This is a genomic window from Streptomyces sp. NPDC006368, assembly GCF_040612535.1.
In the GTDB taxonomy this organism is placed as follows: domain Bacteria; phylum Actinomycetota; class Actinomycetes; order Streptomycetales; family Streptomycetaceae; genus Streptomyces.
Genome location: NZ_JBEXQK010000004.1, coordinates 112,581 through 168,696, shown reverse-complemented (window position 1 = coordinate 168,696; position 56,116 = coordinate 112,581). Strand labels below are relative to the sequence as shown.

50 protein-coding genes, 3 pseudogenes and 1 riboswitch (2 of these 54 only partly in view) are annotated in these 56,116 nt (G+C 72.5%); of the genes and pseudogenes, 33 read left to right on the top strand and 20 right to left on the bottom strand.

All coding sequences use genetic code 11. From position 1 onward, the window contains the following. The 7 genes from ABZZ38_RS05845 to ABZZ38_RS05815 form a co-directional block, all read left to right on the top strand. On the top strand, positions 1–194 hold the 3' portion of the coding sequence (locus tag ABZZ38_RS05845; protein ID WP_356736141.1) for a metalloregulator ArsR/SmtB family transcription factor. It extends 142 nt beyond the left edge of the window; 194 of the gene's 336 nt are visible here — the last part of the coding sequence; its start codon lies beyond the left edge, outside the window; its stop codon occupies positions 192–194. Then, a complete protein-coding gene (locus ABZZ38_RS05840) occupies positions 194–904 on the top strand; it encodes a cation transporter (RefSeq protein WP_356736256.1) in 711 nt (236 codons plus the stop codon). The genes ABZZ38_RS05845 and ABZZ38_RS05840 overlap by 1 nt, the downstream gene beginning before the upstream one ends. Positions 905–1,331: 427 nt before the next feature. Further along, the gene (locus ABZZ38_RS05835; RefSeq protein ID WP_356736139.1) at positions 1,332–3,407 is read left to right on the top strand and encodes a transglycosylase domain-containing protein; all 2,076 of its coding nucleotides are present in this window, start codon (positions 1,332–1,334) and stop codon (positions 3,405–3,407) included. Between the two features lie 38 nt (positions 3,408–3,445). Further along, the gene (locus ABZZ38_RS05830; RefSeq protein WP_356736137.1) at positions 3,446–4,717 is read left to right on the top strand and encodes a hypothetical protein; all 1,272 of its coding nucleotides are present in this window, start codon (positions 3,446–3,448) and stop codon (positions 4,715–4,717) included. A 116-nt stretch (positions 4,718–4,833) separates the two neighbouring features. Then, complete coding sequence (locus ABZZ38_RS05825) at positions 4,834–6,279, top strand: glyceraldehyde-3-phosphate dehydrogenase (protein WP_356736135.1); 1,446 nt, start codon at positions 4,834–4,836, stop codon at positions 6,277–6,279. A 240-nt stretch (positions 6,280–6,519) separates the two neighbouring features. Further along, positions 6,520–9,216 carry a SpoIIE family protein phosphatase gene (locus ABZZ38_RS05820; RefSeq protein ID WP_356736133.1) on the top strand — a complete coding sequence of 899 codons (2,697 nt, stop codon included), beginning with the start codon at positions 6,520–6,522 and terminating at the stop codon, positions 9,214–9,216. Between the two features lie 232 nt (positions 9,217–9,448). After that, positions 9,449–9,537, top strand: a riboswitch (ZMP/ZTP riboswitch). Positions 9,538–9,567: 30 nt separating this feature from the next. Next, the gene (locus ABZZ38_RS05815) at positions 9,568–10,434 is read left to right on the top strand and encodes a bifunctional 5,10-methylenetetrahydrofolate dehydrogenase/5,10-methenyltetrahydrofolate cyclohydrolase (protein WP_356736131.1); all 867 of its coding nucleotides are present in this window, start codon (positions 9,568–9,570) and stop codon (positions 10,432–10,434) included. Between the two features lie 579 nt (positions 10,435–11,013). Here the strand turns inward: ABZZ38_RS05815 and ABZZ38_RS05810 are convergent. After that, entirely contained in the window at positions 11,014–12,318 is a 1,305-nt protein-coding gene (locus ABZZ38_RS05810) for an SWF or SNF family helicase (protein ID WP_356736129.1), read from the bottom strand. Then, positions 12,315–15,272, bottom strand: coding sequence for a DEAD/DEAH box helicase (locus ABZZ38_RS05805; protein ID WP_356736127.1), 2,958 nt, complete (start codon positions 15,270–15,272; stop codon positions 12,315–12,317). Before ABZZ38_RS05805 ends, ABZZ38_RS05810 begins: the two co-directional genes overlap by 4 nt. 254 nt (positions 15,273–15,526) lie before the next feature. Here ABZZ38_RS05805 and ABZZ38_RS05800 point away from each other — a divergent pair, with 254 nt between their 5' ends. From ABZZ38_RS05800 to ABZZ38_RS05790, 3 genes are all read left to right on the top strand, one after another. Next, a complete protein-coding gene (locus ABZZ38_RS05800; RefSeq protein ID WP_356736125.1) occupies positions 15,527–16,612 on the top strand; it encodes an acyl-CoA desaturase in 1,086 nt (361 codons plus the stop codon). An 85-nt stretch (positions 16,613–16,697) separates the two neighbouring features. Further along, complete coding sequence (locus ABZZ38_RS05795) at positions 16,698–16,880, top strand: hypothetical protein (RefSeq protein WP_356736123.1); 183 nt, start codon at positions 16,698–16,700, stop codon at positions 16,878–16,880. A 146-nt stretch (positions 16,881–17,026) separates the two neighbouring features. Further along, positions 17,027–17,266, top strand: a complete 240-nt coding sequence (locus tag ABZZ38_RS05790) for a hypothetical protein (protein ID WP_356736121.1) — start codon at positions 17,027–17,029, stop codon at positions 17,264–17,266. Between the two features lie 4 nt (positions 17,267–17,270). On the opposite strand, the gene ABZZ38_RS05785 is transcribed toward ABZZ38_RS05790, so the two are convergent. The 3 genes from ABZZ38_RS05785 to ABZZ38_RS05775 form a co-directional block, all read right to left on the bottom strand. Continuing rightward, positions 17,271–18,086, bottom strand: coding sequence for a hypothetical protein (locus ABZZ38_RS05785; RefSeq protein ID WP_356736254.1), 816 nt, complete (start codon positions 18,084–18,086; stop codon positions 17,271–17,273). Between the two features lie 228 nt (positions 18,087–18,314). After that, positions 18,315–18,575, bottom strand: a complete 261-nt coding sequence (locus ABZZ38_RS05780; RefSeq protein WP_356736252.1) for a hypothetical protein — start codon at positions 18,573–18,575, stop codon at positions 18,315–18,317. A 228-nt stretch (positions 18,576–18,803) separates the two neighbouring features. After that, complete coding sequence (locus tag ABZZ38_RS05775) at positions 18,804–19,412, bottom strand: methyltransferase domain-containing protein (RefSeq protein ID WP_356736119.1); 609 nt, start codon at positions 19,410–19,412, stop codon at positions 18,804–18,806. Positions 19,413–19,516: 104 nt separating this feature from the next. Here ABZZ38_RS05775 and ABZZ38_RS05770 point away from each other — a divergent pair. Further along, positions 19,517–19,699: pseudogene (locus tag ABZZ38_RS05770) on the top strand (hypothetical protein); the annotation flags it as partial. Between the two features lie 98 nt (positions 19,700–19,797). Here the strand turns inward: ABZZ38_RS05770 and ABZZ38_RS05765 are convergent. Then, complete coding sequence (locus tag ABZZ38_RS05765) at positions 19,798–20,022, bottom strand: hypothetical protein (RefSeq protein WP_356736117.1); 225 nt, start codon at positions 20,020–20,022, stop codon at positions 19,798–19,800. 483 nt (positions 20,023–20,505) lie between these two features. Here ABZZ38_RS05765 and ABZZ38_RS05760 point away from each other — a divergent pair, with 483 nt between their 5' ends. Both ABZZ38_RS05760 and ABZZ38_RS05755 read left to right on the top strand, forming a co-directional pair. Next, positions 20,506–20,901, top strand: coding sequence for a roadblock/LC7 domain-containing protein (locus ABZZ38_RS05760; protein ID WP_356736116.1), 396 nt, complete (start codon positions 20,506–20,508; stop codon positions 20,899–20,901). Between the two features lie 85 nt (positions 20,902–20,986). Continuing rightward, positions 20,987–21,913: a DUF6397 family protein gene (locus ABZZ38_RS05755; protein ID WP_356736114.1), complete on the top strand. Its 927-nt coding sequence runs from the start codon at positions 20,987–20,989 to the stop codon at positions 21,911–21,913. Here ABZZ38_RS05755 and ABZZ38_RS05750 read toward each other — a convergent pair. Beyond that, the gene (locus tag ABZZ38_RS05750) at positions 21,910–22,941 is read right to left on the bottom strand and encodes a phosphatidylinositol-specific phospholipase C domain-containing protein (RefSeq protein WP_356736112.1); all 1,032 of its coding nucleotides are present in this window, start codon (positions 22,939–22,941) and stop codon (positions 21,910–21,912) included. The genes ABZZ38_RS05755 and ABZZ38_RS05750 overlap by 4 nt on opposite strands. A gap of 691 nt (positions 22,942–23,632) precedes the next feature. On the opposite strand from ABZZ38_RS05750, the gene ABZZ38_RS05745 reads away from it, so the two are divergent. Continuing rightward, positions 23,633–25,234: an ATP-dependent DNA ligase gene (locus ABZZ38_RS05745; protein ID WP_356736110.1), complete on the top strand. Its 1,602-nt coding sequence runs from the start codon at positions 23,633–23,635 to the stop codon at positions 25,232–25,234. A 35-nt stretch (positions 25,235–25,269) separates the two neighbouring features. On the opposite strand, the pseudogene ABZZ38_RS05740 reads toward ABZZ38_RS05745, so the two are convergent. Further along, positions 25,270–25,817: pseudogene (locus tag ABZZ38_RS05740) on the bottom strand (DUF6328 family protein). A gap of 207 nt (positions 25,818–26,024) precedes the next feature. Between ABZZ38_RS05740 and ABZZ38_RS05735 the strand changes: the two are divergent. Continuing rightward, complete coding sequence (locus ABZZ38_RS05735) at positions 26,025–26,690, top strand: HAD family hydrolase (RefSeq protein ID WP_356736108.1); 666 nt, start codon at positions 26,025–26,027, stop codon at positions 26,688–26,690. A 24-nt stretch (positions 26,691–26,714) separates the two neighbouring features. On the opposite strand, the gene ABZZ38_RS05730 is transcribed toward ABZZ38_RS05735, so the two are convergent. After that, positions 26,715–27,038, bottom strand: a complete 324-nt coding sequence (locus ABZZ38_RS05730) for a plasmid stabilization protein (protein WP_356736106.1) — start codon at positions 27,036–27,038, stop codon at positions 26,715–26,717. A gap of 160 nt (positions 27,039–27,198) precedes the next feature. On the opposite strand from ABZZ38_RS05730, the gene ABZZ38_RS05725 reads away from it, so the two are divergent. Continuing rightward, positions 27,199–27,585, top strand: coding sequence for a hypothetical protein (locus ABZZ38_RS05725; protein WP_356736104.1), 387 nt, complete (start codon positions 27,199–27,201; stop codon positions 27,583–27,585). A gap of 98 nt (positions 27,586–27,683) precedes the next feature. Here ABZZ38_RS05725 and ABZZ38_RS05720 read toward each other — a convergent pair whose 3' ends face one another. Beyond that, positions 27,684–28,655, bottom strand: a complete 972-nt coding sequence (locus tag ABZZ38_RS05720) for an LLM class F420-dependent oxidoreductase (RefSeq protein ID WP_356736102.1) — start codon at positions 28,653–28,655, stop codon at positions 27,684–27,686. Positions 28,656–28,915: 260 nt separating this feature from the next. Between ABZZ38_RS05720 and ABZZ38_RS05715 the strand changes: the two are divergent. The 4 genes and pseudogenes from ABZZ38_RS05715 to ABZZ38_RS05700 all read left to right on the top strand — a co-directional run bounded on the left by ABZZ38_RS05715 (position 28,916) and on the right by ABZZ38_RS05700 (position 32,883). After that, positions 28,916–29,582, top strand: a pseudogene (locus ABZZ38_RS05715) (polysaccharide deacetylase family protein). Positions 29,583–29,859: 277 nt separating this feature from the next. After that, positions 29,860–30,519, top strand: coding sequence for a transcriptional regulator (locus ABZZ38_RS05710; RefSeq protein ID WP_356736100.1), 660 nt, complete (start codon positions 29,860–29,862; stop codon positions 30,517–30,519). A gap of 133 nt (positions 30,520–30,652) precedes the next feature. Then, the gene (locus ABZZ38_RS05705; RefSeq protein WP_356736098.1) at positions 30,653–31,120 is read left to right on the top strand and encodes an SRPBCC family protein; all 468 of its coding nucleotides are present in this window, start codon (positions 30,653–30,655) and stop codon (positions 31,118–31,120) included. 59 nt (positions 31,121–31,179) lie between these two features. Continuing rightward, entirely contained in the window at positions 31,180–32,883 is a 1,704-nt protein-coding gene (locus ABZZ38_RS05700; RefSeq protein WP_356736096.1) for an NAD(P)/FAD-dependent oxidoreductase, read from the top strand. A gap of 277 nt (positions 32,884–33,160) precedes the next feature. Here ABZZ38_RS05700 and ABZZ38_RS05695 read toward each other — a convergent pair whose 3' ends face one another. Continuing rightward, a complete protein-coding gene (locus ABZZ38_RS05695; protein ID WP_356736094.1) occupies positions 33,161–34,132 on the bottom strand; it encodes a hypothetical protein in 972 nt (323 codons plus the stop codon). 427 nt (positions 34,133–34,559) lie between these two features. Continuing rightward, positions 34,560–34,985, bottom strand: a complete 426-nt coding sequence (locus ABZZ38_RS05690; protein WP_356736092.1) for a subtilase-type protease inhibitor — start codon at positions 34,983–34,985, stop codon at positions 34,560–34,562. A 628-nt stretch (positions 34,986–35,613) separates the two neighbouring features. Here ABZZ38_RS05690 and ABZZ38_RS05685 point away from each other — a divergent pair. Beyond that, entirely contained in the window at positions 35,614–37,161 is a 1,548-nt protein-coding gene (locus tag ABZZ38_RS05685) for a SulP family inorganic anion transporter (RefSeq protein ID WP_356736090.1), read from the top strand. On the opposite strand, the gene ABZZ38_RS05680 is transcribed toward ABZZ38_RS05685, so the two are convergent. After that, positions 37,134–37,349, bottom strand: a complete 216-nt coding sequence (locus ABZZ38_RS05680; protein WP_356736088.1) for a hypothetical protein — start codon at positions 37,347–37,349, stop codon at positions 37,134–37,136. The two genes, ABZZ38_RS05685 and ABZZ38_RS05680, sit on opposite strands and share 28 nt — an antisense overlap. Before the next feature lie 181 nt (positions 37,350–37,530). Between ABZZ38_RS05680 and ABZZ38_RS05675 the strand changes: the two genes are divergently transcribed. Both ABZZ38_RS05675 and ABZZ38_RS05670 read left to right on the top strand, forming a co-directional pair. Further along, positions 37,531–37,971, top strand: coding sequence for an SPW repeat protein (locus ABZZ38_RS05675; RefSeq protein ID WP_356736086.1), 441 nt, complete (start codon positions 37,531–37,533; stop codon positions 37,969–37,971). A gap of 233 nt (positions 37,972–38,204) precedes the next feature. Then, the gene (locus ABZZ38_RS05670) at positions 38,205–39,482 is read left to right on the top strand and encodes an MFS transporter (RefSeq protein WP_356736084.1); all 1,278 of its coding nucleotides are present in this window, start codon (positions 38,205–38,207) and stop codon (positions 39,480–39,482) included. 58 nt (positions 39,483–39,540) lie between these two features. On the opposite strand, the gene ABZZ38_RS05665 is transcribed toward ABZZ38_RS05670, so the two are convergent. From ABZZ38_RS05665 to ABZZ38_RS05655, 3 genes are read right to left on the bottom strand one after another with little or no spacing between them, the layout of a single operon-like run. Further along, the gene (locus tag ABZZ38_RS05665; RefSeq protein WP_356736082.1) at positions 39,541–40,119 is read right to left on the bottom strand and encodes a cupin domain-containing protein; all 579 of its coding nucleotides are present in this window, start codon (positions 40,117–40,119) and stop codon (positions 39,541–39,543) included. Further along, a complete protein-coding gene (locus ABZZ38_RS05660) occupies positions 40,116–41,327 on the bottom strand; it encodes a cytochrome P450 (RefSeq protein ID WP_356736080.1) in 1,212 nt (403 codons plus the stop codon). The genes ABZZ38_RS05665 and ABZZ38_RS05660 overlap by 4 nt, the downstream gene beginning before the upstream one ends. Continuing rightward, complete coding sequence (locus ABZZ38_RS05655; protein WP_356736250.1) at positions 41,317–42,717, bottom strand: type III polyketide synthase; 1,401 nt, start codon at positions 42,715–42,717, stop codon at positions 41,317–41,319. The genes ABZZ38_RS05660 and ABZZ38_RS05655 overlap by 11 nt, the downstream gene beginning before the upstream one ends. 33 nt (positions 42,718–42,750) lie before the next feature. On the opposite strand from ABZZ38_RS05655, the gene ABZZ38_RS05650 reads away from it, so the two are divergent. From ABZZ38_RS05650 to ABZZ38_RS05640, 3 genes are read left to right on the top strand one after another with little or no spacing between them, the layout of a single operon-like run. Next, positions 42,751–42,972, top strand: a complete 222-nt coding sequence (locus ABZZ38_RS05650; RefSeq protein ID WP_356736078.1) for an acyl-CoA carboxylase subunit epsilon — start codon at positions 42,751–42,753, stop codon at positions 42,970–42,972. A gap of 27 nt (positions 42,973–42,999) precedes the next feature. Then, entirely contained in the window at positions 43,000–43,506 is a 507-nt protein-coding gene (locus ABZZ38_RS05645; RefSeq protein ID WP_356736076.1) for a metallophosphoesterase, read from the top strand. Between the two features lie 29 nt (positions 43,507–43,535). Beyond that, the gene (locus ABZZ38_RS05640) at positions 43,536–43,721 is read left to right on the top strand and encodes a hypothetical protein (RefSeq protein ID WP_356736074.1); all 186 of its coding nucleotides are present in this window, start codon (positions 43,536–43,538) and stop codon (positions 43,719–43,721) included. Between the two features lie 42 nt (positions 43,722–43,763). Here the strand turns inward: ABZZ38_RS05640 and ABZZ38_RS05635 are convergent, their stop codons facing one another. The 3 genes from ABZZ38_RS05635 to ABZZ38_RS05625 form a co-directional block, all read right to left on the bottom strand. After that, positions 43,764–44,633: a class II glutamine amidotransferase gene (locus ABZZ38_RS05635; RefSeq protein WP_356736072.1), complete on the bottom strand. Its 870-nt coding sequence runs from the start codon at positions 44,631–44,633 to the stop codon at positions 43,764–43,766. A gap of 1 nt (position 44,634) precedes the next feature. Next, on the bottom strand, positions 44,635–46,065 hold the full coding sequence (locus ABZZ38_RS05630) for a glutamate decarboxylase (protein WP_356736070.1): 1,431 nt from the start codon (positions 46,063–46,065) through the stop codon (positions 44,635–44,637). 284 nt (positions 46,066–46,349) lie between these two features. Continuing rightward, positions 46,350–47,267, bottom strand: coding sequence for a S1 family peptidase (locus ABZZ38_RS05625; protein WP_356736068.1), 918 nt, complete (start codon positions 47,265–47,267; stop codon positions 46,350–46,352). 1,709 nt (positions 47,268–48,976) lie between these two features. Here ABZZ38_RS05625 and ABZZ38_RS05620 point away from each other — a divergent pair. After that, positions 48,977–49,237: a hypothetical protein gene (locus ABZZ38_RS05620; RefSeq protein WP_356736066.1), complete on the top strand. Its 261-nt coding sequence runs from the start codon at positions 48,977–48,979 to the stop codon at positions 49,235–49,237. Between the two features lie 374 nt (positions 49,238–49,611). Next, complete coding sequence (locus tag ABZZ38_RS05615) at positions 49,612–49,803, top strand: hypothetical protein (RefSeq protein WP_356736064.1); 192 nt, start codon at positions 49,612–49,614, stop codon at positions 49,801–49,803. Between the two features lie 173 nt (positions 49,804–49,976). On the opposite strand, the gene ABZZ38_RS05610 is transcribed toward ABZZ38_RS05615, so the two are convergent. Continuing rightward, entirely contained in the window at positions 49,977–50,441 is a 465-nt protein-coding gene (locus ABZZ38_RS05610) for an SRPBCC family protein (protein WP_356736062.1), read from the bottom strand. Positions 50,442–50,817: 376 nt separating this feature from the next. On the opposite strand from ABZZ38_RS05610, the gene ABZZ38_RS05605 reads away from it, so the two are divergent. The 5 genes from ABZZ38_RS05605 to ABZZ38_RS05585 form a co-directional block, all read left to right on the top strand. Then, positions 50,818–51,459: a hypothetical protein gene (locus tag ABZZ38_RS05605; protein WP_356736060.1), complete on the top strand. Its 642-nt coding sequence runs from the start codon at positions 50,818–50,820 to the stop codon at positions 51,457–51,459. A gap of 154 nt (positions 51,460–51,613) precedes the next feature. Then, positions 51,614–52,594 (top strand): YihY/virulence factor BrkB family protein, encoded by a 981-nt coding sequence (locus ABZZ38_RS05600; RefSeq protein ID WP_356736059.1) that lies wholly within the window; start codon positions 51,614–51,616, stop codon positions 52,592–52,594. A 160-nt stretch (positions 52,595–52,754) separates the two neighbouring features. After that, the gene (locus ABZZ38_RS05595) at positions 52,755–53,927 is read left to right on the top strand and encodes a hypothetical protein (RefSeq protein WP_356736057.1); all 1,173 of its coding nucleotides are present in this window, start codon (positions 52,755–52,757) and stop codon (positions 53,925–53,927) included. Between the two features lie 751 nt (positions 53,928–54,678). Then, on the top strand, positions 54,679–56,016 hold the full coding sequence (locus ABZZ38_RS05590) for an O-acetylhomoserine aminocarboxypropyltransferase/cysteine synthase family protein (RefSeq protein WP_356736055.1): 1,338 nt from the start codon (positions 54,679–54,681) through the stop codon (positions 56,014–56,016). Between the two features lie 26 nt (positions 56,017–56,042). Further along, on the top strand, positions 56,043–56,116 hold the 5' portion of the coding sequence (locus ABZZ38_RS05585; protein WP_356736053.1) for a homoserine O-acetyltransferase. 1,099 nt of this gene lie beyond the right edge of the window; the window shows 74 of its 1,173 coding nt (coding positions 1–74); it begins with the start codon at positions 56,043–56,045; its stop codon lies beyond the right edge, outside the window.

Sequence of the window (56,116 nt, the reverse complement as noted above, 5' to 3'; positions counted from 1 at the left end):
GGACCCGGTTGTCGAACCATCTGGCCTGCCTGCGCGACTGCGGCCTGGTGGTCACCGCGCCGGTGGGCCGTCGCGTCCGTTACGAACTGGCGGACGAACGGCTGGGGCGCGCGCTGGACGACCTGCGCGACGCGGTCGTGGCCGTCGAGGCGGACCGTTCGTGCCCGGACGCGGACGCCCGGGGCTGCTGCTGATGACCGCGATATCCCTCGGGCCGACCCCGGCCCGCCGTGACGCCCTCGCCCGCCGGATACGGCTCCTGGTCGCGGCGACCATCACCTACAACGCCATCGAGGCGATCGTCGCCGTCACCGCCGGGGTGATCGCCTCTTCGACGGCGCTGGTCGGGTTCGGCCTGGACTCCGTCATCGAGGTGTCATCCGCCGCGGCGCTCGCCTGGCAGTTCTCCGCCCGCGACCACGCCGTACGCGAGGCCCGGGAGAAGACGGCGCTGCGCGTCATCGCCGTCTCCTTCTTCGCGCTCGCCGCCTACGTGACCCTCGACGCCGCCCGCGCGTTGACGGGAGCCGCGGACGTGGAGCGATCGGTCCCCGGCATCGTCATCGCCGCGCTGTCGCTGGCGGTGATGCCCTTCCTGTCCGCCGCTCAGCGCCGCGCCGGCCGGGAGCTCGGCTCCGCCTCGGCGGTCGCGGACTCCCGGCAGACCCTGCTGTGCACCTACCTCTCCGCCGTCCTCCTGGTCGGCCTGGTCCTCAACGCCGCTCTCGGCTGGTCCTGGGCCGATCCCCTCGCCGCCCTGGTCATCGCCGCCCTCGCGGTGAAGGAGGGCCGGGACGCCTGGCGGGGCAGGGGCTGCTGCGCGCCACCCGCCGCCGCGGCGACGACACCGGCCGCCGGAGCCGACTCGTGTGGCTGCCGCCCCGGGTGCGACTGCGGCACATGACCGACGCCGACGCCGACGCCGACGCCGACGCCGACGCCGACGCCGACGCCGTGGCCGTCGCCCTCCCTCCAGCTCAGCGCGGCGCCGCGCCTGCCCGCCTTCCGCGCCGGGCGGGATCCGCGCGTCCAACGCCTCATCCCGACCGTTGGCCCGGACCCGGTCGTCCGACACGCACTGTTCCCATCACCGGCATTTCCGCCGCCGTGGTACACGCCCTCGCCCTCGCTGTCGCGCCGTAGCTCCCGATCTGAACCGTTTCCGTGGGAGCGCCGGAAGAGCCTGTTATCTTTACGCGACGTCGCGGGGATCACTCTCGGTCAGGTTGCTGGGGGTGATTGTGTGGTGGATTCGTCGCGCCGCTTACACAGATGTCGGAAGGGCGCTCGCGGTTGCGGGGGGCCCAGCCGCTAGTCATGGCTGGACGGGGATGACCGAGCAGAGCACGAACAGAAGAGCCGCGCGGAACCTGCGGGACGCGGCGATACCCCTGACCAGGGGCAGACCCCGGGGTAAGCGGGCGAAGCCCCGCCAGTCGCGCCTGAGGCGACCGGACTATCCGCGTTCGGGCCGCAGTGGCTGGCGCCGGTGGATACCCTCCTGGCGGCAGCTGCTGGCGTCGTTCGGCACGGCCGTGTCGGCGCTCGTCATCCTGGTCGGCATCGCCTACGCGCGCACGGAGATACCCGAGGACCTCAACGCCTTCGCCACCCAGCAGGACAACGTCTACTACTGGTCGGACGGTTCGCCGATGGCCCGTACGGGCTGGGTGAGCCGGCAGGAGATGCCTCTGGAGAAGATCCCCGAGCACGTCCGCTGGGCCGTGCTCGCCGCCGAGAACGCCGGCTTCTACTCCGACCCCGGCGTTTCGGTGGGCGGCGTCACCCGCGCCCTGTGGCGAACGGTCGGCGACGGTGACACGCAGGGCGGCTCCACCATCACCCAGCAGTACGTGAAGAACGTCTACCTCACACAGGAACAGTCGTTCTCCCGCAAGTTCACCGAGATGCTGCTGGCCATCAAGCTGGACCGCCACCTCAGCAAGGACCAGATCCTGGAGGAGTACCTCAACACCAGCTGGTTCGGCCGGGGCACCTACGGCCTTCAGCGGGCCTCCCAGGCGTACTACGGCAAAGAGGTCACCCAGCTCAACGCCAGTGAGGGCGCCTTCCTCGCCGCGATGCTGAAGGGCGCCTCGCTCTACGACCCGGCCCTCCGGCCGGGCAACCGCGAGCGCGCCGTCCAGCGCTGGTCGTGGACGCTGGACCGAATGGTCGAGATCGGCAAGCTCACACCGGAGGAGCGCGCCCGGTACACGACGTTCCCCGAACCGAAGGCACTGGCCAAGCCGCACAGCGCCGGAGGACAGGACGGTTACCTCGTCGAGCTCGCCGAGACGTACGCCAAGCGCGCGGGGCACATCACCGAGGAGCAGTTCGCCCTCGGGGGCTACCAGATCTACACGACCTTCGACAAGCGCCGTATGGCCGCCCTCACCAAGGCGGTCGGGGAGGCCCGGGCCGGCCTCGATCCGAAGGACCGCGAGGCCGACCGGTACGCCCGCTTCGGCGCCGCGTCGGTCGCCCCCGACGGCCGTATCCTGGCCGTCCACGGCGGACCGGACTACAAGAAGCAGGCCTTCAACGAGTCCAACGCCTCCACCGTCCCGGCCGGAACGGCCTTCACCCCCTTCGTCTACGCCGCCGCCCTGGAACACGGCGTCCAGCGCACGCGCAACGGCCCCCGGATCCCCGTCACCCCCTCGACCGTCTACGACGGGAACGACGGTGTCGTTCTCCGGACGCCCGAAGGGCCCTACTGGGACCGGGGCGGCAGAAAGGCCAAGGCCCACAACCTCGACGGCCGCTCCCATGGCCGTATCTCCCTGCGCCAGGCCATGGCGGACTCCGCCGACGCGCCCTTCCTGCAGCTCGGCATGGACGTGGGCCTGGACCGGGTGCGCCGCACGGCCCAGTCGGCCGGGCTGCTCGCCTCCAGCTTCGGGCCGCCCGTGCCGGACTTCTCCTTCGGCAACTCCACCCCGAGCGCCATCCGCGTGGCCGCCGCCTACAGCACCTTCGCCGCCAAGGGCACCCACACGGAGCCGTACTCCGTCCGGCGCGTCACCCGCAACGGCGCCCCGGTGCCCCTGACCGCACCGCGCTCGCAACGGGCCATGAGCGCCACCGTCGCCGCCCAGGTCACCGAGGCGCTCGGCTCCGGAGGTCCCGGCGACCCCGGCGGCCGTGACGAGCACGCCGGCAAGACCGGGGGGACCCTCGACGACACGGCCCGGTGGTACGTCGGATACACCCGCGGCGAGTCGACGGCCGTCGTCGTCTACCGGATGGACCTCACCAAGAGCCTCGCGCCACTGCCGCTCGAAGGACTCGGCGGCGACTCCCCGGACGGCGCCCACCGGCCTGCCGAGATCTTCGACCAGTACACGGAAGCGGTATCGCGGACCACGAACCGAACCGAGACCCAAGGGGGGATGTCAGGATGATGTGGAACAAACCGGCCGTGCGGCGCGCTTGGGCCCGGATGAGCACGCGCTCCGTGGGCCTCGGCGTCGCGGCGGTACTCGTCGTGACCGGCTCGGTCACGCTGCTGCCCCTGGCGACGGGCGGCGACGCGCAGGACGACGCGGCGCCTTCGACCACGCCCACGACGGCCCCCGCGCCGCGCTCCACGGCCGGGCAGAAGGGCCTCGGCGCCGCCAAGGGCGCCGACGAGGAGAAGTGGGACGGCAAGGTCCGGATCCTGGGCGACGGGTCCACCTCGTACACCGGCCCCCAACCCGGCCAGTTGAAGCCCGAACGTCTCAAGCCGGGCGAGAAGCCCCCGCAGTTCGTCGTCTTCTCCTGGGACGGCGCCCTGGAGGGCGACGACCGGCTGTTCTCCCGCTTCCGGAGGGTGGCCGAGGAGAGCGGCGCCCATATGACGTTCTTCCTCACGGGCATCTACCTGCTGCCCAAGGAGCAGAAGAACCTGTACCAGCCCCCCCAGCACGGCGTGGGGGAGGCGGCGATCTCCTACCCCACCCGCGAGCACATCCGCATGACGCTGGAGCAGCTCGGCAAGGCGTGGAAGGAGGGGCACGAGATCGGATCGCACTTCAACGGCCACTTCTGCGGAGCCAAGGGGGGCGCCGACTGGAGCCAGGAGGAGTGGACCAGCGAGATCGACCAGTTCTACTCCTTCGTGCAGAACTGGAAGACGAACACCGGGTTCCACGACCTCGACCCGCTGCCGTTCGACCCCACCCGTGAGGTCGTCGGCGGGCGCGCGCCCTGTCTGGAGGGCCAGAAGACGCTCATACCGGCGTCCAAGGCCTTCGGGTGGCGCTACGACGCGAGCTCCTCGGGCGACTTCCAGCTCTGGCCGTCGAAGAAGGGCGGGGTCTGGGACCTGCCCCTGCAGATGCTTCCCTTCCCCGGCAAGGACTTCCAGGTCCTGTCCATGGACTTCAACTACCTGTACAACCAGTCGCAGGGCCTCACCCAGGGCGATCCGGCGCGGTACGCCGAATGGCGCAAGCAGACCCGGGACTCGTACCTCGCGGGCTACGAACGCGTGTTCCACGGCAGCCGGGCGCCGATGTTCATCGGCAACCACTTCGAGGACTGGAACGGCGGCATCTACATGGACGCCGTGGAGGACGTGATGCGCGACATCTGCCGGCGCGAGGAGACCCGCTGCGTCTCGTTCAGCGAACTCACCGACTGGCTCGACGCCCAGGACCCCGAGGTGCTGGCCCAGTGGCGCGCGCTCGACCCCGCGCAGCCCGCCGGCTGGGCGTCGCCCGGCACCTGACACGGCCGCGCCCGGTCGTGCCGGCGGCCGGTGCAGCCCGCTCGGGTGGCCCGTTTGAATGATCAAAGTGGCGGGGGGTTAGCATATGAGCGCCGCCTAGCTCGAAAGATAAACCTGTGACTGTCAACGAAGACTCGTTCACCAACTGGAAGAACCGCGAGGAGATCGCGGAGTCGATGATCCCGATAATCGGGAAGCTGCACCGGGAGCGGGACGTCACGGTCCTGCTCCACAGCCGCTCCTTGGTGAACAAGTCGGTGGTCAGCATCCTCAAGACCCACCGATTCGCCCGGCAGATCGCCGGTGAGGAACTCACGGTCACCGAGACGCTGCCGTTCCTGCAGGCCCTCACCGCGCTCGACCTCGGCCCTTCCCAGATCGACATCGGCATGCTCGCCGCGACGTACAGGAGCGACGACCGCGGTCTGTCGGTGGAGGAGTTCACCGCCGAGGCCGTCTCCGGCGCCACGGGTGCCAACAAGATCGAGCGCCGTGAGCCGCGCGACGTCGTCCTCTACGGCTTCGGCCGCATCGGCCGCCTCGTCGCCCGCCTGCTGATCGAGAAGACCGGCTCCGGCAACGGCCTGCGGCTGCGGGCCATCGTGGTCCGCCGGGGCGGCGAGCAGGACATCGTCAAGCGGGCCTCGCTGCTGCGCCGTGACTCCATCCACGGCCAGTTCCAGGGCACGATCACCGTCGACGAGGCGAACAGCACGATCGTCGCCAACGGCAACGAGATCAAGGTGATCTACGCCGGTGACCCGTCGGAGGTCGACTACACGGCGTACGGCATCAAGGACGCCATCCTCATCGACAACACCGGCAAGTGGCGCGACCGCGAGGGCCTGTCGAACCACCTGCGCCCCGGCATCGCCAAGGTCGTCCTGACCGCGCCGGGCAAGGGCGACGTCCCCAACATCGTGCACGGCGTCAACCACGACACGATCAAGCCGGACGAGCGGATCCTGTCCTGCGCGTCCTGCACCACCAACGCGATCGTGCCGCCGCTGAAGGCGATGGCGGACGAGTACGGCGTCCTGCGGGGCCACGTGGAGACCGTCCACTCGTTCACCAATGACCAGAACCTGCTGGACAACTACCACAAGGCCGACCGTCGCGGCCGCTCGGCGCCGCTCAACATGGTCATCACCGAGACCGGTGCGGCCTCCGCCGTCGCCAAGGCGCTGCCCGACCTGAAGGCGCCGATCACCGGCAGCTCGATCCGTGTGCCGGTGCCGGACGTCTCGATCGCGATCCTCAGCCTGCGGCTCGGCCGTGAGACCACGCGTGACGAGGTCCTCGACTACCTCCGCAACGTGTCGCTGACCTCGCCGCTCAAGCGCCAGATCGACTTCATCAGCGCCCCCGACGCAGTCTCCAGCGACTTCATCGGCTCGCGCCACGCCTCGATCGTCGACGCCGGCGCCACCAAGGTCGACGGCGACAACGCGATCCTCTACCTGTGGTACGACAACGAGTTCGGTTACTCCTGCCAGGTCATCCGCGTCGTCCAGCACGTCTCCGGGGTGGAGTACCCGACCTACCCGGCCCCGGCGGTCTGATCCCGGCGGACGGCCCGATCCGTCCCACCGTCGCCCCGGCAGTCCGGGGCGACGGTGCCGGGCCGGACCACCGCCCCGTCCGGTGTGGTGGCGTCACGGAGGCCCCCTGGGGCCGGGCAGTGTTAGAAATGACGCGTGACTGGACATTTCGGGCGATCCCGGCGCCGGGTGGATCGGCCGTCCAGCGGCCGGGAGGCGCCACGTCGCTCCCCGTGGCCGCGCGTGCGCACGCTCCTGTCGATGCGCAGCGTGGCCGGCCAGGTCCTCCTGCTTCAGGTCGTCGTCGTGCTGCTCGTGGTCGTCGCGGCGGTGACGTTCCTCGTGCTGCACGCGCGCCGGGACGGCACTCAAGAAGCTGAGCAGCGGTCGTTCGACATCGCGGTGACATTCGCCCAGGCGCCCGGGGCGGTGCGGGCGCTGGACACACCCGACCCGGTAGGAGCGCTCCAGCCGCGCGCCGAAGCGATTCGCCGGAGCTCCGGCGTCGACTACATCGTCGTGTTCAGCACACAGGGCATTCGCTACACCCACCCCGACCCCGACCGGATCGGCGAGCACGTCATCGGCAGCTATGACGAGGCGCTGGAAGGCCGGACGATTACCACGACCTTCACGGGCAGCCTGGGTCCCGCGGTCGACACCACCGCCCCGATCGTGCGGCCGGACGGAACGATCGCCGGCATCGTTTCGGTGGGCATCACCGTCGAATCCCTCCAGGGCGCGCTGAACCGGCAACTGCCGGTGCTGATCGGCTCGGCAGTGGGGGCGCTGGCACTGGCCGCGGCCGGCACGGCTTTGGTGTCACGGCGGCTGAGGAAGCAGACGCACGGCCTGGATCCGGCCGAGATGACGCGCATGTACGAGCACCACGACGCGGTGCTGCACGCGGTGCGGGAGGGCGTGCTGATCATCGGCAGCGACGGGCGGCTGCTGCTGGCCAACGACGAGGCACGCCGGCTGCTCCACCTGCCGCCGGACGCGGACCGCCGACGGGTGACCGAACTGGGTCTGGACGCGGAGACGACGGAGTTGCTGACGTCGGACGGCCCGGTGACCGACGCGGTGCACCCCGCCGCGGGCCGGCTGCTGGCGGTGAACAAGCGGTCGGCGGCACTCTACGGGGAGCCGGCGGGCAGCGTGGTGACGCTGCGGGACTCCACCGAGCTGAGGGCGCTGACGGGGCGGGCCCAGGCGGCGCGGGACCGGCTGGCGCTGCTGTACGAGGCCGGCGTACGGATCGGCACCACGCTGGACGTCGTGCGCACGGCTCAGGAACTGGCGGACGTGGCCGTCCCGGGTCTGGCAGACGCCGTCACCGTCGATCTGCTGGACGCGGTGATCCACGGGGAGGAGCCCGGCAGGGCGGGAGGGCAGGTGCGGCGTGCCGCGGTCGGCGGGCTGCGGGAGGACCTGCCGCTGTATCCGGTCGGCGAGCTGATCACCTTCATGCCCGCCACGCCGCAGGTACGCGCCCTGGAGTCCGGCCGCCCGGTGCTGCGGCGGGGGCTGGACCGGGACGAGGGCTTCCGGACCCAGGACGCGCGGCGGGCGGAGCGGGTCCTGGCGGCCGGGGTGCACTCACTGATCGCGGTCCCCCTGCGGGCCCGGGGCGCGGTGCTGGGCCTGGCCACCTTCTGGCGGGCGGCCGATTCACCGGCGTTCGACGACGAAGACGTGTCCGTCACCGAGGAGCTGGCCGCACGCGCGGCGGTGGCCATCGACAACGCCCGCCGCTTCACCCGCGAACACGCCATGGCCGTCACCCTGCAGCGAAGCCTGCTGCCCCGTGGCGTGCCCGAGCAGAACGCCCTGGACGTCGCGTGGCGCTATCTGCCCGCCCAGGCCGGAGTGGGAGGCGACTGGTTCGACGTCATCCCGCTGCCCGGCGCCCGCGTCGCCCTGGTGGTGGGCGACGTCGTCGGCCATGGACTGCACGCCGCGGCCACCATGGGCCGACTGCGCACGGCCGTGCACAACTTCTCCGCACTCGACCTCCCGCCCGACGAACTCCTCGGACGCCTGGACGAGCTCGTGGCCCGCATCGACCAGGACGAGGGAGACGACGCCGGCGGCATCACGGGGGCCACCTGCCTGTACGCCGTGTACGACCCGGTGACCGGCTCGTGCACCGTGGCCCGCGCCGGGCATTTCGGCCCGGTGGTGATGCGCCCGGACGGCACGGTCGACTTCCCTGAGGTGCCGGTTTCTCCGCCGCTGGGGCTGAGCGGCAGTCTGCCGTTCGAGTGCGCGGAGCTGCACCTGCCCGAAGGGAGCCGACTGGTGCTCCACACCGACGGCCTCGTGGAGGACCGCGCCCGCGACATCGACACAGGGCTGGAACAGCTCCGCACCTCCCTGGCCGCCGCTGCGGACCGCACGCCGGACGGCATCTGCCAGGCGGTGATCGACACCATGCTGCCCGACCGGGCCGGCGACGACATCGCCCTGCTGGTCGCCCGCACCCACCTGCTCGACCCCGGGAAGGTCGCCGACTGGGACGTTCCCCCCGACCCCGCCGCCGTCGCCCCGGTGCGCGCCCAGTGCGGGGAACGGCTCCGGGAGTGGGGCCTGGAGGAGATCGGCTACAGCACCGAGCTGATCCTCAGCGAGCTGATCACCAACGCCATCCGCTACGGGTCGCCCCCCATCCACGTACGGCTCCTGCTCGACCGCAGTCTGATCTGCGAGGTGTCCGACGCCAGCAGCACCTCACCCCATCTCCGCCGTGCGGCGACGACCGACGAGGGCGGGCGCGGACTGTTCCTCGTCGCCCACCTCTGCCACCGCTGGGGCACCCGCTACACCCCCCGGGGAAAGGTCATCTGGACCGAGCAACCGCCGCACGACGGCGGGCCCCCGGCGACCGACGGGTCCTCGACGACCGGCGAGTCCTTCACCGACATCTTCCTCGACGCGTGGGATGACAGTCCGCTGTGACGTACCGCGCACGTCACCGGCCGATGAGCGCACCGGTCCAGGCCCCGTCGGCGGGAACACGACGTGTTGCGTACGAACCCCTCCGGTGTTCCGGACATTCGGGCACCCTCGCGTGCCGACCGGACGCCGCCACCGGCAGAGGCCACCGATGCTGTCGCCACTCCCCGGGCCGGCTTGACGGGGCCGGTGCGGCCCCTCCCGTACCGCCGGTGTGTGCCCTCCCGTAGAGTGGGCCGCGGGCCGTGACTGGCGCTTGGGTGGAGAACCACCGGGGAGCGGCCTGGCGGACCGACGTCGATGCCGCGCGCCTGGGCGAGCCACCACGAGCCACACGATGCTCAGGAGCCGCCCATGTCCCCCACCTCCGCGTCGACCGCCCGCCTCATGGACGGCAGCGGTCTCGCCCGCCGTCTCGTCGAGGAGACCGCCGCCCGCGCCGCCGACCTCACGCGCCGCACCGGCGCACAGCCCTGTCTCGCCACCGTCCTGGTCGGCGAGGACCCGGCCTCCGTGACGTACGTGCGGATGAAGCGGGCCCGGTGCGAGAAGGCCGGAATCCGCTCCCGCCACATCGAACTGCCCGCCACGACCACCACCGCGGAACTCGTCGCGACCCTCCGAACCCTGTCGGACGACCCCGAGGTGCACGGCATCCTCCTCCAGCACCCCGTGGGCCCGCACATCGACGAGCGGGCCGCGTTCGAGGCCATCGCTCCCGAGAAGGACGTCGACGGTGTGACCACGAGCTCCTTCGCGGGCATGAGCTTCGGCCTGCCCGGGTTCGCCTCCTGCACCCCCGGCGGCATCATGCGGCTGCTCGACGCGTACGACGTCGACCCCTCCGGCAAGCGGGCCGTCGTCGTCGGCCGCAGCGCCATCCTCGGCAAGCCCGCCGGCATGCTGCTGCTCGCCCGCGACGCCACCGTGACGTACTGCCACTCCCGCACCACCGACCTCGCGGCGGCCGTGCGCGAGGCCGACATCCTGATCGCCGCCGTCGGCCGGCCCCGGTTCATCAAGGGTGAGGACATCAAGCCCGGCGCCGTCGTGATCGACGCCGGTTACAACGAGGGAAACGTCGGCGACGTCGACTTCGGGAGCGCCGCCGCGCGGGCGGGCCTGATCACCCCGGTACCGGGCGGCGTCGGGCCGATGACCATCGCGGTGCTGCTCGCGCAGACCGTCGACGCGGCCGAGCGGCAGCTCGCGTACGCGTAAGGCTCGGCACGCGCGCGTGACGGTCGCGGCCCCGCCGGCACCGGCCTGGGTGGTGGTGTATGCCCCGGTACGGCCGGCGGGCCGAGGCCGGCAGCGGAGCGTGTCCGCGTCACCGGCCACGCGCGTGTGGGCACGGGCGCGAGGCGGCCAACCACATCCGGCCGTGAGCCGGCGTTCACCCACCCACGCTCGGCCGGCGACAGCCGCTCCGGCCTTCACCGGCGGTGAACCGTCGGGCCGTCGACCCGCCGCCGCATCAGGTGGAGCCCTGGGATCCGGCACGCCCCTGGGATCCGGCACGCCCCGACCCGGCCTCCGCAACGTGTCGCGGCGGCCGGGGCGGAGCGGCCGGGACGGAGTGGCAGGGGCGTGGAGCAGGGGAAGGCCCCGGCCCTCTCGCGCCGCGATCCCGGTCCTCGTCCGGTGCCTGACCCCGCAGTGCACGTGGAGCACGGCACCGCGCGCCGCATCACCGCCCGTTTCCCGTTCGACCCGACCCGGAGCGGGGCCGTGCCGAGCCATGCGGAATCCCGGACCGGCGAAACCCGCCCCTGACTCCCCGTAACCCGGGCGTCCTCCTCACGCCTCCCCGTTCAGCAGCCCCGCGAGGGCCGACGCCGGATCAGGGGTTGGTGGACCGGCCGGGGCCCAGCGGGCGCCCTCCTTCCGGTACGGCCACCAGCGGCCGTCCCGGCCCAGCCGGAGCTGGGTGTCCGTGCCCGGCACCGTCCAGCGGCCCGGGCCGGACGCGCGCGGGGGAGGCTGCTCACCGTCCTCAGCCGCCTCGGCGAGCTGCGACTTCGCCCGCGCCAGGAGCTCAGGTCCGGGAGTCCACACCTCCTCCAGTGCGGCGAGGCCCGCGGGCCCTCCCAGTCGCCACGCGCGCGTGGCGAGGTCCAGGTCCGCGCGGCGACGGCCGGTCCCGGCCGCCAGCCGACCGGCGATCCCCGGCTCCTCCTCCAGGCCGGCGGCCAGCCGTACCGCGTCCTGTTCCCGGGTCAGCTCCTCTTCGAGCGGCCGGTTCCGATGGCCGGGCGCGAGGGCGTCCGCGAGCATCCGATGCGCCCGCGCCGCCGCGTCCGCGGCGAGCAGTCGCAGCGCCGCCGGGTCGACACCCGGCGCGGGCTCCGTCTCCGTGTCGAGCGCCGGGGGCTCACCGGGCCGCTCCGGCAGCGGGGGAGGGGCGGGTAGCGCCGGCAGGATGTCCCGCGCCGCGAACGCCTCGTCGGCCCGCACGCCCTCCGCCGCGGCCGGGGCGGGCACCGGCTCGTCCGACTCGTCCGGCCCGTCCCGAGCGATCCGAGCCGCCCGCGCCGCACTCCGTACGTGCAGCTCGTCCAGCAGCCGCCGCTCCCCACGGCCACGCGTCAACAGCAGGACGAACGGATCCTGATCCAGCAGCCGCGCCACCTGATAGCAGAGCGCCGCCGTGTGCGGACAGTGGTCCCAGGCGCCGCACGTGCACTCCGGCTCGACGTCACCGATGCCCGGCAGGAGCTCGATCCCGGCCGCCGCCGCGTCCTCGACCAGATGCGGCGGCATGTCCCGGTCCAGCAGCGCCGCGATGTGGCCGGCCCGGTCGACCGCCATGTCCACGAACCGCTCCCACTGGGCCTCGGTGAGTTCCTGCAACAGCACATCGCTCCGGTGAGCGCTGCCGTCTCGGTCCCTGACGACCGCCGTGATCCGGCCGGGCCTGACGGACACCGCGCCCACCGCGCCGTCCTGAGCCTGCTTGCGCCCCCTCTTCAGCTGCGCGCCGTCGAGCGCGGTGTCCTCCAGCGCCTGCAGCCACGCCCGGCCCCACCAGGTCTGTGCGAAACCACGCCCCCGCGCGGGCGGCAGCGCCGCGAACGTACGCTCGTTGTCGGTGTCACGGTTCATCGCCCGCTCCCTCGCAGCTCGACCAGCTCCGCCAGTTCGGCGTCGGTCAGTTCGGTCAGCGCGCCCTCGCCGGAGCCGAGCACGGCGTCCGCCAGCTTCTGCTTGCGCGCCAGCATGTGGGCGATCCGGTCCTCGATGGTGCCCTCCGCGATCAGCCGGTGCACCTGAACCGGCTGCGTCTGCCCGATCCGGTACGCCCGGTCCGTGGCCTGCGCCTCGACGGCGGGGTTCCACCAGCGGTCGTAGTGCACGACGTGGCCCGCGCGGGTCAGGTTGAGTCCGGTGCCCGCAGCCTTCAGCGACAGCAGGAACACCGGGACTTCGCCGTCCTGGAATCGGGTCACCATCGCCTCCCGCTCGGCGACCGGGGTGCCTCCGTGCAGGAACTGCGTCCGTACGCCCCGCGCCGCCAGGTGCCGCTCCAGCAGCCGCGCCATCCGCACGTACTGCGTGAACACCAGCACGCTCGCCCCTTCGGCGAGGATCGTGTCGAGCAGTTCGTCCAGCAGCTCCAGTTTTCCGGACCGGTCCGCGATGCGGGGCCGCTCCTCCTTGAGGTACTGCGCGGGGTGGTTGCAGATCTGCTTGAGCGCGGTGAGCAGCTTCACGACCAGGCCGCGCCGCTCCATGCCGTCCGCCTGGGCGATGGCCGCCAGCGTCTCGCGCACCACCGCCTCGTACAGACCGGCCTGCTCCAGGGTGAGCGACACGGCCCGGTCGGTCTCCGTCTTCAGGGGCAGCTCCGGCGCGATGCCGGGGTCCGATTTTCGGCGGCGCAGCAGGAACGGCCGCACCAGCGCCGCCAGCCGCTGGGCCGCGGCCGGGTCGGCGCCGCCCTCCACCGCCTGGGCGTACCGGCTGCGGAACGCGGTGAGCCGCCCCAGCAGCCCGGGGGTGGTCCAGTCGAGGATGGCCCACAGCTCGGAGAGGTTGTTCTCCACCGGGGTGCCGGTCAGCGCCACGCGCGCGGGGGCGCCGATCGTGCGCAGCTGCCGGGCGGTCGCCGAGTACGGGTTCTTGATGTGCTGGGCCTCGTCGGTGACGACGAGGCCCCAGGTCACCCGGGCGAGCCGCGCGGCGTCGAGCCGCATCGTGCCGTAGGTGGTGAGCACGAACTCCCCGTCCACGAGGCCCTCCAGGTCGCGGGCGGGGCCGTGGAAGCGGCGCACCGGCGTGCCCGGCGCGAACCTCTCGATCTCCCGCTGCCAGTTGCCCATCAGGGACGTCGGGCAGACGACGAGGGTGGGACCGGCGGCCGACGGGTCGGTCTGCCGGTGCAGATGCAGGGCGATGAGGGTGATCGTCTTGCCCAGGCCCATGTCGTCGGCGAGGCAGCCGCCGAGGCCGAGCGAGGTCATGCGGTGCAGCCAGTTCAGGCCGCGCAGCTGGTAGTCGCGCAGGGTCGCGGCGAGCGCCGGCGGCTGCCCGATCTCCTGCCGGCCGCCCTCGGGGTCCGCGAGCCGGTCGCGCAGCGCGCGCAGCCGGCCGGTGGCCGCTACGCCGACGCGGCGGCCGTCCACCTCGGTGTGCCCGGTCAGTACGGCGCCGAGGGCGTCGATCGGTGTGACGTTGCGGTCCTGCGTGGCGCGGGCCCGCCGGGCCTCACCGGGGTCGACCAGCACCCACTGGTCGTGCAGCCGCACCAGGGGGCGCCCCGCCTCGGCCAACCGATCCAGCTCGGCCCGGTCCAGTTCCCGGTCGCCCAGCGCGAAGCGCCAGTCGAAGGTGAGCAGGGCGTCGGCGGACAGGAACGACGGCAGCCCCGAGACCTCCCCGTCGGGGACATGCCGCTCCTCGTCGTCCGGATACCCGATCACCGCCCGCGCGGTCAGCGAGCGCGCCAGTTGCCGGGGCCAGTGCACCTGCACGCCGGTGGACGCCAGAGCGCGCGCCGCCTCGCCCAGCAGCTCGGTGACCTCCTCGTCGGCCAGGTCGACGGCGTCCGGTACGGCGGCCGACAGGAGCGGGGCGAGCGGCGGCCAGGCGCGGGCGGCGCGGCGCAGCGCGAGCAGCGCGTCCATCCGGGCGCGGGGCCCGAACGCGTCGCCCTTGCCCCCAGCGGTGCCCGACCACACCTCGGCGGCGTCGGCGACCAGGGCCGGGTCACTGACGCTGTGCATCTGCAGGACGGCACGGAAGGCCGGGCCGCCGAATTCCCCGGTCTCCGGCTCGTGCGCCACCGTCGGCTCCTGCGCCGCTCCGGGTGCGAGGCCGCGCTCCCGGCCCGGGGCGGCGACCTCCCGGTCCAGGCCGGTGATCTCGACGCGCAGCGAGAGCCGTACGCCCGCGTCGTGGCCGGCCGCGACATCCGCGGCCCAGGCGCGCTGCTCCGGGACGTACTGCGGAGCCTCCGCCGCGAACGCCTCGCCGCCCGCCGCGAGCGGCGCCGCCGGCGTGCGCGGCAGCACGTCGGCCACCGCGTCCAGGAAGGACCGCAGCAGCCGCTCGGGCGCGGGCAACAGCGGCATCCCGTCCTCCGTCGTGCCGACGGGCACCGCGTGGGCGTCGGGCGGCATCGACGCGGCGAGCGTACGCAGCCGCTCCAGGTCCTCCGGGGCGAGGGGCCCCGCCCGCCAGACGTCGTGGTCTCCCGGGCTCAGGCCCGGCAACAGCCGTCCCTCCGCCACGAGGTGAAGGGCCATCAGGGCAGCCACGCCCCAGAACGCCGTGGCGGGGGAGGCGTGCGCGCAAAGGCGGGCCCGGGTGAGGAGCGGCAGTGCGTCGCGCACGGGCGTCAGCAGAGCCCGTACCGTGCGGGTCCGCGCGTCATCCGCGAGGACGGTCAGGTCCTCGCGACGGCCGTGGAGGGACGCGGGAAGCTCACCACAGTCGGGCAGCCAGAACGCGACGCGACCCGCACGGGCGGGATCGGCGGGCAGGAATACGGTGGAACAGCGGGCGAGTTGGGAGACGCCGGGGTCAAGGGGTGGCGTTGCTTCGGAAAGCCGGTGCACAGCGCTGACGCACTCCTCAAATTTGACTAGCGGGCTGGAGCGGACGAGGGTACCTGACGGGGACCCCCGTAGCGCGAGGGAGAAGGCCGTGAGATAGCCCACGCGGTGACCACGCTGCGGGCAGCACCACCCCAGTACGCTGGACAGCCCCCGCCCGTTTCCGGGTGGTGGTGCCATGGCTCTGGGCGATCGCTCATCCGTACGTTCGACAGGTCGGCGCAGTCCGCGCCTGGACCTCACCCACCGGAGATGCGATGCCACAGGTCACCCCTATCCTCGAAGCGCCCATTCCGGTTCCCCGCACGGGGGCCGGACGGCCCCGGCGCGGCAGCGGCAGCGAATTCACGCCCCTGCTGCGCACGATCAAGGAACAAGGCCTGCTGGAACGCCGCACCGGCTGGTACGCACGCGGCGTCACGCTCAACCTGCTCGCCCTGGCAGCGGTCGCCGGCGGGCTCGTACTGTTCGGGCACTCCTGGTGGTCGGTCCTGCTCGCCGTGCCCCTGGCCGTGCTGTCCGCGCGCGCCGCGTTCACCGGCCACGACGCCGGGCACTCCCAGATCAGCGCCGACAAGGGCACCAACCGCCTCATCCAGCTCCTCCACGCCAACCTGCTGCTCGGGATGAGCCAGGAGTGGTGGAACGACAAGCACAACCGCCACCACGCCAACCCCAACCACCTCGACAAGGACCCGGACGTCGCCCCCGACGTCCTGGTCTTCGACCATCGGCAGACCGCCGGGCGCACCGGATTCCAGGGCTGGCTCACCCGCCACCAGGCGTGGCTGTTCTTTCCGCTGACCACCCTCGAAGGGCTCGCCCTGAAGGTGTACGGCTTCCAGGCGCTGTTCTCCAAGGACGGACCGCGCCAGACGCCGCGTGAGCGGGCGATCGAGGGCGGCCTGCTGCTGGCCCACGTCGCCGGCTACCTCAGCCTCCTGCTGATCACGATGCCGGTGGCGCAGGCCGTGGTCTTCGCACTGATCCACCAGATGCTGCTCGGCCTCCACCTCGGCATGAGCTTCGCCCCCAATCACAAGGGGATGGCGGTCCCCGACCCGGACGGCGAGCCCTGGGGCCATCTGCGCCGACAGGTCCTCACTTCCCGCAACATCCGCGGCGGCGCCCTCACCGACTGGTTCCTGGGCGGCCTGAACTACCAGATCGAGCATCACCTCTTCCCCAGCATGCCGCGCCCCCATCTGCGGTTCGCGCAGCCGGCCGTACGGGCCCACTGCCGCGCGCTGGGTATCCCGTACACGGAAACCGGACTCGTCGACTCCTACCGCCAGGCCCTGGGGCACCTGCACGAGGTCGGCGAGCCGCTCCGTACCGCCTGACGCCGGGGGAACCCAGCAGCCCGATCACCCGTTGGTCGGGACAGGAAGCGGTCGCGGTCGCGGCTTGCGAAGGAGGCGTCTGAAGATGTCGACAAGGACGAAGATCGTCATCGGGGGAGTGGCCGTCGGCCTCCTCCTGATCCCGCTCATCGGATTCTGGCTGTCCCTGCTGGTGCTGCTCGGCGTCCCCGCCGTGGCCTATCTGGCGCTGGACCCCGGCCAGCGGCGCAGGCTGCGCCGCGTCACGCGCAAGGAGCTCGGGCGTTAGCCGGGTCCGAGCCGTGACCGGTCCGGCCGGGCACATCCGTCGCAGCGCCGCCGTGCCGGGGGTGTGCGGGCTGTCACACATGCGTGCCGGGCGCGTCTGAGCAGCGCGCTCCGGGGTACCCGCACGGTCGGCCAGAGGGAGGAAGCATGGACGACAAGCGGCTGGAAGGCCCCGGCGAGTCGAGCGGGGCCGTCCCGCGGGACCTGCCCGACGAGCAAGCCGGCGCCGGGTCGGACCACTGGGACGCCGACCTCGCCCAGGCGCAGGCGGGCGAGGAACAGGACGAGGGCGGGGACACCACTCCCGCCGGCGAGCCCGCCCCCGCCGACAGCGCGGAGACCGCCGGACCCGAAGAGGACCCGGCACCCGACGAACCCACCAGCTGAGCGGTCAGGCCGGACGCACCGCTATCGCGTCGAGCCCCGCCAGCAGACCCGGCAACCGGGGCCCGCGCCCCACCGGCAGCACGCCGCGCGGCTCGTCGTCCAGCAACACGAAGGCGACGTCGTCCGTGCGGGCCACCAGCGACCAGCCGGGCCCGTCCGCTCGGAGCATGCGCGCCCCGTCCGGCGCGAACCGGGACCGCACCCGCCCGAGCGGCGGAGGCTCCTCCAGATAGCCCCGCAGTTCCGCGAGCACCCGCCGCACCCCCGGATGCCCGGCGCCCGCCGCGCCACCGGCACCGCCGGTGCCCACCGCGTCCGACGGGGTGGCGTCCAGGTGCTTGCGCCAGGACTCCCACTGGAGGGCGATCTCGTCCGCCCCCAACCGGCGCTGGGCGGGCCCCCACGTGCCGGTGTCCGGCGGCGTCAACGGCGGGGGTTCGCCGGGAGCCGTCGGAGGGTCGTGCGGCGCCGGCAGCCGCGGGGCCGCGACCACGAGAGCAAGCGGCCACCCCGGCAGCGCGGTGATCACACTGCGCTCGTCGGGGGACAGGTCGTACTCCATCCCGCAGTCCCAGGACGCGATCGCGACGGCCACCAGCGACACGTCGTCGACGACGACCGTCCACCGGGAGCCGTTCCCGTCCTGTCCGAGCAGCATGCCGTACCCGCCGGGGTACGGCTCCAGGCCCAGTGCCGCGCACGCCTCGGGGTAGTCGTCGCCGAGCACGCTCGGGAACTGGGCCGGTGTCAGCAGCACGGCGGTCAGCACGAACAGCGCGTCGTCCCCGGCGGGGTCGTCCCCCGCGGGGGTGCTCGCCACGCCGCCGGCCTGGCTCACGTCATCCGTCCCGGCCACGGCGCCCTCCCTCCGATGGTTCGTCGGCGCACCTTAACCAGCGAGTAACCCCGACGTCGAGGGTCCGGCCGCTCGAAATCGTCGCGACCGGCTTCGACCCCGCCGGTCGTGCCGGAGCCGCCGGCCACCGCGCCCGCACCGGCACCCCGCCGCCCCGCGCGCCGGCCCGAACCGGCCCCTACGCCGACGACGTCAGGCGGCGGGCAGGCCGAGGAGGCTGCGCGCCACGGTCTGAGGGGACTCGTCCCGCTCCCGGGCGAGGGCGATGACGGCCCGGCAGGCCAGTTCGCTGACCCCGAAGGAGAGTGCTTCGGGCGACACCCAGCCCGCCGCCTCGTCCATCAGCTCCTCATCGTCGTCCGCGGACGCGGACACGTACACCGCCGCGGCCTCGAAGATGTTGTGGTGCCGGCCGCCGGCCCCGTTCTCCGGGCTCGCCGCCGGGAGCTTCACGGCACTCGGGAACCTGTCGACGAATGTGCGGAGTCTGCTGAACACCGGACCCACCTTCCCCTCGACCAGGTCTGCCCCTCCAACGTAGAGCCCGGCCCGCCGCGGCAGAAGAGGGCCCGAGCGCGAGACAGCCGGCTCGGCGACGCGCTTCCGGCGCCCGGGGCGCGCCCCTCAGCCACGCGCCACAGCCCCGCGGTGTTCGTACGGGACGGTGGCGGCCCGTCCCGCTCAGTCCTGACGCGCCTCCCGCACGGCGAGGGCAAGGAAACGGTCGTCCTCGTCCGCGTACGACACCATGCGCCACCCCGAACCCGCCAGCAGCGCCCGCAGGTTCGGCTCGGCGCGCAGATCGTCGTCCGTGATGCGCCGTCCCTGCCGCGCGGCGAGGGCGGCGCGGCCGATCGGATGGAACAACGCCAGCTGCCCGCCGGGCCGTACGACGCGCGCCAGCTCCCGCAGGTCCTCGGCCGGCCGCGGCAGATGCGAGATGAGCCCGGCGCCGAAGACGGCGTCCAGCACCCCGTCGCGGAGCGGCAGCCGGGCCACGTCGGCGAGCAGCAGCGCACCGCTGCCGTCGCGCCCGGCCCGTACCGCCGCCGCCAGCATCGCGGGCGTCACGTCCACGCCGACGACGGTCCCGGAAGGGCCCACGGCGGCCCGCAGGGGCGGCAGGGCACGCCCCGTCCCGCACCCCGCGTCCAGCACGGCGTCCCCGGGCCGCAGTCCCAGCTCGGCGACGGCCGCGGCGTGCGCGGGAGCGTCGTCCGGAAAGCGGGAATCCCAGTCCGCCGCCCGGGCGGTGAAGAACTGCTGCACATCCGTGCGGTCATCGGCCATGGGGACATGATTCCGCACGCGGTCACCCGACCACACGGTGCACAGGTTCGTGCGCGGCACGATCGTTCAGCAACGTCTCGCTGTCGTGATCCGTCAGCTTCGGCATGCGCCCCCCGGTGCGCCCTCATGAGGTCCAGCGTCCCTGGGCCACGGGACACCTGGACCACGCCACCTTCGGCCGGCTGACCCCCGTGCTGTCGTACGCGAGGGCCTGCATGGGCGCCGCCCCCGGCCTGCGCCGCACCGTGCGGGCGCTCGACGCGACGGGCTCCTCCCGCCGCGACTGGCGCGCGCCGGGATCATCTCGCGGCTGATGGTGCCCGTCGTCTCCCTGCTCGCCCTGTGGGGATGCGCCACCGTGACGACCGCGCAGCACATCGCCCGGCTACGCGACGCGCGCCACCTCGACGACCTGATAGGTGAGCCGGTGGCCGCCGCCACCGCAGCCCTCCGGGCCGAACGCCGCGCAGCCGTATGCCAGGTCGCCGCGCCCACCGGCGGGCACGCCGGCGAACTTCGGCAGCACGCTCGGCGCATGGACGCGGCCGTCGCCGCCCTGCGCCTGGACGGGGAGCACACCGTCGCCATCTCCGGAGCCCTCGACGTCCACGGCGCTCTCACCACCGTGTGGTACGCCCCCGCGGTTTGCCCACGCGCGCGTGCTGCCGGAGTTCGCCCGGGCCGGCGAAATGCTCGCCCGGGAAGACGCCGTCGTCACCTTCGCCCAACTGTTCGAGAGCCTCACCCCCGCCCGGCACCGCACCTTCACCGGCACCGGCGAAGCCCGCCGCACCCTGACGGCCGCCTCCGCCACCGTCTTCCCCGGAGCCATGCGATGGCTGGAGCCGCCTTGCCGCCCAACGTCCCTACCGGCGGCTTCTGGTTGCCGAGAACGCGATCATGGCTGCCCCACCGGGCCGGAAGGGCATTGCCGACGACCTGAGGGAGCACGCCTTCACCATCAGGGTCGTGCCGCCACGCCCGGCGTGAACCAGTCCGCCCCCCGGAGCGCTCTTGCCCCGCTCACGACAGTGCGAAAGGCTTACAAGCACAACGGGGTAACGGGGAACGGGAAAACGGGGAGGACCGGTACATGGCTCTGGACAAGGGACTCGACTGGCTTCTGGACGACCTGACCAAGCGCGTCGCCTACATACGGCACGCCCTGGTGCTGTCCAACGACGGCCTGGTGACCGGCGCGAGCAGCGGCCTCGCCCGCGAGGACGCCGAGCACCTCGCGGCGGTTTCCTCGGGGCTGCACAGTCTCGCCCGCGGATCGGGGCGGCACTTCCGGGTGGGCAACGCCCGGCAGACGATGGTCGAGTTCGACGACGCGATGCTCTTCGTCACGGCGGCCGGCGAAGGCAGCTGCCTCTGCGTGCTCAGCGCCGCCGAGGCGGACGTCGGCCAGGTCGCCTACGAGATGACACTGCTCGTCAACCGCGTCGGGGAACACCTCGCGGTCGCCGCCCGGCGGCCCATCGCCTGAGTTATCCACAGGCCTGACGCGGCGGACCTCCCCCGTACTACCTTCGTGACACACAGTGATTCACGCCTCACGGGGGAGGGCCGGCATGACGGCTACCGAAACCATCGCGCGCACCGTCGCATCCACACGTGCCACACAGGAACTGCGGCTGAAGCGGGCCGAGTTCGACCTCGCCGTCCAGCTCGGTCTCGTGCGCACCGTACCCGGCGTCAACGGCGGACGACACCGCGTCGCACGGGAGGAGATCGACCGGCTGCGCGCAGCACCCGACTTCCCGGACGGGTTGCGCGAGCGCGTGCGCACCGTCGGCACGACCGAGGCCGCCGAACTGGCCTCGATCACCGCCGACCGTTTCACCAAGCTCGCCAGGACCGGGCACGTCATCCCGGTCAAGTTCTACCTCAACCGGTACCGCGCGATCGTGTGGCTCTACCTCGCGGGAGACGTACGCGACTTCGCCGCGCGCCATCCCCAGCTCCTCACCGGTCGGCTCCCCGCCACCCTGCGCGCCAAGCTGGAAGCGGGAGACGACGCCCGCCCCCGTAACTGGCGGGCCCGACGGCTCGGCCTCCTGCTGCGGCGCGCCGAGGACCCCTGGGCGGGCGCCGCCGCCATCGCCTCACTGCTCGACCCGGTCCAACTGGCCGAGGTGGTCGACGACCCCTACGAACGCGCCCACCTCGACCGGCTCCGGCCCGAACCGCCCTCCGGCCGGCCGGAGTCCGCTTCCGCCCGGGAGATCACGGACCGGTTGCTGCTGGCGGACGAACCGGACGAGATTCTCTGGCATCGCCTCAGTCTGGCCCTCGCCCTCGACGAAGCCCGCGCCGTCCGGCCTGCCCCCCGCCCCGACGGTGCCGCCGGTCCCGCACTGCCACCGGCGCGCCCGGCCCCCGGCCGCACCGGTCTGCTGACCCGCCTCCGGCTGCGGCGCCGCAGGGCGGTGCGCGCCGACCGGGGCCGGTCCGGGCCCCTGCTGTCGGGCCGACCAGGTGGACCGGGCGGGACTTAGGCGCCTCGCGGCACCACCGACGCCAGCACCGCGGGCAGCGGGTACCAGTCGGCCGACACGATGCTGGCATGCCGGCCCGCCAGCAGGCCGACCCGCTCCCGGGCCTGCGCCTCGGTCGGGCGGGTTCCATCGATGGCGGGCGCGACGTTGTGCGCGTCCGTCATGACGACCAGGTAGTGCCGCTGGTCGTACCAGGAGGTGTCGATGGAGCCACCCGCGTACGCGGAGGCGTCACCGTCGAAGACGACGAACCAGGGCCGGATGCCCGCATCCGCGTACCGGCCCCGCGGGTCACCGGTCTGCGCGCCGTGCACGGCGGGGAAGGCGGACGCTTCTCGCAGCCGTCCGGCCGCCGCGAGGTCCCGCAGATGCGTGGCGTACTCGCGGTCGGTCCACAGCGAGTCCGCGGGATTGTCCTCCTCGACGGTGCCCGGTATGAGCTCGACGACGAACTTCCCCGCCATCGCCGACCGCGTCGGCCAGCCGTTCGCCCGCACGGCGGTGTCCAGGTCCGGCCGCGTCCCGACCAGATCCGCCGGCCGGAACAGCGCGTCACCCAGCCGCGCGGTGAGCAACGCGTCCAGTGCGGCCGGGCCCCGGCCGTTCCTGCTCTGGAAACCATCCTTCAACTCGATCTTCAGCAGGATCGGCCGATGGCCCGGGTGGGCGTCGTGCCACGCCCTGATGTCGGCGAGACACCCGCCGAGATCCTGGTTCCTGGGCTTGGTCCGCAGCTCCCCGGCGTTCGCCGCGTTCTCGCAGTTGTTGTCGTTGCCCACCGGGTTGCTGTGCGACACCCGCCACGATCTGCCGAACACATTCGTCCATACGTCGATTTCGAGCATCCCCGCACCCGAGTCCAACGCGTCGGCGAAGTACGGATACTTGCTCTTCTCGTACGCGTTGTGAACCCCCACCCCTGTCGACCCCGAATACGCCAACTGCCCGGGCTCGACGGCCCCCGCCTCCACGGGCGCCAACCCCGCGGCGACCGCCACGGCCGCCACCACGATGCGTGCGAACCTCATCGTCGACCTACCTCACGTAGTCCACCAAGTCGACGGAACAGTAAGGGGGTTGAGTGAAGGAGGGGAGACCTGTGACGGACTGTTCTCCGAACAACGCCCGATGGAGGGGGAGGTGACGCACGTTGTTCGCGGCTTGTCGGTCGCGGTCGCGGTCACGCGCGCCGTGGAGACGACGGGCACGGGATGGCTCCCGGTGGGGGCCAAGCGCTCGCGGCACGAAGGTGCCGGACGGACCCCCGCGCGGCCCGGTGGCGTGGCGCGAGGGCGCGGGGCGCCCCTGGGTGTGCCAGGGGTGGGCGCCGAGCCCGGGTGCCGGTGCCGGTGCCGGTGCCGCGCCGTGTTGCCCGAGCCTGTGGCCCGACGGCGGTCCGCCGACCCGGGGCGCCCCGGTCCGACGGTCGCCCGCGTCTTCCGGCCGCCGCCCGGACCAGGGCACGGTGCCGTCAGTGGCGTCGCGGCTCCGGGCCGTCGCGGGCTCCGGGCCCTCGCGGGGCGGGGCCGGGCACGCAGGCGAAGGGCTGGGCGCGCGGGGCCGCCGTGTCGATGCGCAGGCGTCGGCCCGAACGGGCACCCGCCCAGCCAGGGTGTCCGGGACGCAGCCCCGGTTCCGGGAAGGGGCGGGGGCAGGGGACGCCCCCGTCGGCGCCCGGCCCGCCTGGCGCCGACGGCGTCGGCCGTGCACCATGGCCGCATGCTGCTGGCCCGCCTCGCGGAGGTCTCCCAACAGGTCGCCGCCACCTCCGCGCGCTCGCGCAAGATCGCCGTCCTGGCGGACCTCTTCGCGGCGACCCCGCCCGACGAGGCACCCCTGGTGATCGCCTACCTCGCGGGCCGCCTCCCCCAAGGACGGATCGGCATCGGCTGGAGCACGCTCAAGCAGTCCGTCCCGCCCGCCACCGACCCCACCCTGACCGTCGCGGACACCGACGCCGCGCTGACCTCCCTCGCGCAGGTCGCCGGCGCCGGTTCCCAGGCCGAGCGACAGCGACTGGTGCGCGCCCTGATGGCCGCCGCGACCGCACCCGAGCAGCAGTTCCTGCTGCGGCTGCTCACCGGCGAGGTCCGGCAGGGCGCGCTGGACGCCGTGGCTCTCGAAGCCGTCGCCCTGGCCGCCGCGGCACCGGCCGGGGACGTACGGCGCGCCGTGATGCTCGACGGGTCACTGTCCCGCGTCGCACAGGCGCTGCTCGCGGAGGGCCCGGCGGCCCTGGAACGGTTCCGTCTCCGCGTCGGCGCTCCGATTCAGCCCATGCTGGCGCACACGGCGAAGAGCGTCGCGGAGGCGATCGCCGCGCTGGGCCCCTGCGTCGTCGAGGAGAAACTCGACGGCATCCGCGTCCAGGTTCACCGTTCCGGTGACGACATCCGCGTCTACACCCGTTCGCTGGACGACATCACCGACCGCCTCCCGGAGGTCTCGTCGACGGCCCGTGACCTGCCGGGTGACGATTTCGTCCTGGACGGCGAGGTCATCGCGCTGGACGCCGGCGGGCGCCCCGTCGCGTTCCAGGACATCGCCTCCCGTGTGGGCTCCCGCGTGGACGTGGCCACCGCGGCGGCCACGTTGCCCGTGTCACCCGTGTTCTTCGACGTTCTGGCGGCGGACGGTGCCGTACTCCTGGACCTGCCCGGCCGTGAACGGCACGCGGCGCTCGCCCGCCTCGTCCCGGAACCGATGCGGGTGCGCCGTACGCTCGTCGAGGACCCTTCACAGGGGGACCAGACGGACGCGGCGGAGGCGTTCTTCGCCGACACCCTGCGCCGCGGTCACGAGGGCGTGATGGTCAAGGCGCTCGACGCCCCGTACAGCGCCGGTCGCAGGGGCCGCTCGTGGCTGAAGGTGAAGCCGGTCCACACCCTCGACCTGGTGGTGCTGGCCGCCGAGTGGGGGCACGGCCGCCGTACCGGCCTGCTCTCGAACCTGCACCTCGGGGCCCGGGCCACCGACGGCTCGTTCGTCATGCTGGGCAAGACGTTCAAGGGGCTGACCGACGCCATGCTCCGCTGGCAGACGGAAAAACTCCGCGAACTGGCGGTGGAGGACGACGGCTTCACCGTCCGGGTCCGCCCGGAGCTCGTTCTCGAAATCGCCTACGACGGTCTGCAACGCTCGCCTCGCTACCCGGCCGGGGTCACCCTGCGCTTCGCCCGGGTGGTGCGCCACCGCCCCGACAAGCGGCCCGAGGAGGCCGACACGGTCGACCGGGTCCTCGCGGGCAGCCCCGTGACGGACGACCCCGGCCCCGGCCCCGTGACGGACGACCCCGGGCCCGGTCCCGGCCCCGCCGCCTGAACGCCCCACGCGCCCGCAGGCCGGGCCCGCCCTCCCTACGTATCCGTCGTGGTGTACCGGTGCCCGGCCCACAGGGGCAGGACGAACCAGCACAGCAGGTACCACCCCACCACGCCCCCGACCGGCCACGGCACGAACCCGTCGTCCGTGGCGACCCGCAGCACCAGGAACAGAAGCCGGCACAAGCGTCGCCGGCAGCAGGACGAGCCCGGTGAAGGTGAGCCGGGACGCCCACACCACCGTCTGCGGCTTGATCCACCGCCCGGAGACGATCCGGTGGAACGGGACGGGCCCGATCAGCGCCCCGTCGCCGAGGCGCCGAGCGCCACGGTGGTGATGTGGATCCCCTTGTCGGCGCTCGTCAGCTCCGCGTGCCGGGGCGTGAAGACGACCGTCAGGAGGAAGCCGAAGAGGATCTGCACACCCGTCTGCGCGACGCGTATCGCCTGTACCAGTTCGCCCCAGCGCCGGTCCGCCGCTCCTCCTCGGTCTCGTCGCGCCCCCGCGCCCTGCGTGTCGCCCCGCTTCCGGTGCGTCTGCCCGCACCGTCTCCGGACCTGCCGTACTCGCCCTGCTCAGCCATGGTCCCTCCCACGGTCGCCGTCACGGCAGGGCAGCTCTCTTGTAACCCCGCGGGCGCGCTCGACCAAGGGGTACGGCAGCGGAAGCGACTCCCCGGGTGTCGCTCCCCAGGAGCGTGACCGGCCCGTCTCCGGGCACCCATGCTCGTACGGACTCTCCGGGGAACGAGCCGGGGGGAACGAATGATCCAACGGGAATGGAGAAGGACATGACACGCGCAGCGGTGTTCGACGTGGACGGCACCCTCGCCGACACCAACCACCTGCACGTCGCCACGTGGTGGGAGGCGTTCCGGCAGGCGGGGCACGACGTCCCGATGCACGCCATTCACCGGGCCGTCGGGCTCGGCTCGCAGGATCTGATCGCCCATCTCCTCGGCGACGACCGCGACCGGGATCAGGACGAGGCGCTCAGCGCCGCCCACAAGACCCTCTACGGCACGTACTTCGACCGGCTCCCCGCTTTCGCGGACGCCGGCCGGCTGCTGAGGACGCTCGCGGCGAACGGCTGGACGGTCGTGCTGGCCACCTCCGCCGGGGGAGCGGAACTGTCCGCGCTGCGCCGCGCGATCGACGCGGACGACGCCATCACCGCCACCGCGAGCGCCGACGACGTCAAGGAGGGCAAGCCGGCGCCGGAGCCGGTGCGCCACGCGCTGGAACTGGCGGGGGCGTCAGCCGAGCAGTCGGTCTTCGTGGGCGACACGGTCTGGGACATGAAGGCGGGGAGTAGTGCCGGCGTCACCTGCGTGGGGCTGCTGTGCGGCGGCATTCCGCGCGACGATCTGATGAAGGCGGGGGCCGCCGTGATCCACGACGACCCCGCCGACCTGCTGGCGCACCTGGACGGCGGCCCGCTCGCCGGCACCCCCTGACACCACAGGCGGGCGCCGAGCGCGTCACTTCCCGAGCTCGCGCTGGAGCTCCTGCTTGTTCATGGACGAGCGACCCTGGACGCCCTTGCGCTTGGCCTCCTCGTACAGCTGCTCGTACGTGGGGCCCTCGGAGCCGCCGCCCGAGCGCCGGCCGCCCCGCTTCGAGGGCGACATGTCCTGCTTGGAGCTCCTGCTCGCGGTCTTGGACTCACCGGACCGCGCCCGCTCCTTGTTCACCGTACGGGCGGCGATCTCCTCGGACCGCTTCTCGCTCTCGCCGCGCTTCTTGGCGCCCTCCTTGATGTGTTCGTACTGGCGTTCACGCTTCGGGCTGGATCCTGCGGGCATGGGTCCTCCTCACGGTCCCCCCTTTGCTTGCCCTCACCCTCGTACCAGGTGTCCACCTCCGCAAACGGGCCGCCCCGGACCTGATTGGAGCTCCGGAGGCGAGGTAGTCGTGCCTGTACGACGCTGAACGGGTACCCCACGCATCAAGGAGCGGAACGACGTGGAGAACAAGGCAACGAACAACCACCCCGCGGATTGTGATGTCACCGTCCAGCTCAGTGACTGCGGACGCGAGGACGCGCAGGCCGTCTTCGACACGCTCGATCACGTCTTCGCGGGCTGCGACGTGCCGGCGTCCGGCCCGGAGCAGGCCCACGGTCACGAGCCGACCGTATGGATGGCGACGTTCGACAGCTCCGCGCGGTCGAGCGAGCAGCTGCCGGGCTCGCCGCGGCTCACATCCCCCGTGGCGGCCACGCTGACGGGCGACCACCACGCCGTGGCCGAGATCGAGAAGGCACTGGCCGGGCTCTTCGAGGTCCGTACGTCCGAGTCGGTGTCGGGAGAGCACGAGAAGGAGTTGCGCCTGCTGCTCGCCCCGCGCTGAGCCGGAAGCGCGCGCCGCGAGGCCGGGCCCGAATCGGGCCCGGCCTCGTCATGGGCGCACGCCGTGGACGCATGCCGGTGCGCCTCGGCGCGCGCGACTCAGCCCAGTGCGTCCCGCAGCGCCGGCAGCAGCGTCCTGGCCGCCCAGTCCAGATAGGCGGGCTGTGACTCGCCACCGATCTGGACGAGGGCGATCTCGTCGAAGCCCGCGTCGGCGTACGGCTTCACCGCCGCCACGAAGTCATCGGGGTCGTCGCCGCACGGGATCGACTCCGCCACGTCCTCCGGCCGGACGAACCGCGTGGCCGAGTCGAAGGAATCCGGGTGCGGCAACTCGGCGTTGACCTTCCAGCCGGACCCGAACCAGCGGAACTGGTCATGCGCCCGGGCGACCGCGGCGTCCTTGTCCGGGTCGTAGCAGACGGGCAGCTGCCCCACGCGCGGCTTGCCGCGGCCGCCGTGCCGGTCGAACGAGGCGAGCAGGTCCTCCTTGGGCTCCGTCGCGATGACCAGGTCGGCGAGCCGCCCGGCCAACCGGCAGGACCGCTCGCCGGAGACGGCGATCCCGATGGGCGGCGGCTCGTCCGGCAGGTCCCAGAGCCGGGCGGACTCCACGTCGAAGTGCGTACCGCGGTGGTTGACGTGGCCGCCCTCGAAGAGGGCACGGATGATCTCGACGGCTTCCTCGAGCATCTCGTGCCGTACGTCGACGCCGGGCCAGCCGCCGCCGACCACATGCTCGTTGAGATTCTCTCCCGACCCCAGCCCCAGCCGGAAGCGGCCCTCGGACAACAGTTGCAGCGTGGCCGCCTTCTGGGCGATCACGGCGGGGTGGTACCGGAACGTCGGGCAGGTCACGTACGTCATCAGCGGGATGCGCGACGTGGCCTGGGCGGCCGCCCCGAGGACGGCCCACGCGTAGGGCGAGTGCCCCTGGGAGCGCAGCCACGGGAAATAGTGGTCGGAGGTGACGGAGAAGTCGAAGCCCGCCTCCTCGGCCCGTACGACATGGTCGACGAGCTCCCTGGGCCCGGCCTGTTCGGTCATCATCGTGTATCCGATTCGCACCATGTGCCGGCGGGTTTCCGCGGAGCAGCGGTGGGAAACATGCGCCGGCCCCCTCCCCCCAGTCGCCCGCCGGGGACCCCGCCCCGCTGTACACCCTGTGCAGAGGGGGTCGCGCTGGTGACCGCCGCGCCCGCCGCGGGGCCGCGTGCGGCCGGCTGCCCGGTCCGTTGTGCCCGCGCGTCGACCCGCGTCGGCCGTCAGCCGAGTCCGCGCGTCGACCCGCGTCGGCCGATCGACCCCGCTCCACGTACCGCGAAAGAAGGATCGCGTCATGCCGCTCGGGAAGAAGTCCGCCACGCCCCGCAAACGACGGACCGCCACGGTCTCCCTCCTCGCGGTGGCCTCCCTGGCCATGGCGCCGGCAGCGCGTGCGGGACGCCGCGAAGGGCGAGGCGGCGGAGCCGGTCGACTGCCGCGAGGCCACCTGCATAGCCCTGCCCTGCGATGCCGGTCCGGGGAAGGACACCCCCCGGCTCCCGGACGTCCTCAAGGAGGAGCAGGTCCGGGCCACGTTCTTCCTGCTCGGCAAGAAGCACATCGAGCGCCAGCCCGACGTCGTACGCCAGGAGCTCTCGCGGACCCAGGACGCCATGGAGAGGCTGACCGGCCGCAAACCACTTGATGCGACCGCCGCAGGGACGTACCGACGACACGGTCTCCGCTGTCAGCCGCGAACTCGGCCTCCCGCAGGTTCTGCGGAGCGTCACCGCCAAGGGCCATGCGACGACCGACTCCGCCCTCATACGGCAGCGGACGCTCGACGGCGCCGGGAAGGACGGCATCATCCCGCTCCACGACATCTACGACGGCGCCCTCCCAGCCGTCCAAGGCATCATCGACGAATTGAAGGAGCGAGGCTTCGCATTCGTCACCGTTCCGCAGTTGCCGACCCCCGCCACGGCGGAACCGGGCAAGATCTACCGCCCTTGATCGCGGCACCAGCCGCAGGTGGCAACCGGTGAGGCGGGTCACACCAGGAACGGGAACAGCCGGGAACAAGCCCGGATCGTTGCCCGTTCATCCATGTGTGGTTGCGAAGAGTGGCACCCCGTAAGGCGAGCGCCCCACGTGACCACGGCGAGCGGCCCCGGCTGGAACCCCCCGTCCAGCCGGGGCGCCGTCGCATGTCCACCTGACGCACGCCAGGGACGATCGGCACCCGTCGCGCGACACTGACGGGAGGGGAGCCGAGCCATAGGGAGCGAGCGTGACGACGACACCGCAGCAGGCCCAGGAACTCCTGGACACCACCGCCAGGGCACTCGCCCCCCATCAGGGCGCCAACCGGCTGGTCGCGTCGATCGCCGACGGCACCGCGAACCGCGCCGTGATCAGTGCTCTCGCTCTGGAGCAGCGGCACATCGTCGCCTCGGACCGCCACTCCTTCCTGCACCTCGCCCAGCGCGCCGGCGGGCTGCCCCGGTGCGCCGCGTTCTTCACCACCCTCGCCGAGGGGGAGACGCTCGCCCTGGACCGCCTCGGCGCGCTGATGACCGCCTGCGGACTCGACGAGGTCGCGGCCGAGGCGTACGAACCGCGGGCCGGCTGCCACGCGTATCCCGCGTACGTGGCCTGGCTGGCCCTCAACGGCGATCCGGCCGACGTCGTCCTCGCGCTGTCCGCGAACTTCGCCGCCTGGGGCGGCTACTGCGCCACGATCGCCGAGGCGCTGCGCACCCGCTACGGCTTCCGCGACGAGGCCTGCGGCTTCTTCGACTTCTTCGCCCTGCCGGCCCCGGCGCTGCGGGACCAGGCCGTCGCCGCCGTGCAGGAGGGCGGTGGCCGCATCGCGCTGCCGACCGCGTACCGCTACGGGCGGCTGCTGCAGTCGTACGAATTGATGTTCTGGGACACCCTCACCCCCTGAACGCTTCACCGCCGGACGAAGCGAGGCGTTCGCCCGGCGGAAACGCGGGTACCCGCCGCTCGTTCCCGTCCGGCGACGACATCCCGGCGACGACATCCCGGCGAGCGATCCGGCGACGACATCCGGAGGCACCATGGCAGTGAGGCACCGGCTGATCAGAAGGCCCCCCGAGGCGGTGTGGGCCGTCCTCGCCGACGGGTCACGGTATGCCGACTGGGTGGTCGGCACCGACTCGACCCGCGAGAAGGACGACCACTGGCCCGAGCCGGGCGCCCGCATCGCGTACACCGTCCGTGTCGGCCCGTACACGGCCGAGGACGACACCGTCGTACGCCTCTGCGAGCCGCCCCGGACCCTGGAACTGGAGGCGCGCAGCGGCCCCCTCGGCACCGCCAGGATCGCGATCGAACTGCGCCCCTGGGGCGAGGAGACCCTCGTCATCGTCGACGAGCACCCCCTGCGCGGGCCCGGTGGCTTCCTCCACAACGCGGCGCTCGACGCCATGATCCAACTGCGCCACCGCGCGATGCTCCGCCGTCTCGCCGACCTGGTCGAGCAGACCACCGCCGCACCCGGGAACGCCGAGAGCGCCGCACCCTGACAACCCCCGCCGAAACCCCACCCCGCCACACAACCCGGGGAGACCCGCGGGAGGGAGCGATGGCCCCGACAACGCCGGCCCTGGAAACCACCGCGCCGGACGCGGTCGTGATCGGCGCCGGGCCCAACGGGCTCGTCGCGGCGAACCTCCTCGTCGACGCGGGATGGAGTGTGGAGGTGCTGGAGGCCAACGACGACCCGGGCGGCGCCGTCCGCAGCGACCGGGGCGTCCACACGGACTACGTCAGCGACACGTTCAGCGCCTTCTACCCGCTGGCGGCGGCCTCGCCCGTCCTGGCGCGCCTCAACCTCCACGAGGAAGGGCTGCGCTGGAGCCACGCCCCCCGCGTCCTGGCCCACCCCCTGACCGACGGCCGGTGCGCGGTGCTGTCGCGCGACCGGGCGGCCACGGCCGCCGGGCTGGAGCGGTTCGCCCCCGGCGACGGGCTGGCCTGGGACAACCTGTGCGACATCTGGGACCGGCTCGGTGACGACATCCTCACCGCCCTGTTCACTCCCTTCCCGCCCCTGCGCGCGTCGGCCCGGCTGCTCGCCCGGCTGCGCGGCGCGGGCGGCCTGCGCCTCGCCCGCACGCTGCTGCTCCCGGTGCGCCGCCTGGGGGAGGAGGAGTTCCAAGGCGAGGGCGGACGGCTGCTCCTGGCGGGCAACGCCCTCCACGCGGACCTCGCCCCCGAGGCGGCGGGCAGCGGCGGCTACGGGTGGCTGATGGCCATGCTGGCCCAGACGGTCGGCTTCCCCGCTCCGGTCGGCGGCGCCGGGGCGTTCACCGACGCCCTCGTACGGCGCCTGCGACGACGCGGCGGGGTGCTCCGGTGCGGGGAGCGCGTGGACGAGGTCGTCGTGCGCGCCGGACGGGCCGTGGCGGTCCGCACCGCCCACGGCGAGACCGTGGCGGCGCGCCGCGCGGTCCTCGCCGACGTGGCCGTCCCGGCGCTGTACGGCGACCTCGTCGGCCCCGAACACCTGCCCTCCCGGCTCCTGGACGACCTGCGGCGCTTCCAGTGGGACTGGGCCACCTTCAAAGTGGACTGGGCCCTGTCCGGCCCCATCCCGTGGAACGCCGAGCAGGCCGCGGCCGCGGGCACCGTGCACCTCGCCGACGGCGTGGACGAGCTCACCCGCTTCGCCGCACAGCTCGCCACGGCCCGGGTGCCCGACCGGCCGTTCCTCCTCCTGGGGCAGATGACCACCACCGACCCGTCCCGCTCACCGGCCGGCACCGAGTCGGTCTGGGCCTACACCCACGTACCGCACCGCATCCGTGGCGACGCGGGCGACGGCGGCATCACCGGCACCTGGGACGCGCGCGAGCGGGAAGCCATGGCCGACCGGGTCGAGGCCCAGATCGAACGCTTCGCCCCCGGGTTCCGCGCCCGCGTCCGCGCCCGGCGCATCCTCGCCCCACCGACCCTCCAGGCCATGGACGCCAACCTCCACGGCGGCGCGATCAACGGCGGCACCACCGCCGTGCACCAGCAGCTCCTCTTCCGCCCCGTCCCGGGCACCGGCCGCCCGGAGACCCCCGTCGAGGGCCTCTACCTGGCATCCGCGAGCGCCCACCCCGGCGGCGGCGTGCACGGCGCGCCCGGAGCGAACGCCGCGCGCGCCGCCCTGCGCAGCGCCCGCCCGGTCCGGCGGGGCCTGGCACGCGCCCAGAGCGCCCTGGCGAGCCGGGGCCGCCGCCCCAAAGACCCCGTGTTCGACTCCGCGTCCGCCGACGGCCTGCCACGAACGGCGCCCTGAGAGGGACCCACCGCCTTCGCGCGACGCGTCGCGGCCCGGCGCCGCGGCTCTCACGGTGGAGCGATCGACCCATGGGCGCCACCCGTCAAGGTGCGCCACCTTCCCCCGGTCGACCGATGCGAGTCAGCGCCGGCGAACGCGCAGCCGGACCGGAGCGTGCCCGTGATCCCTCGAGGCGGCGGGCCGGCAGCGGCTTCACGTCAGGCGCCCGCCACGGCGCGTGCGCCCCCTACGGGAAGATTCACCCCGCGCGGACGGCTCACGCAGCGACCCCGCCTCACCCCGTGCCGCCGGTCGCCCCGGGCCCCCGCCGCAGCCCCTCCCACTCGGCGGCAGCCTCCTCGGCGCGGCGGCGTGCCCGGCGCGCCGCGCGCTCGGTCTCCCGGGCCCGCTCCCGCGCTTCGCTGGCGTCCGTGGCCGCCGCGTGCCGCCGTTCCTCGGCCTCCCTCACCTGCTCAGCCAGGGCAGCCGCCCGGAGCTCGGCCGCCCGGAGCTCGGCCTCCGCTTTCCGCTGCTCCGACACGGCGCGCTCGTGCTCCTTCTCCCGCGCCCGCGCCTCCCGCTCGGCGTCCGCGGCATCCTCCCGGGCACGCTCCCGCCGCGCCCGCTGCTGCTCTTCGTGTTCCGCGCGACGCCGGCGCCGTTCCTCCGCCTGCTCGCGGTCCTGATCGCGCTCGGTGGTGACGAGCGCGGCCTTCTCGCGCGCCGGCGTCCTGCCGCCCGTCGAGGAGGGCTCACGGCGGGGAGGCCGCCGCGCCACTTGGTCCAGGGCGGCGGCGGTGAAGCCGACCGGTGGGCTCAACGGCCGCGTCAGCCGCCCGGCCGCCCACTCCTCGGCCGCCTCCGGGTCGGCGAGCGCCGCGTGCAGTGTCGCCTCGACCTCGTGCTGTACGTCGTCGCCGACCGGCTGCCCCGCCTCGGCGGCCAGCAGCCGCGCCTCCCGGGCCAGCGCGGTGACGACGACGTTCCGGCGGTGGCCGAGCTCCCGCAGCCGGTCGCCGTCCAGTCCGTGGTGGGCTTGGCGCAGGCTCTCCCCGAGGGCCACCAGGGACCGTGTCTCCTCGGGACGCCGACGTACGAGCAGATTGCTCGCCCACGCCGCCAGGGTGGGGCGGCGAAGCGCCCGGAGCCGGTCCGCCAGCGACTGGTCGCCCACTCTGCGGGCCTCGGCGACCCGCTCGTTCCGGGCCGCGGTGAAGCGGTCGGGCCTCAGCCCGTAGAGCTCGTCGGCGACGCTCTCCAGATCCACGGCTCGCTCCCGGCGGCACGGTAGGGCACGGCACGGTCGACGGCGGGGTGAGCCACCGACCCCTGCCATGCCACTTTGGACCACGCCGAGAGGTTTTTCTCGCCGAAGCGAGGTGACCCGGTCACCTGTCGACGGAGGAGGACGGCGCCTCCACGGCCACCACGGAGGGTCGCCCCGCCCCCGCGCGCGCTGTGAGTGGGGCCACTGCTGTGGCGTTCATTCGTATACGGACGTGCCACGGCGACATGGGCGCGAAGAGTAAAGGAAGGCCCGGGAAAGAGCCGTGGAACTACCGTGGTGAATGCCCGTTGTGAATACCGCTGTTGGGCACGCGAAGCGGCCCGCGCGGCCGTGTCGTGCCGGCCGTGCGGGCCTCGCGGGTTCGGGAGCCGTGGGGTCGGCTCGTTTCCTGTTGTCGCGCCGGGGCTCAGAAGGTGAAGACGCTCTCGCCCTCGGACTGCATCACGCAGGAATTGGGGTACGTCCGCGCGTAGTCGACGCGCCTGCCCTCCCAGACGCCCTGCGCGGTGACGACCACCGGGTCGTATATCTTGATGCACGGCCGCTGGTCGTCACTCTTGAGAAGCTCGAACTTGCCTTCCACGGCCCGCAGTTGCCTGCACGCCTCCCGCGGCACCGGGTGGGTGCCGCCTGCCGTCGGAGTACAGGTCAGCGTCACTGCCCGCAGGGGCGTCGCGGTCGCGGCGTCCTCCCCCTGCGACACGGTGAGGACCAGCGCGCTCGGAGCGTAGAGCCGCGCGTCGGACCCGGCGGCCTCGGCCGCGGTCAACGGGGCCAGGGCTCCGGCGGCGGCCAGACCGCAAACGACGGCGCGCTTTACCAGTTTCCGCATTGCATGAACCTCTCGATTTGGTTTTCCGGTTGGTGCGGTGCACACCTTGCCGCGCTGCCTCTGTTGACGCACATTCAGCGATGCTTTTCAGTTTGGTCTGTTATTCAAGCAGTGACGCGAAACCGCCCCCGTCGCTGGTGATCGTCCATCAGTATCCGTTCGCCACCAGCCTTTACGGGTCGGAGTCAGGAGGTTCAAAACTTCACCAATGGGCGGAACAGTGCGGTTCGGCCCGATTCAACACGGCTGAAACATGACGGCAACATGGCTCAACCCGGCGCTGGATCGACCTTTCATCGGAAGGTAATGTTCAAGCAAAGTAGGCGAGGTCGCAGGCCCGCACGATGTCTTGTGTGTCGCGCCGCGGTGCCGTTCCCCGACGGTGCCGCGGAGTCATCGCGGCCCGCCGATCACGATCATGTCCATGACCCGACCACACCGCGCGCCGGCCACGGCGGGAGCGCAGGAGGCAGGCCGCCATGTACCACCCGACAGACCACGCTCCTGGCCTGGTGAGCACCCACCGTCCGGACCCGCGCGGGGAGTCCGGACCGCTGTGAGGCGGTCCCCCCACCCGTACCCCGCTCGGATCGTCCGCCGTCCGCTCGGACCCCACCGCTAGGAACCCATGCTCATGTTCACCCAGTTGAAAAGCCCATCCGTATGGCGACGCGACTTCCTCGCGTCGCTCGTCGTCTTCCTCGTCGCCCTGCCCCTGTGCGTGGGTGTGGCGGTCGCCTCCGGTGTGCCGGCCGAACTCGGCCTCGTCACCGGCATCGTCGGCGGGATCGTCGTCGGACTCCTGCCCGGCAGCTCCATCCAGGTCAGTGGACCCGCCGCGGGTCTGACCGTTCTCGTGTACCAGGCCGTGGAGGAGTTCGGCCTCGGCGCCCTCGGCGTCATCGTGCTCGTATCGGGCCTGCTGCAACTCGCCCTCGGCGCCCTGAAGTTCGGACGCTGGTTCCGGGCCATATCGGTCGCCGTGGTTCAGGGCATGCTCACCGGCATCGGCCTGGTCCTCATCCTGGGCCAGGTGTACGCGATGGCCGACACCGCCCAACCCTCCGGCGCACTCGGCAAGATGGCCGGCCTGCCCTCTCTGGCGGCCACCGTCTTCTCCGGCGGTACGGCCCTCATCGCCTTCCTGCTCGGCGCGGGAACCGTCGCCGTCCTCGTCCTGTGGCCGCGGCTTCCCGCCCGCGTCCGGGTGGTCCCCGGGCCGCTGGTCGCGGTGGGCCTGACCACCGCGGTGGCGGCCGTCTTCGAGTTGCCCGTCGCCAAGGTCGAGGTCCAGGGTCTGCTGGAGTCCATCCAGCCCCCCGGCGCCGACGACTTCGCCGGCCTCGCCGGGGTGGCCGCGATCGGCACGGTCCTCGCCTTCACCCTGATCGCCTCGGCCGAAAGCCTGTTCAGCGCGGCCGCGGTGGACCGCATGCACGACGGGCCGCGCACCGAGTACGACAAGGAGCTCATGGCGCAGGGCGTCGGGAACACGATCTGCGGAGCCCTCGGCGCCCTTCCGATGACCGCGGTCATCGTACGCAGCGCGGCCAACGTCCAGGCGGGTGCGCGCACCCGGCTCTCCCGTGTCCTGCACGGCCTGTGGCTGCTGCTGTTCGCGGCGCTGCTCCCCGCGGCGATCGGCGTCATCCCGCTCGCCGCGCTCGCCGGCGTCCTGGTGCACGCGGGCTGCAAGCTGGTACCCGTCAAGGAGCTCGGTCCGCTGTGGCGCGAGCACCGTGGTGAGGCGGTGATCCTCTGCGTCACCGCCGTGGCCATCGTGACCACCAACCTCTTCGAGGGTGTGCTGCTCGGGCTGCTGCTCGCCGTGTGCAAGACCGCCTGGGAGACCTCCCACATCCACGTCGGCACGCGGGAGCTGACCGGCGGACGGCTCGTGGTGTCGATCACCGGCAACGCCACGTTCCTCCGACTGCCGCGCATCCTGGGGGAGTTGGAGGCGCTCCCCAAGGACCGGCCCATCGAACTGGACCTCTGCGGGCTGCGGCACCTGGACCACGCGTGCCGCGTCTCCCTCGAGAACTGGGCGCTCCGCCACAACGACGCCGGCGTCGAACCGGTCCGTCTGCTCGGCCCGGACGCGGCCCCGGATTGCGCCGCGATCGACACCACGGCCGGGTCCACCGCTCAGCCCTCGGTGACCTCCAAGGCGTAGTCGACGACGGACGAGGGCGTCAGCCGGTCCTTGTGGATCAGGGCGACGCCCTGGTCCCGCTCGGCCCCCGCGGGCTGCCCGGTGGGCAGCCCGCCGGGCCGGGCGGCGGTCTGGGCGGTCGCGACACCGGCGGTGAGCAGGACGCCGGTGGCAGCGGACACGGCGACGGCGACGGCGCGGAGATTCATGGTTCCCCTCTCGGCTACGTGGGTCGTACGGCCGGTCAACGAGTGGGGCTGCCGGAGGTGTCGACGCAGAGTTCTCGTCGGGGTGACGAGTAAGGGTGATCCCGTGTTGACCCATATGGTGTGACAGGGGTTATATGGGGGATAAAGGGCATATAAGTCTTCCCTAGGAGGCAGGCCCGCAATGACCACTCATCCGAGCATCGAGCAACACCCCGACCTGACCGAGATGCGTTACCGGTTCGAGCGGGCGACCAGCACCCCTCGAGGCCAGGCGATCGAGACGCTGGGCCTGCTGACGGGTGTGTACCTGGCCGCCTCGCCGTGGATAGCCGGCTTCAGCGGTCTCACCACCCTCGCCGTGTGCAACCTGATCACCGGCGTTGCCTACGCCCTCTGCATGGGCGGGTTCGGCTCGGCGTACGAGCGGACCCACGCCATGGCCTGGGCGGCATGTGCCATCGGCGCCTGGACCATCGTCTCTCCCTGGGTCGTGGCCGGTAACGTCGACACGACCCGCAGTGTGGTCAACAACGTCATCGTCGGTCTCGTGGCGCTGCTGCTCGGCGTGGCCATGGCCGCGGCCGCGATGAGCGGTCGCCGTGCGGGGCGTGCCCGCGCCTGAGGGCCCCCGCAGGGCCATGGACCGACGAGCCGACACGCTCGCCCCGGAGAGCCCCGACGCCCCGGCGCCGGGGCTTTTCCCTGCCGTCACGACGTCACCGGCGCGAGACACCCAACGACCCTGACCGGGTGCCCCCTTGAACGCGCGGCCCGCACGGCTCCATCCCGCGCGGCACACAAAGACGTAACACCGCACAGGTGTGCGGCGTGGTCGGTGCGGGGAGGGCCGTGATCATGACACCGACTCGCACCCCGGTCCGCCGCCCCGCCCGGCAGCTCCTCGCGGCCTCCGTGGGCAACGCCGTCGAATGGTACGACTGGTACGCCTACACCTTCCTGGCCACGTACATCGCCGGACAGATATTCCCCAAGGGGTCCGGAAACTCCCTCGTCCCGCTCCTCTCCACCTTCGCCGTCTTCGCCGTCGGCTTCTTCATGCGGCCCGTCGGCGGGCTCCTGATGGGAGCCATCGCCGACCGGCACGGCAGACGCGCCGCGTTGACGGTGACCATCCTCCTCATGGGTGGCAGCAGCCTGCTGGTCGGCCTCACACCGACGTACGCGACGGCCGGCGTCCTCGCGCCCGTCATCCTCGTCGCCGCGCGGCTCCTCCAAGGTCTGTCCGTCGGCGGCGAGTTCGCGGCCTCCACCACCTTCCTCGTCGAGTCGGCCGGCCCCGGCCGCCGCGGACTGTTCTCCAGCTTCCAGTACGTCTCCACCACCGCCGGCCAGCTCGCCGCCTCCGGTATCGCCGCCGCCCTCGTCGCGTCGCTCGGTACGGGACAGATGGAAGGCTGGGGCTGGCGCGTGCCCTTCGTCCTGGGCGCCGTACTCAGCCTCGTCGGGTTCTGGATCCGGCGCGGAGCGCAGGAGACCCTCCCGGACATCGGGTCAGGCACGGGGCAGCCGCGCCCCGGCCTCTTCGACGCGCTGCGCCGCCACCCCCGCGAGTCGCTGCTGATCTGCGGCATCACGGCCGGCGGCACCCTCGCGTACTACACCTGGACCTCCTACCTCCCCACCTACGCCGAGCTCAACGCCGGTCTCACCAAGGCCGACGCGCTGCTCGCCTCCACCCTCTCCCTGGCCTTCTTCGCACTGCTCCAGCCGCTCGGCGGGGTGCTCTCCGACCGCTACGGCCGCAAACCGCTGCTGCTCTTCTTCGGTCTCGGCTTCGCCGTGCTGAGCGTGCCGCTCCTGCGCTCCATCGGAGGCTTCGGCACGCTGCTGCTCGCCCAGTGCGCGGGCATGGTGCTCCTGACCGGGTTCACGTCGATCTCGGCGGCGGTCAACGCCGAGATGTTCCCCGCGCGGGTAAGGGCGGCCGGTATCGGTTTCCCGTACTCCCTCACCGTCGCCCTCTTCGGCGGAACGGCCCCCTATGTGGGCACCCTGTTCAAGGACATGGGCCACCCCGGACTCTTCCCCTGGTACGTCTCCGCCCTGTGCCTGGTGTCATCGGTGGTGTATCTGCGCCTGCCGGAAAGCGCCCACAAGGAACTGGAACGCTGAACTCCTGACGAAGGACCACCATGACTCCTGGTGCCGCGCCGTGGCGCGGCACCAGGGCTCATGCCTCCGTATGCGCGTGCGCGTCGTGACGCAGCGGCGTCAGCTGCTCGATGTCGTACCGGGCCCGGAGCGCGGCGATGGCGTCGTGGTCCGGGGCGCCACCTCCGTCCAGGATCTCCAGCAGCTCCTCGAAGTAGCGTTCGTGGTCCGGCGGCGGGGACGCCTGGAAGAACATCTTGGCCGGGGTGTCCGTACGGTTCGCGAACGCGTGCGGACAGCCGGGCGGCACCACGATGACCGTGCCCGGCGTCGCCCGCACCGTACGCTTCCCCGACGACGACTCCCAGTGCCGCCAGTCGTCCCGGGTCCGTACCCGCGGCTCGAACGCGAGGACGTCCAGCTCTCCTTCGAGTACGTAGAAGAGCTCCTCGCTCCGGGTGTGCACATGGGCCCCCACGTCGAAGCCCGGCGGCACCACGACCTCGAAACTCGACGCCGCCCGGGAGTGCTCGCCCGTCACCTTGAACGTGACCTGCTGCGCCGGCGTGCGCAGCGTACGGCCGTGCCCCGTGGGCACCAGCAGCCCGTCGGGCGCACCGGCGAGCAGGGACGCCGGCGCCCCGTGGTGCGCCGTCACCAGGTCACCGGGAGGGACTCGGGGCCACGGATGAGCGCGCCGCGCCGGAACCGGAGGTCCTCGACGGGCACGGCGAACCGCAGCCCGGGGAACCGGTCCACCATGGCGTCGACGAGCAGTTCGGACTCCAGCCGGGCGAGCATGGCGCCCACGCAGTAGTGCGGCCCGTACCCGAACGCCACATGGGGGTTGGGGTTCCGGTCGAAGTCCAGCGTCTCCGGGTCCGCGAACACCTCGGGGTCCCGGTTCGCCGCCAGATACGACACGTACACCGGGTCGCCCGCCCGGATGCGCACACCGGCGACGGTCACGTCCTCCAGCGCGATGCGCGACAGGCCGACGGCGCTGCGGTGCGGGATGTAGCGCAGCAGCTCGTCGATGGCCCGTGGCCGGATCTCCGGCTCTGCACGCAGCCGGTCCAGGTGTTCCGGGTGGGTGAGCAGGATGAAGAGCATGTTGCCGACGTTGTTGGTGACCGCCTCACCACCGATCTGGATCAGCAGCGCCAGCCCCACCGCCTCCGACGCGCTCAGCTCGCCGCTCTCCACGGCCGCCGCCAGCAGGCCGATGACGTCCTCGCCACCGGAGCGCCGCTCGCGCAGCACGTCGGCGAAGTACGCGCACATCTCCTCCTTGGCCCGCTGGCTGCGCTCCGCACCCTGCGCGGAGGAGAGGATCAGCCCCGTCCACTCGTGCATCTGCGGCCGGTCGGCCCGGGGCACGCCCATCAGTTCGCAGACCACGGCGAGCGGGAAGGGCCCCAGCAGCCGTTCGGTGAAGTCGGCCGGCGGCCCGTCCCGCAGCAGCTCCTCGACGAGCTCGTTGAGGCTCTCCCGCGCCCGCTTGCGCACCCGCTCCACACCCCGCGTGGTGAACGCCGGTGCCACCGCGCGCCGCAGTCGGGTGTGGTCCGGCGGATCCTCGAACCCGACCGCCCCGTCGACGGGGATGAAGTGCGGGGCCAGCCGGGTGACGTCGTGCTGGGCGACCAGCTTGCGGCTGAAGCGCGGATCGTTCGTCACCATCCGCACGTCGTCGTAGCGCGTCACGAGCCAGGCCCAGCCCTCGCCGTTCGGCAGTTTGATCCGTGTGATGGGCCCCTCCCGCATCAGCTCGGCCAGGACCGGGTCGAAGTCCACCCCGAACAGGTCCAGCGCGGGCCACTGGCGTACGGGTGGTGGCGGAGCCGTGGTCGTCTCATCCAGCACGGTGCGATTCCTCTGTGAAGACGCGGTCGGAGGTGGTCCAGCGGCCGAGGGACATCTCGGCGGTGATGCCGGGCCCGAAGCCGGCGAGCAGCCCGCGGGCGGCGTGTTCCGCGCTGCCCTCGTCGAACATCCGGCGCAGCGCGTCCAGGACGACGGCGCTGGCGATGTTGCCGTACTCCGTCAGCGTCGCCCGGCTGAAGCGGAACGCCTCAGGAGGCACTCCGAGGAACTTGCTCAGGTCGTCCAGGATCCTCGGGCCACCGGCGTGGATGATGTAGAAGTCCAGGTCGGAGGCGTCCCACCCGTGCTGCCCCGCCAGCTGCTTCAGCGCCGGCGCGAGCGGCTCCATGGTGCCGGGAACCCGCTTGTCGAGCTTGAAGTGGAACCCGGTGTCCCGGATGTCGTACGCGATCCACTCCTCGGTCTCGGGTACCAGGTAGGACCCGTTGCGCTCCAGCGAGATGCCCGTTCCGCCCCGTCCGCGCATGACGGCGGCGGCCAAGCCGTCGCCGAACAGACCGTTGGAGAGGAGGTTGCCCACTTCCAGGTCGGTCGGCTGGTAGCACAGCGAGCAGAACTCGCAGGCCACGATCAGTGCGTTGGCATCGGGGTAGGCGGTGCAGAAATCGTGGGCGCGGTTGATGGCGGCGCCGCCCGCCGCACAGCCGAGCTGGGCGATGGGGATCTGCCGTGTGTCGGTGCGAAAGCCCATCGTGTTGATCAGCCAGGCGGTGAGTGACGGCATCATGAAGCCGGTGCAGGAGACGTAAATGATCACGTCGATGTCCTGCGCCCGAAGCTCGGCGTCGTCGAGCGCCTGGCGGATGACGGCGGGCACGCGCGCCTTGGACTCGGCTTCGTAGACCGCGTTGCGGGCCTCGAAGCCGGGGTGCTTGAGAGTTTCCTCGATCGGCCGGAGGAGATGCCGTTTCTGGACTCCGGTGTTCTCCATCAGTCGCAGAGCGAGGGGCAGCTGCGGGTGGTCTGCGTGGATGGTCCGCGCCAGGTCCAAGGTCTGCTGCATGGTGATCACATGCTCGGGGACCGCCACCGCGGGTCTGCACAACGTGGCCATGACGTAAGCCCTTTCGTCGCGTTTGCTCAAAGAATCACGGACCCATGGCCGCTCCGCGCGTCGAGGATTTCCCGCCCTGCTTGAGCCGAATCGGTGAGGAAACACCCCGGAACGGCATCGGTGCCCGCCCGCGGGAGCGGTCGGCGAACGCGCCCGTGCCCCGGCGCACCGCCCATGAACACCGCCACGGCGCGCGTCCGCGCGGTGCCGGGTGGACGTCCACGGGAGCCGCGCGCGGAGCGGCGCCCGAGCCGTACGCAACAACAGCGACGGCGTGGCGCACGCGCACCTCACCCGTGCGGCCGAGCAGCGCATGCCCTGGCGGAGGGGGCGGCCGACCATGAACACATGCGGCATCACCTTCGAATCGTCCACGGCCGTCCCACCGCCACCGAGCTGGCGGCGCTCACCGCCGTACTGACCGCACTCGCCTGCCGGAGCGCGACCGAGCGCCCCGCGGCGGACGCGTCCCCCCGCAGGGCCGAATGGGACCGCGGCTGGAGGGCGCATCCGCTGCCCGGCTCCTGGCGGGCGGGCCACGGCATCGCGGCCCTGCACCACCGGCGATGAACCCGGCGGCGATATGCTCCGTCGGTGATGAGTGACGACGTCCGGCTCCTCCTCACCTCCGACACCCACGTCCCCAAACGCGCCCGGCACCTGCCCGCCGCGCTCCTCGACGCCGTCGAGCGGGCCGATGTGGTGGTGCACGCGGGGGACTGGGTGGACGCCGCGACCCTCGACCTGCTGGAGACCCGCGCCCGTCGGCTCCTCGCCGTCCACGGCAACAACGACGGCCCCGAGCTGCGCGCCCGCCTGCCCGAGGTGGCCCGCGCGGAACTCGGCGGGCTGCGGTTCGGCGTCGTCCACGAGACGGGACCCGCGCAGGGCCGGGAGCGCCGCTGCGCGGCACGCTTCCCGGACCTCGACGTACTGGTGTTCGGTCACAGTCACATCCCGTGGGACACGACGGCCCCCGGAGGGCTGCGGCTGCTCAACCCGGGCTCACCCACCGACCGGCGCCGTCAGCCGCACCGCACGTACATGACCGTCCGCGTGGTCGACGGGCGGCTGGCCGACCTCCGCGTGCACCGGCTGGATTAGGGCGGCCCTCCCCGAGGAACCCGCATCACATGAACCAGCCGGATCACCAGCCCAAGACCGCCGCCGAAGAGGTCCTCAAGGAGTTCGAGGACGCGGAACTGCGCCTCGACGAGGACGAGGACGACCAGAGGGACGGCGAGGCCGCGGACACCCTCACTCCGAGTCCCACGGCCCAGGAGTCGGTACGGAAGGACAAGGGCCGGCCGGACTCCTGAGGGCCCGGCCGGTCCCCGGAGGGCGCCGGCCCTCTCGCCCGTTCACCGCGCCGCCTGCGAGGCCGCCGCCTCGGGCCGCAGGTCGGCGGTGCGCAGCGGACGCACGGGGGAGTCCGGCAGCGCCACGCGGCTGTGCACACCGAGGCCGGGGTCGACGTGGAGCAGCTCACCCGGCTCCAGGAGCCGCCAGCCCGGGCTGTCGTCCATGCGCTCACTGGCGACCACGACCGCGGGGGCGGACGCGAGCTCCTCGGAGTGCACCCGCATCCGGCCCGCGGTCCCGCTGTGATCGAGATGCCGGTCACCGTGGTGGCCGCCGGCCGGCCGCCGCAGCACGTACAGCCCGTGCGTGTCCGGGTAGCGCAGGGCCCACAGCTCGTCACGGGTGACGAGAACCAGGTTCAGGGCGTACAGCGGCAGCGTCCGGGCGATCCAGCGGGCCGCGTGCTCGATGCCCGCGCCCACATCACCGCCGTGGGCCCGGATCTGCCGGGTGATGAGCGCGAAGAAGCGCTCCGAGTCGGTGTCGCCGGCGACCGATGCCCGGTCCTCCCCGAGTTCGGCGTCGAGCTCGTCCAGACCCTCGATGACGCCGTTGTGCGCGAACAGCCGCCCCTCCTGGCGGAAGGGATGGGTGTTGCGGTCGTCGAGGCTGCCCGTGGAGGCGTAGCGCACATGGGCGACGAAGGTGGCCGACCGCACCCGCTTCGCCTCGGTGGCGAAGGCACGGTCCCGGTAGGCGGCGAGGGGCGCCTTGTCGATCCGCGGTGTGCCGTCTCCGTCGAAGTACCCGATGCCCGTCCCGTCGGGGTCCCGGTGGCTCTGGTCGCGGAGACTGTCCGGGGCGTCCAGCAGCCAGAACGTCGCGCGCGTGGGGGTCGGCGCGCTGCTCAGCCCGAAGAGTCGGCACATCTCACATCCTCCCGGGGCGCGTGGGGTTCCTGGTCTCGGCGCCGTGCGCGAACCCGCCGGCGTCGTCCGCGTCGCGCCGCGGCCCCGCCTGGCGCTCCAGCCGTGCCACCGCCCGCTCCAGGTCCGCCAGCAGCAGATCGGCCAGGTCGTGCCCGAAGCCGTTGCGGACGACGATCCGCAGCACGGCGAGGTCCTCGCGGTTCTTCGGAAAGGTGTACGCGGGCACCAGCCAGCCCCGCTCGCGCAGCGCGGCGGACACGTCGAAGACGGTGTACGCGTCCACGCCCTCGCGCACCCGGAACGTGAACACGGGCGTCTGGCTGCCGTCGGTGACCAGCTCGAAGGGGCCGAGCTCACCGATCCGCCGCGCCAGCCGTGTGGCGACGTCCCGGCAGGTCTGCTGGACCCGGCGGTAGCCGTCGAAACCCAGCCGCAGGAAGGTGTAGTACTGCGCGACGACCTGGGCACCGGGGCGGGAGAAGTTCAGCGCGAACGTCGGCATGTCCCCGCCCAGATAGTTGACGTGGAAGACGAGGTCGTCGGGCAGCGCGTCGACGTCCCGCCACAGCGCCCACCCGACGCCGGGCATCACCAGGCCGTACTTGTGCCCGGACGTGTTGATCGACGCCACCCGCCGTAGGCGGAAGTCCCACTCCAGGTCCGGGTCGACGAACGGCGCGATCATCGCGCCCGACGCCCCGTCCACGTGCACCGGCACGTCCACTCCCGTACGCGCCTGCAACGCGTCCAGCGCGGCCGCGATGTCCGCGACCGGTTCGTAACTGCCGTCGAACGTGGACCCGAGGACGGCCACGACCCCGATCGTGTTCTCGTCGCACCGCGCGGCCGCCGCGTCCGGGGTGAGGTGGTAGCGGTCGCCCTCCATCGGTACGCAACGGGGCTCGACCTCGAAGTAGTTGGCGAACTTCTCCCAGCAGACCTGCACGTTGACGCCCATGACCAGATTGGGCCGCGCCACGGAGAGCCCCGCCGCCCGCCGGCGCTGCTGCCACCGGCGCTTGAGGGCCAGCCCGGCCAGCATGGCCGCCTCGCTCGACCCGGTGGTCGAGCAGCCGGCCACCCGGTCGGGATCCTCGGCGTGCCAGAGCCGCGCGAGCATGTGCACGCAGCGCATCTCCAACTCCGCGGTCTGCGGGTACTCGTCCTTGTCGATCATGTTCTTGTCGGCGCACTCGCTCATCAACCGCAGGGCCTGCGGCTCGGCCCAGGTGCCGACGAACGTCGCCAGGTTCAGCCGCGCGTTGCCGTCGAGCATCAGCTCGTCACGCACCAGCTGGTAGGCGAGGTCCGGATCCATCGCCGTGTCCGGCATGGCGTAACGCGGGACCGTGACGGGCTCCCGGCTGAAGAGCGGGTTGAGCTCCAGGTCACGGCTCACCCGCTCGTCGTGGCGGGAATGGTGCAGGGCCATCGCTGCTCACCCTTCTGCTGTGTGCCGTCGGCGTATCGGCCCCGTGCGTAACAGGAGGCCCCCGCGGCTGTCACGGCGCACGGCGGGCCGCGGCGCCCGAACAGCTCACCGCCGCCACCCGAATGCCCGCGTCGGCCCGACGCGTGCGATGGCGCGTCGGGCGGCCACCGCCGGTGGGCGCGTACGACGAACCGGCGGTCCGCACGAGGCGGACCGCCGGCAGGTGGCGACCGGGGAGGGGCGGGGCTGTGGGGCGCCGCCCCGTACCGGGGTGAGAAGACGGGTTAGAAGACGCTCACGCCGTACGCGCTCAGCGCCTCGGTGACCGGCTGGAAGAACGTGGTGCCGCCGGAGGAGCAGTTGCCGCTGCCGCCGGAGGTCAGGCCGAGCGCGGTGGTGCCGGAGAACAGGGCGCCGCCGCTGTCACCGGGCTCGGCGCACACGTTGGTCTGGATGAGGCCGTAGACGACGTCACCGTTGCCGTAGTTGACGGTGGCGTTGAGGCCCGTGACGGTACCGCCGCGCAGGCCGGTGGTGCTGCCGCTGCGCTGGACCGACTGGCCGACGGAGGCGTTGCCCGCCGCGGTGATGTCCCGGTAGGAGCCGTTGTAGAGGTAGACGCGGCCGTCCGCCGCCGAGGCGTTGGAGTGGCGGATGATGCCGTAGTCGTTGCCCGGGAAGCTGGAGCCGGTACGGGTGCCGAGCACCGTGGTGTTGGCGGAGTTGGTGTACCAGGTGCTTCCGATGTTGGTGCAGTGGCCGGCGGTCAGGGCGTAGTACGTCGAGCCGCTGCGGACGTTGAAGCCGAGCGAGCAGCGGCCGCCGCCGGCGTAGATGGCCTGTCCGCCCGCGATGAGCTTGTTGAACGTGCCCGGCGTGCGCTTGATCTCCAGCGCCGAGCTCCGGCTGCCCACGGCCTCCTTGATCTCGGACAGCTCGGCGGCCGAGACGGTGGAGTCGGCGGTGACGACCAGCTTGCCGGTCTTGGCGTCGGTGTACCAGGCGGTACCGGGGACATCGGCCCCGAGGACCGCGTCGCTCGCCTCGGCGAGCTGTGCGGAGGTGACGCGCGGCGCGGGGGCGGAATCCGCTGCGGCGGTGGGCGCTGCCAGCGCGACCGCGGTGAGCAGGGCGGAGGCAACGGCGGTCAGCCGCGCGCCTCTGGCGAAGCCGCCGTGGGGGGTGAAGCGCTTGATGTTCACTCATCCTCCATGGATGTCCGAAGGCCCGTTGGGTGTACGGGCGCGACAGTGACCGGCAGGTGGACACACGGCGGCGGCTCACCGACATGTGCCTGACAAGCGGTTGCTAGGGATCCTGCTACTCCGCTTCGTACCGGCAACAGAGCGGCTTTCGGCCGGGCTACGCGCGTTCATCGGTCCGTCCGCGCACGCGGCTTCCACCGGGCTCCGACGACGACGGGATTCCACTTTTGGGTGCTTGTCGACCTCGCTGTTCCGGTGGCCGAAAACCGATGCGGTGGGTCGTTTGCTCATGGCAACGACCCGGTCGCCGCGTCGACACCTGGTCCGCCGTGCCCTCGCCGTGCCGCAGCCGGTGAAAGAGCGTGCGCCATGAGGGCGGTTCAGTGTTGAACGAACGGAGGGAACGGTGCCGCGGACGCGGACGGAGGGGCGGTCAATGCCGTGCCGCGCCACGGTGGCGCCAGCAACCGTCACCCCTGCCGGTCGGCCGGCCGAACGCTCCGGCGCGGGTCCATGGCGTGATCCGCATGGTCCGCGGCGAGTGACGCGACGCGGCCGGGCTCAGACGCTGCCGTCCCGCACGCCACTCCGATATGCGCTGATCACTCGTATTCGCTCCCGTGTGGTGCATGGCCGGATCGCGCGCTTCCGGCGTCCGGGGAGTGGATCCGGTGCACCGGACGGGAAATAAATCCGGTGCCCCGGACGGGCGCGCTCCCTGCACTCGCGGTGCGCGCCGTTCACGACATAGCCGTCCATGGCGTCGCGGCGCGTACACCGACGAACGAGACGAATGAGGGGAGCCCGGTTGTGCGTGACCGCACCACTGCCGTCGTTCCCCGATCCCGGTACGACGTGATCCCGGTGTCCTCGTGCCGCCGGCGCCGGCTGCGCGGCCGTCACCGGATGCCCGTGACGAGCGTCTGACACCTCACCCCCGGCACGCGGTGGTACGACTCCACCGCATTCGGCCGTCCTACCGCACTCCGTTGTGCACCCCTGTCGAGTGCCGCTGTTCCGCGCCGCTGTGGTGTGCCCACTCGCTCCAGACCGCTCCGTCCGGACATCGCGGCGCCCTGTTCTCGCACACACGAAAGACCTCGGGCCGGGGGACCTGCACGATTCGGCCGGCCGGCTACGCCCCGGTGCCGGCCCAGAAGGTGCCGGCCCGGCAGGCGGGAAGGCCGGTGATGGCCCCGCCCGAGGCATGCGGGGCCATCGCCGGGGGAGAGGGGGAACGGTGCGCCCGCGCCCCGCCGCACCCTGGTGATGGGCCCCGCTCACCGCTGTTAGGGTGACGTGCGCTCGTCAAGCGGGCGCCCTTCTCATCTATGCAACCAAGCGCTCAACGGGGGTTGAACGTGCAGTTTCGCCATGTCCGCGCTGTCGCCGTCTTCGGTGTCGTACTCGTCGCTCTGACCGGTGCCCGTGGGTCCGGGGGTGGCAGTTGCGGCGGCGGCAGCAGCAGTCACGGATCCGGATCCGATTCCAGCAGCTCCAGCTCGGGCGGCAGCTACGACAGCTCCAGCTCCTCCTCCGGTGGCTCGTACGACAGCTCCAGCTCCAGCTCCGGTGGCTCGTACGACGGCAGCAGCGGCAGCAGCGGTACCAGCGGCAGCGGCTCGTCCACGAGCGGCAGCTCCTACCCCGGCGGGAACCCCAGCACGAGCCAGGCCGCCCGCGACGTACGCATCGACGACTGCCGGATGGACGCCGACAAGAACCTGACCGCGAAGATCACCGTCACCAACGACAGCTCGCTGGACTACAAGTACGACGTCACCCTTCAGTTCAAGGGCGAGCTGGGCGGCGCGCCCGTCACCAGGGCCGTGGCGAAGGTGGACGACCTCCTGGTCCCCGCCTCCGCGTCCCGGACCGGCGAGGCAAGCACGTCCTACCTCGGAGACGGCGACGGTTCCGAGTACAAGAAGTGCGAGGTCATCAACGCCTCCCGCGTGATGAACTGACCCGGCACACCCACCGCCCACCCCGACGCCGCCTCCAGCCGTGGCGATGGGGTGGGCGGTGTGCGTATCGGGCACGGATACCCGGGCCGGACCCGACCCGGGGCCGGGCCGGGTATCCGGACGCCCGTGGCCTTCGGTGGGACGCGGCCAAGTGATCCGTGTCGCGTCCGTCCTCCGCGAGCGGCCTCGCGCGCTGTGAGACCCCGCACGGCACGGTGGCCGCGGAACCCGCAAAGCAGCAGGTCAGGCGCGGTGACGCGGCTCGCGCAGGTGGCCTCGCCGCAGTGTCACGTACGTCACGTGCGGCACGGTGTGACGGATGCTACGGGCCCGGCGTAGGGGTTTCCGCGGGCTCGGCCCCCTAGGCTGGAGCCATGTCCGAGACCCCCTTCGACCCCGATCTGCCGCATACCGACGAGCTGAACGCCGAAGCGCTGAACGATGCGATCCGTGAGCTGTGGGCGCGCTCCGGCGGGCAGCTGTCGGCGGACGAGCAGCGCATCTACCAGGCCCTGGTGGTGGCCTGGGCGCGGGCGCACCCCGGAGACGTCGCGAAGGCGGCTTGAAGCCGCCCGAGGCCTTCCGGGCCCTGAGGCCCGATACGCCGACACAACGCCCGCCTCATGGCGCACGGTGACTGTGCGGTCACGTACGCGCCCGCGGCGGTCCGCGCCGAGGCGGGCGGCCGAGGGGCCGCGGTTCCGCGCCGACGCGCAACCGCGGCCCCTCGGGCGTGCCGTCAGTGGTCGCCCGGCTTGATGCGCCCGCGCCAGCCTCCGGACTCGCCGCCCTGGCGCTCGATGTACTCCTTGAACCGCTGCATGTCGGCCTTGACGCGGCGGTCGATCATGCCCGCCATGTCGGCGGCCTTCTCCGCGGGGCCGCTCGGGTCGACGTCCATCACCAGCTCCACGCGCGTGTGCGTGTCGTCCAGGCGCTGGAAGCTGACCACACCCTTCTGGTGCGTGTCGCCGCTGATGGTCCTCCAGGCGATCCGCTCGTCGGGCAGCTGGTCGATGATCTCGGTGTCGAATTCGCGCCGCACCCCAGCGATCTTGGTGGTCCAGTGGTTGTGGCGGTCGTCGACCTGCCTGACCTCCTCGACCCCGTCCATGAACTGGGGGAACTCCTCGAACATGGTCCACTGGTTGTAGGCGGTGTGAACGGGGACCTCGACCTCTACGGCTTCCTTCACGGTGCTCATCAGTGCCTCCTTGTGCCTGGTGGGCGTCGGCGCAGCAGTGCTCCCGCCGCGCCCATCGTCGGTGGTGCGGGTACCCGGCCGCGCGCATCCATGCACGTCGCTTTCCGAGGTGACCCCACCCACCACCCCGGCGTACGGGCATCACGGGCACGGCCACGCACCCCACGGCACCGGAGTGCGGACGATGCGGCACGGAACAGGCCCCGCCATCGGCCCTCCCCGTCCCGGGCGCCCTGAAGGCGTTCCACGGCCGGGACATCGAGCCGGCCGGCTCAACGTGCTCCTGGACGGCAGGCGGTACGGAGCGGAACGGCTGCCCCGCCATCTGCCCACGGACCACCGGGAGTTGAAGGCGCCACTCCGCCACGCCCCCGACGTGACCTTCGAGGACCCTTTCGGCGACGAGCATCACCCGCTGGAGCAGACGCAGGTGATCCAGGAGGAGTTCCCCGACACGGCCATGCATCCGGCTCTGGAGCCCGGCCCCTTGGTCCGCACCCTTCGCGCTGCAGCAGAATCGCCGATCATGAACGAGCGTCTCCCCGGTCCGTCCCGCATCCAGCTGGACCACCGCGCCGGTGTCCTCCACGTGTCCGGACCCGGCCTCCCAAGGGTCCGGCTCGTCCGCACCTCCACCGGCGCACCCGACGAGCACATCCCCATCGGCACCCGTGACCGCGCCCGCCTCACGCTCACCGTCGACGGTGAGCCGACCCCGATCACCCCTGCCAAGGGGCGCCTCTCCCGGCGGTCCTACCGCGTCGACGCGAAGGTCGGGAACACCCGCTACCGCCTCGTCCCGTGCGCGTACGGCGAGAGCAGGTTACTCAAGGACGGCAAGCCGCTCGGCGAGCTCGGTTCCACCGGTGACGGCGAGGTCAGGGCCGACTGGGACGGGAACGCCACGGTCCTGGCGCAGGACGTCGCCGTCGGAACCACTCTCGCCGCCGCCTTCGCAACGGGCGCCGCGCCGTGGTGGGAGACGGCCGGTAACGTGATCGGCGAGCTGATCCCCTGACGGGGCCCGGTTCGCGTGCCGACGGCCCGGTAGGCATGCCGGCCCCCGTCCCGGGGCAGGTGGACCGGCACCGGTTCGCCGGAAGCAGGCCACGCGCCGCCCGGGACATCAGCGGACCGGTGCATGAGCACGTGGCGGGAGCGGGGAGTGCGCTGTGGGAACGGTGGTGCGGGTACCGCAGACCCGGGACATGCTCGGTGAGGAGCTCTCCGGGGACGAGGCGTTCACCGCCCTGCGTCACTACGGCGGGCGCAAGCTCCTCGTGGATTCCTTCGCCCGTTTCCGGTACGCCGACGGCTTCAGCTCCGCCCGCTCCCTCGGGTACCAGATGGTGCTCGGCATGGTCCCGTTCGTCATCGCGCTCGTCGGCGTGGCCACCACCCTCCACACGGAGAGCGTCGGCCGCGCCGTCGAGCTGACACTCGACGGCGTCGTGCCCGGCCCCAGCGCGGACCTGGTACGGCAGGCCCTGGCGAACACCCGGCGCAGCGCCGGGGCCGACGACGCCGGCGCCGTCGCGATCTGGCTCGGCCTCGGCTTCGCGCTGCTCAACCTCGCCTCCGCCATGGGCCAGATCGAGCGGGGCTGCAACCGCATCTACGGCATCGAGCGGGACCGCCCCTTCACCGCCAAGTACGGAAGGAGCATCCTGCTGACGATGGCGGCCGGACTGCCGCTGGGCGCCGGCTTCCTCGTCATCGTCGCGGGCCGGGGCATGGGAAGGGCTGTCGTCCAGGCGTTGCACTGGCCGCCCTCCCTGCTCCAGTGGTGGCAACCGCTGCACGTCCCGCTGGGAGTGCTGCTGGCGGCGGTGGCATCGGCGGTGATCTTCCGGTGGGCGCCGCGGCGGGACCAGCCCGGCTACACCTGGCTGGCCTTCGGCTCCGGCGTCCACCTGCTGCTCTGGGTGGCCGCGACCTTGCTCCTCGGCCTGTACGTCGATCTCACCGGGTCCTTCGGGGCGCTCTACGGCCCGCTGACCGCCTTTGTCGCCCTCCTGCTGTGGTCGAACGTGGCCGGGGTCGCGCTCTTCCTGGGCATCGCGTTCTCCGCCCAGCTGGAAGCGGCCAGGGCGGGCATCACCGCCCCCGTCCACCCCGACCCGGGGTCAGGTGACCCGGAGTCCGGCCCCTGACCTGCGCCCGGGGACGCCCGCGCCGGTGCGCCCGGCGAACTCGGCGCACCGGTCGACGAGCCGGGGCCGCAGCACATGGTCGGTGACTCGGCGCTCCCGCGTTCCGGTTTTCTGCGCGACCGGGCGGTGACCCACCACGGACAGCGGATACGGTGCTGTGGTGATCAATGAGCAGGAGCTTGCCGGAACGGCGCTCGTACTGGCGGCCGCGCCAGTCGGCAAGGGGCGGCTGATCGACGCGGTGTCCGTGCTGCCCGCGCTCGCCGCCGTCCCGCCGCCCGCGCTGACCGGCACGGCCGCGGCCACCCTGGTCGAACTGGCCGACCCGCTCGACCCGCAGGCCGTGCTGACGCGCCTGCGCGCCGTCGTCGCGTCGCCCGGCCCGCTGGCCCTGTACATCACCGGGCAACTCCACCTGGACCACAAGCAGCGCCGGCCGCACCTGGCCCTGGCCCGGACGACACCGGCCACGCTGCGCTACGCCGCCCTGCCCTGGCACTGGATCACCGGCGAGCTCAAGCTGCGCCGGCCGGGCACCACCACGGTGGTCGTGGACCTGGTCGCCGACACGGAGGTCTGGCAGCAGATGACCGCCGACCGGTACCCGCTCGCGCTGGGCCCCGGCGTCAGCCTCTACGGACGCGTCGCCCCGCCGCCCGGGCGGCGCACGGTCGTGACCCCCGACTACCTGAGCGCCTGTACCGCGATCTGGCGCAGTGGAGCCCGCCCGACGCTCGCCGATCTGCACGCCCGGGCGGCGGCGCAGGTCGCCACCGACGGAAGCCTGCTGTTCGCCGTCGGGCCCCCGTCACCGACCGTCCCCGCCGTCCCTCCGCAGGCGACGGCGGACCGGCCGGTCGGCGCCCCGGGCCGGTCGGCGGCCGAGGCCGTCCCCGCGCCGGACCCGCTGCAAGGAATCCTCGATGCCGCCGCGGCCGGTCGCCACCGTGACGCCGCGGCGGCGGCCGAGGCCTGGGAGCAGCAGGCGTTGCGCACGTACGGCCCGGGGTCGCCGCAGGCGATCCACTGGCTCGAGGTGCGAGCGGACCTCGCCCGCCTCGGAGGCGACCCCGCCCGCAGCTGCGAGTTGTGGGTGGCGGCCGCCCACAGCCGGCTCGAACGGCAGCAGGCCCCGGACGACCCGGACGTCGAAGGCGCCGTCGACCGCGCCCACCACCAGTGGGACCAACTGCGCGACGCACGGGCCGCCCGTGCGCTGGCGCCCGCCCTGATCGCGCTGCGGCGCCGCGTGCCCGGTCGCCAGCGCGGAGCGCTCCAGCTCCTCCAGCGCCGGCTCGAACAGTGGCACTCGCCCGCGTCACCGCCCCGGTGACCGTCGGCCCTGGCCGCACCCCGCTCTTCCCGCACGCCGCTCTTCCCGCACGCGCTTCCCGACACGCCGCTTGTGCCCGCGCGACCTCCCGCGTGCCCGCGTGACCGTATGCCGCTGACCGCCCAGGGCCGCCGCGCTCGCGGCGGCTTCCACGGCTGCTTCGGCCTCTGACGAATCCGGTCGACCCGCTCGACGAACGCTCCTCACTCCCTCCCCGTCGGCGGGTTGCCGCCGGCCCGCGAGAGCGTTCTTCGGGTGCCCGGCGCCACTTCCGTGTGACGGCGACCGCGCCGAGCCGCCGTATGTCCGCTCCGCCCGCTCTGCGCCGGTCCGTGTCCCCTTCCGGTCCCTCGTGTGACGCATGTCTCAATATCGATTCTGCTGAGCGGGAATCAATGGGCGGCGCCCGCAGCGGTCCCGGGATCGCGTGCTCGTCCGCCAACTCCCCGTCGGCTCCGCTTTCCTGTCGCTTCGACGGCGGACAGGGCGGTGGACCGCATGGGGCGCCCGGTCCGCCGAGCGCGGGGGCGCCACCGGACCGATGGTTCCGGTTGTCGGTACGGCGGCTGGGGCGCGGTGGCCGCGGGTCGGTGGAATGTGGCGCTCCAACAGGGGATCCGGCGACGGCGCAAGGCCCGCGTTGCTGATCCGTTCATCCGGGGTTTCAGGAAGAGGATTGAAGGATCGTTGAACGATCTCTAGTGTGCGTCGGGTTGCTTTCAAGATCGTCATCACCTGATCGGAGTCCCGCATGCTGTCCAATGAAGAGACCGAGCTGTTCGAGCGACGTGGTTACGCCCGGCGTGAGTCGGCCACCATCCAGGGCGGGCGCGAGGTGCGCATGGGCGTCAACCCGCCCCTGATCACACCGATTTACATGACGGCCGCCTACGAGTTCCCCAACGCCGACATGGCGGCCGGGCTGTTCGGCCTGGAGGGCAACGGCCACGCGTACTCCCGGCTCGGCAACCCGACGCTCAACGTCGTCGAGGAGCGGATGGCGCAGATCGACGGCGGTGTGGCCGGCCTCGCCACGGCCTCCGGCCACGCGGCCGTCACCCTGGCGATCCTCAACCTCGTCGAGGCGGGCGACAACATCGTCTCGTCGAACGAACTCTTCGGTGGGATCTGGAGCCTGCTCGGCGCCACGCTGAAGCGCCTGGGTGTGGAGACGCGGTTCGTCAGCCCCGCCGACCCCAACAACTTCGACGAGGCCACCGACGAGCGCACCCGCCTGTACTTCGGCGAGACCCTCCCCAACCCCCGGCTGCGGATCTTCCCCATCGGCGAGGTCGCCGAGATCGGCCGGCGCCACGGCATCCCGCTGATCATGGACAACACGCTGCAGCCGTTCACCTGCCGCCCGTTCGAGCACGGCGCCGCCGTCACCGTCTACTCGGGCACCAAATACCTCGGCGGCCACGGATCGGCGCTGGGCGGCATCATCGTCGACGGCGGCACGTTCGACTGGGACAACTCCCCGCGCCACCCGCAGATGACCCAGCCCGACCCCGCGTACGGCAACGTCGTGTGGGGCGAGGAGTGCCGCAAGCTGCCCGACACGCGAGGCCGCAGCAGCTACCTGTTCAAGGCGCGCGAGACCCTGCTGCGCGACCTGGGCCTGTGCATGAGCCCGTTCAACGCCTTCCTCATCCTGCAGGGCATGGAGACGCTGCCGCTGCGGATGCCGGCGCACTCCGCCAACGCCCTCAAGGTGGCGCAGTTCCTCGCGGCCCACCCGAAGGTCGACCTCGTGCGCCACCCGAGCCTCACCCAGGGCACCGAGGCCGACCAGGTCAAGCGGTACCTCGGCGAGGGCCAGTACGGACCGATGGTCATGGTGGAACTGAAGGGCGGCCGGACGGCCGGCGCCCGCTTCATCGAGGCGCTCAAGCTGTTCTCGCACGTCACCAACGTCGGTGACGTCCGCTCGCTGGCCACCCACCCGGCGTCCACCACGCACGCCCACCTCCCCGAGAAGGACCTGCTCGGCGCGGGCATCACCCAGGGCTCGATCCGCCTCGCGGTCGGTCTGGAGCACGCGGACGACCTCATCCACGACCTGGACCAGGCCCTGGCGCACGCGTAACGACGGACCGACAACGAGGGGGAGTTGTGCCTGCCGACCAGCACGCACCGCACGAGCGGCATCCGCACGTCGCCGAGCTGTACCCGTCCGACCGGCCGAT

Bases quoted from the DNA above. Each gene is read 5' to 3' on its own strand.
- ABZZ38_RS05840 (WP_356736256.1), top strand. From the start codon at position 194: ATGACCGCGATATCCCTCGGGCCGACCCCGGCCCGCCGTGACGCCCTC.
- ABZZ38_RS05835 (WP_356736139.1), top strand. From the start codon at position 1,332: ATGACCGAGCAGAGCACGAACAGAAGAGCCGCGCGGAACCTGCGGGAC.
- ABZZ38_RS05830 (WP_356736137.1), top strand. From the start codon at position 3,446: ATGAGCACGCGCTCCGTGGGCCTCGGCGTCGCGGCGGTACTCGTCGTG.
- ABZZ38_RS05820 (WP_356736133.1), top strand. From the start codon at position 6,520: ATGCGCAGCGTGGCCGGCCAGGTCCTCCTGCTTCAGGTCGTCGTCGTG.
- ABZZ38_RS05815 (WP_356736131.1), top strand. From the start codon at position 9,568: ATGTCCCCCACCTCCGCGTCGACCGCCCGCCTCATGGACGGCAGCGGT.
- ABZZ38_RS05810 (WP_356736129.1), bottom strand. From the start codon at position 12,318: ATGAACCGTGACACCGACAACGAGCGTACGTTCGCGGCGCTGCCGCCC.
- ABZZ38_RS05800 (WP_356736125.1), top strand. From the start codon at position 15,527: ATGCCACAGGTCACCCCTATCCTCGAAGCGCCCATTCCGGTTCCCCGC.
- ABZZ38_RS05795 (WP_356736123.1), top strand. From the start codon at position 16,698: ATGTCGACAAGGACGAAGATCGTCATCGGGGGAGTGGCCGTCGGCCTC.
- ABZZ38_RS05790 (WP_356736121.1), top strand. From the start codon at position 17,027: ATGGACGACAAGCGGCTGGAAGGCCCCGGCGAGTCGAGCGGGGCCGTC.
- ABZZ38_RS05775 (WP_356736119.1), bottom strand. From the start codon at position 19,412: ATGGCCGATGACCGCACGGATGTGCAGCAGTTCTTCACCGCCCGGGCG.
- ABZZ38_RS05760 (WP_356736116.1), top strand. From the start codon at position 20,506: ATGGCTCTGGACAAGGGACTCGACTGGCTTCTGGACGACCTGACCAAG.
- ABZZ38_RS05755 (WP_356736114.1), top strand. From the start codon at position 20,987: ATGACGGCTACCGAAACCATCGCGCGCACCGTCGCATCCACACGTGCC.
- ABZZ38_RS05750 (WP_356736112.1), bottom strand. From the start codon at position 22,941: ATGAGGTTCGCACGCATCGTGGTGGCGGCCGTGGCGGTCGCCGCGGGG.
- ABZZ38_RS05745 (WP_356736110.1), top strand. From the start codon at position 23,633: ATGCTGCTGGCCCGCCTCGCGGAGGTCTCCCAACAGGTCGCCGCCACC.
- ABZZ38_RS05735 (WP_356736108.1), top strand. From the start codon at position 26,025: ATGACACGCGCAGCGGTGTTCGACGTGGACGGCACCCTCGCCGACACC.
- ABZZ38_RS05730 (WP_356736106.1), bottom strand. From the start codon at position 27,038: ATGCCCGCAGGATCCAGCCCGAAGCGTGAACGCCAGTACGAACACATC.
- ABZZ38_RS05720 (WP_356736102.1), bottom strand. From the start codon at position 28,655: ATGGTGCGAATCGGATACACGATGATGACCGAACAGGCCGGGCCCAGG.
- ABZZ38_RS05705 (WP_356736098.1), top strand. From the start codon at position 30,653: ATGGCAGTGAGGCACCGGCTGATCAGAAGGCCCCCCGAGGCGGTGTGG.
- ABZZ38_RS05700 (WP_356736096.1), top strand. From the start codon at position 31,180: ATGGCCCCGACAACGCCGGCCCTGGAAACCACCGCGCCGGACGCGGTC.
- ABZZ38_RS05690 (WP_356736092.1), bottom strand. From the start codon at position 34,985: ATGCGGAAACTGGTAAAGCGCGCCGTCGTTTGCGGTCTGGCCGCCGCC.
- ABZZ38_RS05685 (WP_356736090.1), top strand. From the start codon at position 35,614: ATGCTCATGTTCACCCAGTTGAAAAGCCCATCCGTATGGCGACGCGAC.
- ABZZ38_RS05680 (WP_356736088.1), bottom strand. From the start codon at position 37,349: ATGAATCTCCGCGCCGTCGCCGTCGCCGTGTCCGCTGCCACCGGCGTC.
- ABZZ38_RS05675 (WP_356736086.1), top strand. From the start codon at position 37,531: ATGACCACTCATCCGAGCATCGAGCAACACCCCGACCTGACCGAGATG.
- ABZZ38_RS05670 (WP_356736084.1), top strand. From the start codon at position 38,205: ATGACACCGACTCGCACCCCGGTCCGCCGCCCCGCCCGGCAGCTCCTC.
- ABZZ38_RS05655 (WP_356736250.1), bottom strand. From the start codon at position 42,717: ATGCGCTGCTCGGCCGCACGGGTGAGGTGCGCGTGCGCCACGCCGTCG.
- ABZZ38_RS05650 (WP_356736078.1), top strand. From the start codon at position 42,751: ATGCGGCATCACCTTCGAATCGTCCACGGCCGTCCCACCGCCACCGAG.
- ABZZ38_RS05645 (WP_356736076.1), top strand. From the start codon at position 43,000: ATGAGTGACGACGTCCGGCTCCTCCTCACCTCCGACACCCACGTCCCC.
- ABZZ38_RS05640 (WP_356736074.1), top strand. From the start codon at position 43,536: ATGAACCAGCCGGATCACCAGCCCAAGACCGCCGCCGAAGAGGTCCTC.
- ABZZ38_RS05635 (WP_356736072.1), bottom strand. From the start codon at position 44,633: ATGTGCCGACTCTTCGGGCTGAGCAGCGCGCCGACCCCCACGCGCGCG.
- ABZZ38_RS05630 (WP_356736070.1), bottom strand. From the start codon at position 46,065: ATGGCCCTGCACCATTCCCGCCACGACGAGCGGGTGAGCCGTGACCTG.
- ABZZ38_RS05620 (WP_356736066.1), top strand. From the start codon at position 48,977: ATGGACGCCGACAAGAACCTGACCGCGAAGATCACCGTCACCAACGAC.
- ABZZ38_RS05615 (WP_356736064.1), top strand. From the start codon at position 49,612: ATGTCCGAGACCCCCTTCGACCCCGATCTGCCGCATACCGACGAGCTG.
- ABZZ38_RS05610 (WP_356736062.1), bottom strand. From the start codon at position 50,441: ATGAGCACCGTGAAGGAAGCCGTAGAGGTCGAGGTCCCCGTTCACACC.
- ABZZ38_RS05590 (WP_356736055.1), top strand. From the start codon at position 54,679: ATGCTGTCCAATGAAGAGACCGAGCTGTTCGAGCGACGTGGTTACGCC.